The organism is Gimesia benthica, assembly GCF_009720525.1.
GTDB classification, from domain to species: domain Bacteria; phylum Planctomycetota; class Planctomycetia; order Planctomycetales; family Planctomycetaceae; genus Gimesia; species Gimesia benthica.
On sequence record NZ_CP043930.1, the window covers coordinates 7,490,829 to 7,548,499 of the forward strand.

Here is a 57,671-nt window from a genome sequence, read left to right on the forward strand (position 1 = left end):
CTGGAACAGAAGCGGGAGTTGAGGACCGAACAATAACAGATGACTGAATTTAGGTGAAGAGCAGTCTCCATTCATTGGTGGCTGCGGAGGTCGCTGTTCGTGGGGCTGATATTGTTAAAATGGGATGAACTGCTCTTTGTGAAGGCTGTGTATATTTCCTGGATTGACGGCGAGGGAGTCTCTATTTCGCTTCCATGGTTCGCTTGCGGAGAGACTGTGGGTATGTCATGCTCTGGATCTATCTTGCTTAACTTCACAGAACCAAAAATCAGGATATGGAGAGAAAAGACCTATGTTGCGAAAAATGTTACCAGGAGCATTGGCACTGCTCATGCTGATGAGCGGGGCTTCCATCCAGGCGGAAGAAAAAGCACAGTCGGGCAAGCAGGGGGCTGCAGAGCTCAAAACCACGATTCCGGTCAACATGGATTACCTGATCTATCTGCCCGAGAATTATGATGAGAAAGAAAAGTGGCCCTTAATGCTGTTTCTGCACGGTGCCGGAGAGCGGGGAGATAATCTGGATCTGGTGACGGTCCACGGTCCTCCCAAGCTGATCAAGAACGGAAAGCAGTTCCCCTTCATCGTGGTTTCTCCCCAGTGTCCTGAAGAGCAACTCTGGCAGCCTGTGGAACTGACGGCTCTGTTGAATGACATTGAAAAGAAGTACAAGGTCGATAAAGACCGGATTTATGTAACGGGCCTGAGTATGGGAGGCTTCGGTACCTGGTCCCTGGCCGCTTATACCCCTTATCGCTTCGCCGCCCTGGTGCCGATTTGCGGCGGTGGTGAAAAGTTCTGGGTCAAGAAAATCAAACACGTTCCTATCTGGGTTTTCCACGGCGCGAAAGATGGCGCTGTGCCTCTGGAACGTTCGCAGACCCTGGTCGATGTGCTCAAGAAAGAAAAGGCCGATGTTTCGTTTACGATCTATCCGGAAGCCGGACACGATTCCTGGACGGAAACCTACAACAACCCCGAGGTTTACGAATGGCTGCTGAAGCAGAAACGCAAACCCGAAAAGGAAGTCAGAGCCGCGGAAGCCAAAGCAGAAGCAGAACGCAAAGCAAAGCGTGAAGCAGCGAAAAAGAAGAAGTAGTCATCACGATCAGTGAATCAGGTTGACGTAGACTGCTGCGTCAACCTGTTCTCTGATACGGAATGTTTATTGAACGAGACCTTTGGTCAATTCCATAAAGGCAGTTTCCAGGTTGATTTCTTCTTCACGGAACAACTTGAGCTGGAAGCCTTCTCCGATCAGTAGCGAGGGAATGAAGGTATAGTCCTTCACATCATTCTGCAGCGTCACCAGCATTTCATCTTTCTTGATTTCCAGCTGAGAAACCTGGGGATGCTTTTCCAGCAGGGCTGATGCCTTGTCGGTGTTCTCAGTCACCGCAACATGCAGCAGAATCCGCTGACGTGCTTTCTTCATGACCTCATCGACGTTGTCATCGACGATCAGGTTTCCTTTTTCGATCATGCCGACCCGCGTACAGACGTCTGCCAGTTCGGGAAGAATGTGACTGGAAACGATCACGGTCTTCTTCATTTCCCCCAGTCGTTTGAGCAGGTTACGGATTTCGATACGGGCACGGGGGTCGAGACCACTGGCGGGTTCGTCGAGGAGCAGTACCTGCGGTTCATGCAACAGCACACGTGCCAGCCCGATTCGCTGAGTCTGGCCGCGGGACAGCTGATTGACCATGGCGTCCCGTTTGAATGTCATGTCGACCAGTTCCAGTTTCTCTTCGCAGACCTTGCGGCGCTGTGGCCCTTTGATGCGATAAGCCGAGGCGAAAAACTCGAGGTATTCGATCACGGTCATGTCGTCATAGACGCCGAAGAAGTCGGGCATGAAGCCGACCAGACGACGGATTTCTTCGGGATGCGTGTAGATCGATTTCCCGCAAACATAGGCTTCGCCATAGTCCGGACTGAGCAGCGTGGCGATCATCCGCATGGTCGTGGTTTTGCCCGAACCGTTGGGGCCGATAAAACCGAAGACATCACCTTCACCCAGGTTCAGATTGATATTATTCACGGCAACCAGGTTACCGTAGCGTTTGGTTAAATTACGTGTTTCAATCACTCTTGATCACTCCCGGTAGGTGTGTCCTGCTGCTGGGGCAGTTCTTCTTTTTCTTTGTTCTCTTTTTCGTCCAGCGAAGGTAACTCGTATTGAATTTCCCGCGAGCGTTTCACGGGGATCACGACACGCAGATAGGTGTCCTGCTGATCCTGAGGCAACTCGGTGTCGTCCAGCTTTACCTGGCTGAGGGGCTGATCCAGTCGAGAGAACAGCACTGCTCGTCCCAGCCGCAATTGTTCGGTGAGATCCAGTTGCTCGGCGGCGATATTGGAGAGCCCTGTATAGCCGAAGCCCCCTGAGCTTTCATGGAATGTCAGAATCTTCAGGATCTGGTAAGCGTTTTTGGAGAAGGCATCGTATTCTGTCTGCTCGGTGACAACATTACCCGCATTCGCGCCGCGGGCGGCGATCCGTCGCGAAACCGAACCAGTAAGATAACCTTTGATGTTACGCGATTCGACCAGCGGACCATTGATGTCCCAGACCTGGTCGGCAGGAATGTATGAGTCTTCCAGTTGTTCCGGATTGACGAGGGGGAGGTAGATCCGGTTGCCATACGCCAGCACCCAGTCCTTCAGAGGACCGGAAAAATGCTGCGTCAGGTCCCCGGAGAGTTGCCCCAGGCTGTTCCCTGTCAGATTCGAAGTGAGCAGCTCTGGCTGCTGCTGTGACCAGTCTCCCAGCAGACTTTTGGTGCCCCATTTCAGCAGGGGCAGATTTTTGATTTCGGTGGAATCCGGAGTGAACGCATACGTGGGGCCCGTAATCGTGCCTTCGGCAGAGCGATACATGCCGGCAAACGTGGTTTCCGGCAGACCATTCCAGCAGAGGTGTGTCGGAAACTTGTCAGACTGGGCTGTGGTTGTGGGAATTTGAGACATCACCTGAACCTGGTAACGCCGCGTTTCCGGGCTGTAGAGATTCAGGTAAAACCGCCCGCGGAGTTGCCCGGTGGTGGCATCGTAGTCTGTCAGATTCAATTGAGTCGAATGTAACTGGGAGCCGTTGTTCTGTTGGGCGGTCAATACACCCCAGCCGGCAGCCAGCAGGACCATTGTTGGAAAAGTGAACCAGGTGATATGCGGTTTCTTCAGAATTCGATGTACGACCAGGTAATCGAGGGGGCCGATGATCAGCAGATAGACCAGAATCAATCCCATGACCCACCAGTGTGAGGCACGTTTGACACCCAGGAAATTCTGCTGTGAATGAAACATCTGTGTTTCGAGCTCGGAAATTCCGGTCTGCGAAATCCGTTTACCCAGCTCGGCATTTTTGCTGCGCGTGGCGGTGACCTGATTTCCACGGAGTGCCAGTTTGGGGCAGAGGTTTTCCAGTCCGTCCCAGCCGGACAGCGGACTTGTATTCAGATCTAAAGCCAGGAATGTGACCACACCCAGTCCAAAAGGAACACGGACGAGTAGCGGACCATCCAGCGAGGTGGCCAGTACTTCGCCGGCGTCAATTTGAATGCGAGAAGCAGTGGCGACACCACGAATTCGTGAGCGGACGGTTGCGTACAGTTCGAGGCTGCTCAGCTCACGTACGCGGCTGGTTCCCAGAATCTTGACTGGAATCCATTTGGCGAAATCACTCTGCTGGTACGCCTCCTGGTCAGTGCCTACGCAGATCACGAGGTGACCGCCGCTAGCGACCCAGTCTCGAATCGCTCTGTTTTTCACCCCATCCACATTGTAGTCGCTGTCGACAATCAGAGTGTCGAGGGTGTCATAGCCATAGGCGTCTTCGGGCAAGAGTGCCTGATCGGAAATCTGAACGCTGTACTGATCCAGATTCGGGTCGAGTGTCTCCAGTTCCGTTTCAGGGATCGTGTCATATCCGGCTACCTCACCGATGGTCGCCCAGAGCTCCACTGACTGTTTGATTCCCATGCCTGCGAACTGATTTTGTGCAGATCGGGGTGTGTAAGCGAACTCCTGCAGGACCGCCTGGGATTTGGCCTCTTTCAATCGGATCCGTAAGGGGCAGTCCAGCAAACCTGCTTTGAACAGGGAGCGTAACTGGTACTCACCTGGTTGCGGACATTCAAAGGCCTGCGAGGGGACTTCCGTCGGGTTTCCGTCCGGGGAGAGGGCGGTAACCGTGAATTGCAGACTGGTGGCTTCTTTTGTCGTAACTTTGAGCGTCACAGGAACCCAGCGTCCCACCTTGTAGATGCCGCCAAAACCGACCTGGACCTGCTCGACTTCAACAGCACCAGACTGTTCCGCTGCAGGCGACAGGGAAGGCTGTGCCCAGAACAGCAGTAACAGCAGCATGGAAATGAGTGGGGTTCGGAATACGAGAGGTGATTTCATGCTATCTTAATTCTGTCCCCGGAAGCCGGGACAGAGGCCCGAAAACAGTTCTGGTAATGGATTTGAGTCGTCTGAAGAACTCAAAAGTCAATTGGAATGTATCACGTGAATTCGCTGTTGTTATTATGTCCTGAGTGGAGATCAGTCTCAATACAAGGCCTTGACAAATAAAGGGTTTCCGAGGATTAACCTGTTATTCACTCAAAGACTGCTCGTCAGATCAGCAAGCAGGCTGCCGAATTTGTCCAGTGCGGGCTGTGGGATGGTGTGGGGACCCACGAATTCTGTGAAATCGACCGCATAATCCCGTTGTTCCAGCATCTCTTTCAGCCAGATCGCCCCATCGAAAGGCAGAATCGGGTCCTGAGTGCCATGACTCTGCTGAACAGGAAACCGGGCTGATTGATCCGCCAGGACACCCCAGCGTTCTTCACAAAGCAGAGTGCCTGACCAGATTGCCAGTGCGGCTGGGGGCTCGGGTAACTGCAGAGCCACTTCAGTGGATACCATGGAACCCTGTGAAAACCCAGCAAGCACGCACTGAGACAGCGGGACGCCTGTTTCCTGCAGCAATGCATCGAGCATCGCACGATACTGTTGGCCCGCTTCCAGCAGTCCATCCGGAGTCTGACCGCGCTGATCCCGGATTTTTCCGGTTGCGATTGCTTCATTCAGAGCGGCGACATCCAGCATCCACCAGGCACGTCCACCGGGAATTCCCATCTCAATCAGAGAGAGGGGGGCTGCGGGAAATACGAATTGAACCTTGTCCGCGAGTGCCGCATTCTGTCGAAGAATTTCCGGACCCAGGGGAACCAGGTCGTCGCCGGGGGCACCAAATCCGTGTGAGACGACCGCGATGATTTGAGGTTTCGTCTCAGCGGGAAGCTGATCATAGATCTGGCAGCTGAGAGGACCGAAGGTACGAGTTGTGAGAGCCATGAGATTACCGTCGATTCAGTATGAAAACGCTAAAAGAGTTATGAGTTATTGATTTACAGCACTGATTGTGTCTGCGCAGAGCCATTTTATCAATCGCGCAGCCAGCCGTCTGAATCAATTTGTGGCGATTGTCATCGAAACCGCACCACTCTGTCGTCATCTGGTAACGGCTGTGATGAGCTCTCAATGAAACGGGTTTGATTAAAACTCTGATAATTCTAGAGTTACTGCAGTTCTGAAGCTTCTCAGCCCATTCTGGAACATGGTTTGCGACCTTCCTGAGGCACGCACACTGATTGATGCAGGAGTATGCCAGGGGGATCAGACTCTCTGGATCTGATCGAAGGAGAATCACGATGTTTCAGCGCACCAGACAATTCGGCCTGATAGTTCTCTTACTGGGACTGTGGTTCATGCAGGAGAGGGGCCTGTATGCCCAGTCGCCGGGGCCGGAAGTGTTAGGGAGCCAGTTGAATCGTGATTCGTTTCAGCTCTGCCGGGAGATTCGCAGCCGATTTCGGGGGATTCGTGGACAGCGCATGTACTACTCGAAGGCACGTGAGATCCATGCACTGGCGGATGACATTCAGCGGATGATCATCCTGAAGGCACCCGTCCAGGGGATGGATCAGGCACTGGTCGATCTGGAACTGCTGGTTACGGATCTGGAGCAGACGCTGAAATCGGCCCGGTTACCGGTCCTGACTAGTCCGGTAATCAAGCCGACCGGGCCGAATGGATATGTCTTTTATGGCGGCAACGGATATCCGGATCCCTGTTTTCGCTGTCAGGGATTTCCTTATCAGATGATTCCGGAACAGAGTCTCAATGAAGTCTACGGAACTTTGCAGGGGATGCAGTTTTCAATTCGACAGTTACAGGCTCATTATGCACCTCCTGTTGCGGTGCCGGGGAAACGGACGTTTCCGGCGCCGGTGCCGGGAACCGACTCAGATCTGCAACCTGAGTTTCCTGCCAACCGGACACCGCAGCGGTCCCCACCGCTCCAGCCACGTCAGCCAGAGCGCGATTCCGACTGGAAGCCGTCTCGCAAGACCGCACCGGTGTTTCCTGCTCCGCAGCAGAAGTCCACGCCACCGACTCTGGAAGGACCCGAATTTCTGCCACCACTGCCGATGCCGGAATAAGGATCTGCACTTCAGCCAGAGTGGATATGAATTTTCAGCCACTTGTCTTTTCGGAGAGGATGCGTCAACATGTTCCTGACTGACGTGACGTTTAATCAGGAACGGGAAGTATGCTTGACTATGATGCTGAGGAAGTGACCGCTTATTTGCATGAGCATATTCCAATCACCCGCGCCATGCAGCTGGAAGTGATGCCTCCTGAACCGGATCGCCTGCGGCTGCTGGCCCGATTGAAGCCGAATCTGAATCACCAGGAGACTGCCTTTGGAGGCAGCATTGCCAGTCTCGGAATCCTGGCCGGCTGGACCCTGATCCATCTGCGTCTACATGGTTGTGAACGCAGATATAAAATCGTGATTCACAAAAGTGAAATCGAGTTCCAGCGCCCCATCGAGGCTGATTTTGAAGGGGCATGCCTGTTCCCGGAGGAGCCCGTGTGGGAAACATTCCTGGCATCTCTGCAGCGGAAAGGCAGAGCCCGGATAGAACTAAATCCCCAGGTAATGGTCAACGGCAAGGTTGCCGCGACCATTAAGGGGATCTTCGTCATTCGTGAATTGTCAGACGTCTGAACCCACTCAGCTGGTTTCCGTATTCTCAGTGGTTTCGGGCTCCGGGAGTTCCGGCGGAGGAATCATCTCCGGTTTATCGCCGTAGAACAGATGCACGTCCCGTTGTGGGAAGGCGATTTCAATATCGGCCGCATTAAACTGTTCGTGAATCGCAGTATGAATCTGGTGAATCGCCAGCAACCGGTTATCAAGGTCAGGCAGGTAGGCTCTCAGGATCAGGTTCAACGTACTGTCGCCGAATGATTCAAAGGTGATGCTGGGAGCCGGATCCTCCAGGACCAGCGGATGGTCCATCAGGATTTTCATTGCCAGGTCAGTGGCCTTGTTCGTATCGGTACCGTAAGCGACGCCCACCGTGAGAGTCACACGATTGACAGAATCAGTCAGAGTCCAGTTCAAAAGTTTGCCGGTAATGAAGTCCCGGTTGGGAACGATGTATTCCTTGCGGTCCCAGTTGGTAATGGTGGTCGCCCGCATCCGGATTCGAGAAACGATGCCTGTGATTTCATCCACGGTGATAATGTCTCCCACGCGAATTGGTCGCTCGATCAGCAGAATCAGGCCGGAAACAAAGTTGGCGAAGATTTCCTGCAAACCGAAACCAAGGCCGAAGGTCAGGGCGGTCGCCAGCCATTGCAGTTTCGACCAGCCCAGGCCGAGTGCATTGAAGACTACAAAAATACCAATCAGAGCCACAACGTAGCGGGCCAGACTGGTCGTCGCATATTTCACAGAGGAGTCCAGGGGGAGCCTTTGCAGCACCAGGAATTCCAGCAGTCCGGGAATATTGCGTGTAGCGATCACGGCAAACAGGGCATAAATCAGTGCCAGGGCGACATCTAGATAGGTGACCGGTTCCAGACGCTCTGTGACTTTTGTCGTGACATTACCGTCAGAGTCTTTGATCTCTTCTTCGGTCTGGACCTGACTCGACCAGAGCTTGAACGAGTCAAGACGATTGAAGGCGGGCATCACGTCCCCCCAGATCCCGAAGGCGCCCAGCAGCAGGATCACCAGCATACACGCATTAACCAGTCGTTTGATCTGGGCGGAGATCTTGGTCAGGTCAGCCGGGTTTTCTTCTTCGGTCGTAATCCCGGCAATGTTGGACTCAGGTGTCGACGATTCCTGATTCTCTTTACGCAGTGCCTCCAGTCGTTCCTGATTCAGTTTATGGCTTAACTGGCGATGATGGATCAGAATCCAGCGCAACAGGATCGCGCGGAACAGGATCACGCCCAGGAAGAGCCAGAGCGTCAGGAAGATCAGGTGGAACAGGCTCATCGCTGTGAAGTAAAAGCCGATCAACGATAGCAGGATCAGACTGCAGGGAACGGCCAGAGCCAGGAAATAGACCAGATATTTCAGACGGTCATACCAGACTTCCTGGTTGTAGTTCATAATCGACTGAAAGAGACCGGAGCGGGGATGGAATACCCGGCGGGCAAAGATCGTATACGTCACCAGTAACGCGACGAAGAACAGTCGCTCCAGCAGATCCTGGGTGCGATCGACCTCCTTGCCATGCAGGAGCAGTGTGACAAAGAGCAGGGGGACGGAAACACTGATCACCCAGCGGACGTTTTTCCGTACGTAGAGCACGGTCTGTTTGTACCAGCCAAAGTGCGATTCCCCCAGTCCCAGAGGACGACAGATCTGGCGGATCAATTCCCAGAAAAACAGCAGCCAGGCGACCTGCCGCAAACTGGAATCCACGGCTTTGACGAAGGGAGCTGTCTCGAGACCACTTCCCAGACGCCAGGCGAAAAACCAGATGAATCCCGGCCAGACGACTGCAATGAACAAGGTCAGGAAGGCGACGCGCGCGGTGATTCCAAATTTGCGAAAGCTGCTGCGAATGATTTCCTTGTTGATGATCCGCAACTGCTGTCGCACATTGTACGCCAGATAGAGCAGACTGATAAAACAGAAAATCCCGGTTGCATAGATGATGGGGTTGGTGATGATATCCTGCTGGATGGCTTCGAGTAGCTGTTTCCAGTGTTTGAGGGAAAGTAACCAGCTCAGGGAGTTCGGAATCTGCTTCGCTTCGGCAAACGAGATCGGAGGCGAACTTTTGATCCAGAAGACCCGTTCCTGAATGTAATCTGCATATTCTTCCGTCTGCTTGACCAATTGTGTTTCTGCGACATCGAGGTCCATCAGTTTATTGAAATATGCGTTATTACTGCGGATCAGCGTATCCAGGTACTCTTTCTGTTTGGCCAGTGTCTCTTCGACAATGCTCTTGAGATTCGCTTTTTCGATATCAGACAGCTTTCGCTTGCTGTCCTTGATGATGTTGTCTGTGACGGTTTCAGCAGAGGGAAATTCTGACCACTCATCATCCAGCTCAAACAGCCGCAGGTGAACTTCGTCGATTTCCTTAGCGCGTTTCTCGATGCTCAGTTTCCGCGTCTCTATATCGGGCAGGGAAGACTGCTGGTTTCGCAGGAGTAACCCAATCGGTCCGGTCAGACCGATGGATGTTTCTTTCTCCTTGGTTTGGGTAAACTGCTTTTTGAGCTCATCCAGTATTTTACTGGTCTGGGAATACTTCTGATCGGCCGATTGAATTTTATGGTTCAGGGCCTGAATGTCTTCGGCATACTGCTGGTTCTTTTCGGCCAGGGGTTGCAGCAGCGGATTGGTCGCAAACACTTCATCCCGGGCTTCCTGTACCCGCATTTCGGATTCGATATTGCGGCGTTTGGCAATCTGTTTCTTGAGTGCCTCTACCTTTTCAGATTGCTTCTGAGTCTGCAGTTTCAGAAAGTCCTGTCTTACGCGGGGATAACCAACGGCCTCCTCGGCCTCATAGGAAGACAGCTCACTTCGCAATGCCGGCTTTTCGGTCTTCAGCAGGCTGATCCGGGTTTTCAGCTCAGTCTTGCGGGCATCAGTGACAATAGCCGGTTCGTCAGCCGGGGCGGGGAGTGCCAGCTGTTTTTCCAGGTCACTGATCTTATTATCGATCTCTGCGATCCGGGTCAGAATCTCTTTCTGCCGATTCACTCGGCCAGTAATCTGTTCATCCCAGTTGGATTGTTGTTGTTTGAACTGCTCAAGATTCGCTTCCTCTTCCACCAGCGTTTGCTGTAGCTTAGGCAAATCCTGCATATGGTCAAAAGAAGGTACAGGTAGTTTATTGAGGTTGTCAATCTGCTGCTTGACCTGGTCCAGCCGCTGCATCGCATTTTTAGCATCTTCGGCATAACGACCGGTAGCCACCTTAAGGTCTTCCGCCTTTTTAAGGTTGGCCAGTGCCTGGCTGTAGAACTCTCCGGCTTTTTTCTGGTTGTCCTCAGTCAGATCTTTGATATTTTTAATCTGGTCGATTCGCTTCTGAATCGACTCACTGGTGATCTGAGGTTCTTCAGTTGTGGTCGTTGAATCGCTACCATTGGCAGGAGCCGGTTTCTTGGGCACCTGGGAATAGGAACTGGAGATAAATCCAGTCAGCACTAACAGAACGATGCCAACAGGCAGGCAGGATGTCCGCAAACGAGAACGACAGAACATGAGACGGCTATTTTCTTTTTTGAATCAATTCGAATTAGCTGAGGAGTTTCAATCCCAGTCAGGGATTGAGCTTTCGCGGCACAGTTTAGTGACTGAGAGGGGGCTAGGGCAAGGTGTGATCCAGTAGGCTGGACAGGATTGCGCATCTGGATGAGACCGTCAAGTATGCCTGGGGGGCACCGACTCTAGTCAGAGACCACATACAGAAACGTTTAACTACAGACCGGCGAGATACAATCTCAGCTCTATCTGAGACCTGATGTCGAGTTAAAGAACTTGGGAAGTCTCCAGGAATAAGTCCTTGACACTTACACACGTAGGGGTGAATAATACTTATAGAGTTGTTTACGGACAATTTCCCGCCTGAAGTCCTGTTCATATTTTACTACCTGAGTGGGCTCCGACCTGTGCAATTACATTCCACATTCATTGAATATGAATCACAACTGCATTGGGCAGCACGTGTTATGATCCGTGCCTGCCTGCTGCTGTCGTTGTGGAATTTGCCATTCCCCTGGCTGCACAATCACGAAGCTTATGCCGCCGCGGAGAACAGCAGCGCACAACTGCCCGCTCACCTGAATCAGTTTCACGATGGTATTGAAGCTCCCGAAAAAGGCTGGCATCTGCACTTCGTTTATCTGGGTAGAGAACAAAGCGAAGATCCTCTGAAACAGAACCTGCCCTCGCAGCAGAATCAACTGATTCTCATCGAAACCGCCAGCACATCTTCTACTGGGAAAACAGGGACACTGAGTCCTGTCGAACAATTCCTGATTTGTGCTGCCTTTTCCGCTAATTCCTGCTTTTTCCGGATGATCCCTGCCGGGACTGGCGACCAGCAATATGGTCCCCCTGTCTCCCAGGCCTGCTCTACAGGATCTCCTCGCGATCTGACCTGCGTTTCGCGCTGCTGAGTTTGTGCTCCCTGTGTGAACGAGTTTCGTTTTGCGCTCAGGGTTATGCACAGTTGAATGCAGTTTGAAACTGCGCTGCGCATGATTCTCTCTCATTTCCGCCGATTCGGGAGACACTTTCATGAAATCGCGAGTTATTAGCATCATGGTCATTCTGATTCTGTTCGTCGGAATCGGAATTTACTGGAAACAAAATCAGTCAAAAACAGAGGCAGAAACAGGTGCTCCTGACATCGGTTCTGCAGTCGAAACTGCAAACGAGGATGCGCCCTCGGAAGTGGCCCTCTCTGAAGAGAAAATGAAAAACATTCAACTGACGGTGGCCCCTGTGAAACGACAGCCACTGAGTCAGATTCGCATGGTTCCCGGGCGGTTGCAGTATGACGACCGCAAACATGTTTCAATCAAAGCACCCGCTGATGGTGTGCTGGTGGAAGTTCGTGTGAAAACGGGAGATGAGATCAAAGAAGGTCAGGTGCTGGCAGTCCTGAACAGTCCCGAGATCGGAACCGCACGCGCCGACCTGTTGCAGCGGACGGCCGAGTATGAACTGGCCCAAAAACAGTTCGGCTGGAAAAATGAAATCCAGAACAATGTGCAGAAACTGGTCGATGCTCTACTCAGTAAGCAGCCGATGCCGGAGATCGAAAAAGAGTTCGCGAACGAGAAACTGGGAGACTACCGGTCCCAACTGCTCCCCGCTTATTCACGCTACCTGCTGGCTGAAATGATCAATTCGAAATCCGCTCCCCTGGCGAAATCGGGGGCAATTTCTCTGCAGTCATTGAAGCGGCGTGAAACTGAAATGCAGGATGCACGGGCCGATCTGAAATCTCTGTGCGAACAGTCGATTTACGACGTCAAACTGGAACGCGATCGAGAACAGGCACGCGTCAATGATGCCGAACATCGCATGACTATCAGTCGTCAGAATCTGGAGGCCCTGCTGGGAGCGACCGTCGATCCCGGCAGTAAAGAGCTCAAGGCTGCAGAGAAACTCTCCCGACTGGAGGTCATCGCCCCTTTCAGTGGAACCATTGAGGACCGTACTTTCAGCAGGTCCGAACGCGTAAATCGATCCGATGCACTGTTCACACTCGCGCAGACCGACACTCTCTGGGTGGCTGCCGATATCCGTGAATCGGACTGGGCAGCGATTTCACTGACGGGCAGCCAGGAGCTGCAGGTGAAAGTCAATTCGTATCCCGATGAGACATTCCCGGCGCGACTGTACTACCTCGGACGTTCGGTTTCACCTGTGACCAATTCGGTTCCGTTGATTGCAGAGATAAAAAATCCGGACGGCAAACTGCGTCCCGGCATGTTCGTCCAGGTTCTGATTCCCGGCAAGCAGAAGTCCGATGTGATTACGGTCCCGGCCCGGGCAGTTCTGGATGACGCGCAACAGGAATTTGTTTTCGTCAAAACATCCGATCGTTCATTTCGACGTGTTGATATTCAGTCAGGTTTGAAAACAGAAGACTGGGTGGAAGTTCAGAATGGTCTTACGGAAGGTGAGCAGGTTGTGGATGAGGGGGCGTTTACCCTCAAGTCCGAACTGCTGCTGGAACGGGAAGAATAACGCTCCCGTGCTCATCACGCTTTCATCCACCATCTCTGTTTTTCGTTGAGGGAGTCTCTGAATGCTGTCCCGCCTGATTGAATTTTCGCTGGAGAACCGGTTTATCATTCTCGTGCTGACCTTGTTGATGGCAGCCGGGGGGATCTATTCCGCTATCCACTTACCTATCGACGCTGTTCCCGACATGACCAACGTGCAGGTGCAGGTCGTCACCGATGCCGGTTTTCTGTCGCCGGTGGAAGTCGAACGCTATGTGACTTACCCGGTCGAAATCGCCATGGGGGGCCTGCCCGCTGTGGAAGAGGTACGTAGCGTATCCAAATTCGGCATCTCGGTCGTCACCATTGTCTTCGAAGAAGGAACCGATATCTACTGGGCCCGACAACTGGTGACTGAGCGCATCGCGATCGCGGCTGCCGATATTCCACCAGGTTACGGCACCCCCTTACTGGGCCCGCTCACAACGGCCCTGGGCGAGATTCTGCAGTTTGAAGTCCGCGGAGCAGATTACACGCCTATGCAGCTCCGCACCCTGCTGGAATGGGAAATCGCACCCCGCATGCGTGAAGTGCAGGGGGTGACCGAAATCAACACCCACGGCGGGTACTACAAAACCTTTGAGGTCCAACCCAACCCCGATCGATTGAATAGCTACGGAATTTCCATGGCCCAGCTTTTTCAGCGGCTGGAGAATAACAACATGATCGCCGGCGGCGGTTACGTGGTGCACAATCACGAACAGCGATTCATCCGGGGGCAGGCTCTGCTGAAGAATGAAAAAGACATTGAAAACCTGGTCGTCAAACACGATCCCAACAGCACGCCGATTCTGGTACGAGATATCGCCGAAGTCAAAATTGCTCCGATGACCCGCCAGGGGGCCGTTACCCGCGATGGACGTGGAGAAGCGGTGACCGGGCTGGTGATGATGTTGATCGGTGAGAACTCGCGCGAAGTCGTTACCGCCTCCAAGGCTCGTCTGGAAGACATTGAAAAAAGTCTCCCCAAAGGAGTCACTCTGGAAATTACCTACGACCGATCTGCTTTGATCAGTCGTACTTTGAAAACCGTGCTCACGAACCTCATCGAGGGGGCATCCTGGTGATCGTGGTTCTGCTCTTTATGCTGGGCAGCTTTCGGGCCGGTGTGATCGTGGCACTGGCGATTCCTCTGTCGATGCTGTTCGCAACCAACCTGATGGCGGCGACAGGTATTACCGCCAGCCTGATGAGTCTGGGCGCGATCGACTTTGGTTTGATCGTCGACAGTTCCGTAATCATGGTCGAAAATTGTATTCGCCGACTCTCGATGAATCAGTCGGGCAAACCCTTCCGGGAAGTCATTCGGGATGCCGCCATTGAAGTGCGAAAACCAACCATGTTTGGTGAGCTGATCATTGCCGTCGTCTATCTGCCGATTCTCGCCCTGCAGGGAACGGAGGGAAAACTGTTCCGGCCTATGGCACTGACGGTATTGTTCGCCCTGGCGGGATCGCTGGTACTCTCGCTGACTCTGATGCCGGCTCTCGCTTCACTGGCTCTGCCGAAGAAAATGTCCGAAAAAGAAATCTGGCTCATCCGCTGGGTGAAATGGATCTATCGCCCCATGGTCAGCTGGACGATTCATCGCCCCATTCTCACCGTCGGGATCGCACTGCTGGTCTTTCTGGTCAGCCTGCCTGTTGGCTGGAATCTGGGAGCGGAGTTCATGCCTCGCCTTGAAGAAGGGGACCTGCTGGTCGAAGCCGTTCGCCTCCCTAGTGCCACCATTGAAGGCTCCGTGGAAATGTCGACCCAGATCGAGAAGGTGCTGATCAAATTCCCTGAAGTCAAAACGGTCTTCTGTAAAACCGGACGTCCCGAAATTGCTAACGATGTGATGGGGGTCCACCAGACCGACGTCTGGGTGATTCTCAAGTCTCCACTGGACTGGCCCGAACCGAAAACTCGCGATGAACTGATCGAAGAAATGTCAGATGCGCTGAATTCCCAGGTGCCTGGCGTAGCATTCGGATTTACCCAGCCGATCGAAATGCGCGTGGACGAACTCGTGGCAGGTGTTAAGGCTGACGTCGCGGTCCTGCTCTATGGAGATGAACTGGACGTACTAAGCAGCAAAGGCAAGGAAATCGAACGGGTTCTGAAAAAAGTTCCCGGCGCCGTGGATGTCAAAGCTGATATCCAGTCCAGCCTGCCCACGATCAGCATCCAGCCTCGCTGGGATGTGCTGGCACGTTACGGGATGGATGCCCGGGATGTCATGGACGTCGTCTCCTCACTGGGAGGTCATCCAATCGGTTTGATCTTTGAAGGACGAGCCCGGTTCCCGATAATCGTCCGCATTCCTCAAAAGTGGCGGGAACAGGTGAGCCTGCTGGAGCAGATTCCTGTCGCTGATGGCACCGGAAAACCCGTTCCGTTGCGTGAGCTGGCAGATATCACTTTTGAAGAGACTCCGCCCACGGTCGAACACGAATCCAACCGCAGACGTACCTTCATCCAGGCGAATGTCAGAGGGGTGGACGTGGCCAGTTTCGTTGCTAATGCCCAGCATGCAGTGGAAACGCAGGTTGAACTTCCCGATGGATACGAGATTCGCTGGGGAGGCGATTTTGAAAACCTGCAGTCGGCCAGTAAGCGTCTGGTAATTATTACCCCCATCGTGCTGATGCTGATTTTCCTGTTGCTGCATACGACATTTCGTTCTGTTCGACTGGCGCTGTTAATCTTTCTCGCGGTTCCCATGGCAGCTTCCGGCGGAATTTACGCGCTCGCACTGCGTGAAATGCCCTTCAGTATTTCTGCCGGGGTCGGGTTCATCGCTCTGTTTGGTGTGGCGGTATTGAACGGTCTGGTATGGGTCTCTGCGGCTGAAAATCTGCGACTCAAACAGCGGGTCCCGATACAGGACGCGACCTTTCAGGCTGCCATGGCGCGATTGCGTCCCGTTCTGATGACGGCGATGGTAGCCAGTCTCGGCTTTCTGCCGATGGCGCTCTCGACCAGTGATGGAGCCGAAATGCAGCGCCCACTGGCCAGTGTGGTGATTGGAGGTCTGATTACCTCTACCCTGTTGACATCCATGGTGGTACCGGCAATCTATCCCTGGTTTGCTCCCAAAATCAAGGAAGGGGATGTGCCTGAAACTGACGACTAGGAAGCAGGCCATCAGCAGCAGGAGTGGTGCTCTGTTCTCGCGTCAGACGCTACTCCTGCAGCTGGCATTTGATTTCTGAGACCACATTATCCGTTGTCAGGTGCTGTTCGATGATCTGTGCCTTGGTAATCAGCTTGGCCAGATCAATCACATTATCAACTTCCAGTTTATTAAGGATGGCCTTTCTCCGCATGACCACCGTTCGCGCAGACAGATCCAGCTGGTGGCTGATGGTTTTGTTGGAAAGTCCCTTCAACAGCATGCGCATGACTTCGGTTTCCCCCTCGGTCAGTCGATGCTCTTTCTCGTGATACTCCATCAGCCAGCGCCGGGCAAACCGTTGCTCCGAGTCCAGCAGGATCGCAGCAATCACCTGGTCCCAGAGTTCCTGTTCGGCATACGGTTTTTCGAGAACCGTCATGGCTCCCTCCGACATGGCTGAAACGGTTGTCGTCACATCCACAAAGGCGGAAAGAATGATGAGTGGAATTTCATAGCCGGCTGCTTTCATCTTCCGCAGCATCTCGATGGCGTTACAGCCCATCAGACGCAGGTCTGCAATGACACAACCACAAATGCGATTATCGGTATCAGCCAGTAATTCTTCAGCGGACGTATAGGTAGTCGCTCTGAAGCCCATGCTGCCGATGAGCTCGGCTATGGAGGCACTCACGGATTCGTCGTCATCGACCACGAAGACGCGAGGCTCATAATCGATTGGTAAATCTAACTGGTGTTTCATGTCTCATGTACTCTCTTACTCTCATACTCGAACATTCACCGCATTCATTTCCGAGATGAATGAGACACACCTGTCGCGCTATCAGGCTGAAATCGGAACGATCGCGGTCTGACAGAGACAACTGGTCTGGTTTCTCAGTGAAATAGTTCATAACGTGATCAATCTTTGCTGGCCCTGTTCCTTCTGTTTCCGGCTGGTCTCTGAAAATGAAACCAGGGCGCCGCATCTGAATAGAATCATGTTACTGAGCTTGAGAATGAGAGACGGTTGAAACATCACCTGCAGTTTCTGCAGACAATCTTCAACCTGGATGGAGTTCTGGGACAGAGAGCTCAGCTTAATCTGATCTCCGGTAAAGGTGTGTTGACGATAACCCTGGGATAAAACGCACAGATCCAAGGTTAAAGTCGGGGCAAGTTGTCGCCCGTCATTGTCTGAATTCAACAATTTGTCTTTGGCATACATCTTAACACCTGCACCAGACATCATGATTCACATACACGAAACAATTCTACCATCTTTCTCGCTACCATCCGGTTTTTCGATCAGGAATTGAATTAACTTTCATTTTCTGCTGTCGATTCAGTCCACCTTTGACGACTGTACGATATTTGTGTTCAGTCGCATGTTGATGGGTTGATGCGTTCTCCAAACCAAAGTAGTAGAAGTCTCTAGATACTTATGGTTCGATACTGATCGCACAGGATAGTGATAAACCTCCCTGGAACAGGAAATTGTATCAATGTCTGCAATCCAGATTAGCGGGCGACCTGATTTCATCCTGAAGTTCCTGAACAAGATTTATGAGACGAGGGGATAGTCTGAATAGTTCCTTCCAACTGCTATTGCAGCTCCTTTAACTGGGCGATCGCGGAATCCCGTTCCGACTGTGTGACCTCCAGGTCGAAGAGCAGATATTTCACATCCAGCCTCAACTGGGCCAGAGTATCCGACATCAGGTTGACAATCTTGACCCGTTGTCGGGAATAGTTCACGACTTTATGATAACTCTCGAGCAGGTTCTGCTGTTCGGGATGCTTGATTGCCCGCAGCTTGTCTCCCAATGCGACAAGCTCAATCGGTAAATGCTCTGGTGTCTGCTGATTAAAGCGAAGTGTTTTCTGATACATGTCAGAATACCCCTTTCCGGCCAGTTTTCTTGAAGTGTCGTTGCTGAAGTGCAGATTTTATTTCCGAGATAAAATCAGTCTTACTGCAGGCCCGGTCTGATGAAGTGCAGGGTTACTGATGTGATAAACGTTTCCAGTTCTTCAACTGCTGCTGAACAGGGAGTTCAGAATACCGCGAGGCTGGCTTTGTGTCGCTGCGACCCATTGACAGCATTCCTGAAGTGTGCCGGTGAAACGTGGCTTCTGATCCACATACACACTCCAGAGTTCGTTACGGACAATCGGGATCTTTTCAGACAGCTTTTCAATCAGAAAGTGATGCATGAAGTGCTCCTTGGACAGGGTTCGTTGTCTGAAATCAAATTCAAGTGAGAAGCGTTATTGAATTGACTCTGGGTAAAGTTTAAACCCCATTTGAAAAACTTCATCGTGAATCAAATGCAAACTCAGGCAACGAAACTGCACACGAAAGAGACGCCATTTCATTGAAATGAAAAACGAAGCAACAGAATTGCGCCCTTCTGCAATCTCATTTCAAATAACTTCACTAATCAATATTTCAACACATTTGGCGTCGTTGATATTCACTAAATTGATCAATTTATCTGCTTTGAAAGAGGATTTTTAGAACAGATTCCCCCGGTCTTTCCAGCGGCAAGTAGGGGAAAAAGAGATATTTAATTTGATTTCTAAATCAATCTGAATTACTCTGATAGAACGCGTTATGTATATGTGACGAAGGGCTGCTGTTAACCGAGGGCCAGAAATGAGTACTGCTACCACGAGTGTTCCCGCCCTGGAACGGGGACTCGATATCCTGGAACTGCTGAACCAGGAACCCGACGGGCTGGGGATCAGCGAACTCGCAACACGCTTGTCGCTGAATAAAAACGCGGTGTTTCGCATTACCCACACGCTGACGGACCGTAACTATCTCGAACGCGATCCGCTTACCAAAAAGTTTCGACTCTCTCCCCGTCTGCTTTCTCTGGGCTTGCCACAAGCCGGTGATGTCAGCCTGGTGGAAGTCGCCCTCCCGCTAATGCGTGAGCTCCGCGACCTGACACGGGAAACTGTTCAACTGGGAATTCAGGTCGGCGATGAAGGCGTCATTATCGAACAGGTCAGCGGTCTGCACCCACTCCGCATTGCCGTCGATATCGGTCTCCGCTTTCCCCTGCATAATAACGCACCCGGCAAAGTACTGCTGGCGAATCAGTCGCCCCGCGAGCGGGCGGCGACTTTGAACCGGATTCCGCTCACCGCTGATACCCCTCGCACCTTGACCAAACCCGCAGCGCTGCAAACCGAATGTACGAAAGTCTTGAACCGCGGTTATGCTACCGACCATGCAGAAGCAGACGAAGGCATTCACTGTGTCGCCGCTCCGGTGACCGGTCCTGAAGGAAAGCTGATCGCCGTCCTCTGGGTCTCGGCTCCAGCGAAACGCCTGCCGAAAAGCATGTTTGCCAGCATGGGAGCTCAGATCCTCGACTGTGCCGCACAGATCAGCGGAGGCCTGCAGCCATGAATGGAATTCGACTCACATGTCTGCTGCTGATCCTGCTCTGTTCTCGTCAATCACTCCAGGCTGACGGCGATCAGTTTTTCCGCGAGTCTGTCGAACCGATTCTGAAAGCACATTGTTACGACTGTCATTCCCATTCAGCAGGAGCCATGGAGGGAGAGTTAACACTCGATTGGCAGAGTGGCTGGAAGACTGGCGGAACGCGCGGGGCAGCCATTGTTCCAGGTCAGCCGGAACAGAGTCTGCTGATTAAAGCGATTCGCCACACCGACCCCGATTTGAAAATGCCGGATGAAAAACTGTCCGATCAGCAGATCGCGATTCTCACAAAATGGGTCGGTCAGGGGGCTCCCGATCCGCGCATCAGTCAGCCACAGGCCGACACAAGCCAGGCGTTCGACTGGTGGTCCCTCAAACCACTGACCCGTCCCACGATCCCCGGTGCAGGACATCTGAATCCCATCGATGCCTTCATTCAGGAGCGACTGAGTGAGCAGCAGATCAAACCCGCTCCCCAGGCCGATCGACGCACACTGCTCCGCAGAGTCATGTACGATCTCCATGGCCTGCATCCCACTCCCGCAGAACTGGAGGCCTTTGTCAACGACCAGCGTCCGGATGCCTGGGCTCGACTCGTCGATCAACTGCTCGCCTCCCCCCGTTACGGAGAACGCTGGGCCCGCCACTGGCTGGACACAATCCACTTCGCCGATTCGCACGGCTTCGAACATGATGTCTTTCGCCCCCATGCCTGGCGGTTCCGAGATTATGTCATCGACCGCTTGAATCAGGACATTTCCTGGTCCCGCTTCATCCGGGAACAATTGGCCGCAGATTACTTTTATCCTGAACGATCTGAGCTCACCGTCGCGCTCGGTTTTCTGGGAGCCGGTCCCTACGATCAGAGTGCCGCAGCCACAGCGCCCAAAACGTTCGAATATCTCGACCGTGACGACCTGGTCACGCAGACCATGGGGGCGTTCGTCAGTACGACCGCCAACTGTGCCCGCTGTCATACGCACAAGTTCGATCCCATTACCCAGTCTGATTACTTCGCCCTGCAGGCCGTCTTCGCTGGCATTGGAAAGGGGGACGTCAGCTTTGATGCAGATTCGGCAGTCGCGGCCCAACGAAAAAAATGGGAAGCACTCCGGCAGGCTGCCCTTGAGAACAATGCTTCGATCCTGTTGCAACCAGAATATACGCAACTGGTAGCCGCGTGGGAGCAACAGCGTGGCCCCGAACCCCAATGGCAGGTCCTTTCGCCAGAGACTTTTGTTTCCAACGGGGGAGCTGAACTGCAGCGACAGCCGGATCAGTCGATTCTGGCCAGCGGTCCGGCGCCCGAACAGGAATCCATTCTGGTGACCGTTCAGCCAGAACTGAAAACGATCACCGCAGTACGTCTGGATCTGCTGACCGATTCCTCGCTTCCCCATCAGGGACCAGGCCGCGCTCATAACGGGAATCTGCATCTCAACGAAGTGGAAATCCGCGTGTTCCCGCCGGACGCCCAGGCGGGCCAGAAGCTCGCCATCAGTCGGGCCACCGCCGACTTCGATCAGGCCGGCTGGACGATTCAGCACGCTCTGGATGGCAATCCTAAAACCGCCTGGGGTATCTATCCCAAAGTGGGGGTGGGACATTACGCTGTCTTCGAGTTACAGTCCCCTTTGACTCTGAAACCGGGTACCCGACTGGTCGTCTCACTGAAACAGGTGCATGGCGGTGCGCATCTCATCGGCCGTTTCAAGCTGAGTGCCACCGCTGCCGATCAGTTGAATGTGATTGCACTCCCGGAAGCCGCAGCCGCCGCTCTCAACATTCCTGCGAAAGACCGCACACCCGCGCAACAGACCGCGTTAGCTGCCGTCATACTCAAATACCGGGCCGAACAGGAACTGGCTCAACTACCACAACAGGCGAAAGTCTACGCCGCTGCCGCTGAAGCAGCCAACGAACGGGGTATGGTAAAATTCACTCAGCCCCGTGAAATCAGACTGCTGGCCCGGGGCAATCTGGAAAAGCCCCGCGGCGTTGTCGCGCCGGGTGCGATCTCTGTTCTCCCATCACTGCCAGCCCGTTTCGATCTGCCCGACCCGCATGCCGAATCCGCCCGGCGTGCAGCCCTCGCGGACTGGCTCACCGATCCACAGAATCCCTTAACCTGGCGAAGTATCGCCAACCGCGTCTGGCACTATCATTTCGGACAAGGTCTCTGTGACACTCCCAACGATTTCGGTCGCATGGGAGGCACTCCCTCCCATCCCGAACTGCTCGACTGGCTCGCCTGCGAACTTCGTGATCATAACGGCTCTCTGAAGCACCTGCATCGACTGATCTGTAACAGTCAGACCTATCAGCAGTCCTCTGCATTTCGTTCCGAATTGTCAAAGATCGATCCCGAGAATCGCCTCCTCGCCCGCTGGACTCGGCAGCGTCTCGATGCGGACAGTTATCGCGATGCCGTCCTCCGCGTCAATGGCACTCTCGACCTCACCATGGGCGGCCCGGGGATACAGAACTTTACCCAGACTCCCGGTCCTCAGGCGACCCCCGTGCTGCACTACGATCAGTTTGATCTCGACAGCCCCGGTGCGTACCGGCGGAGCATTTACCGTGTCGTCTGGCGGGGCATTCCCGATCCGTTGATGGATGCCCTCGACTTCCCGGATCTGGGGCTGCTCTCACCCGTGCGTGGCTTTTCTGCTTCACCGCTACAGTCGCTCGTCTTATGGAATAATCGCTTCGTCCTCCATCATTCTCTGAAACTGGCCGAGCGTGCCCGTAAAACAAAACCTGTGATTTCAGACCAGGTCAGGCAGATCGCACTCTGGACCTGGTTGCGTGAACCCACGTCTGACGAACAACGCCAGTTAACCGCGCTAGCGGAATCGCACGGACTGGAGTCCGTCTCCCGACTGATGTTGAACAGTAACGAATTTCTCTTTGTGGAGTGAACCATGCTGGAACTACCTCTCTCCAGACGCGAACTGCTGACCCGCTCGGGCGGGAGCTTCGGGGCCGCTGCGCTCACCTGGTGGCTGGGACAGGATCTGCAGGCAGCCTCCGCGCCAGATTTGAATGGCGGCCTGCATCACCGTGCGAAAGCGAAACGCGTCGTTCAACTCTTCATGAACGGCGGCGCCAGCCCGATGGACACGTTCGACTATAAGCCAGAACTCAAACGCCTGCATGGCCAGAAACTCGGCCCCAAAGAGAAACCGGAAGGCTTCACCGGAGCCGTCGGTGCCGTGATGCAGAGCCCCTTTGAATTCAAGCAGCATGGCGAATGCGGGCAGTGGGTCAGCTCGGTTTTTCCACATCAGGCACAGATCGTCGATGACCTCGCCTTCCTGATGGCGATGACAACCAAAACCAACGTGCACGGCCCGGCCAGCTACATGATGAATACCGGTTTCATGCTTCCCGGCTTTCCCTGTCTGGGCGCCTGGATCTCCTACGCACTGGGGAATCTGGCCGACAATCTGCCCACGTTCGTCGTCCTTCCCGATACGCGTGGCCTGCCTTACAATCAAAAGGGAAACTTCAGCTGTGGATTCCTCCCCGCAAAACATCAGGGCACACTGGTTAACGCCACCAGCAAAACACCCATTCCCGATCTCTTCGCTGATCCGCAGTATCAGTTCGCGCAGGGAAAGGCTGACAAAGCGACCTTCGCGCTGCTGCAGCAGTTCAATCGTCAACACGCGAACATGCGTCCCGATGATTCCCGACTCGAAGCCCGCATCGCAGCGGGGGAACTGGCGGCGAAAATGCAGCTCAGTGCACCAGAAGCCTTCGATCTCTCTCGTGAAACCAAAGAGACCCACGCCGCCTACGGTCTGGACCAGAAAGAAACAGAAGATTTCGGCCGACGGGCACTGCTCGCCCGCCGTCTGCTGGAACGGGGTACCCGCTTTGTTCAAGTCTGGAGTGGTCCTCAAGGCGCCGTCAACAACTGGGACAATCATGGCAATATCAAAACCGAACTCCCCGCCATCGCCCGCAGCGCCGACCAGCCGATCGCCGCACTCTTTCGCGATCTCAAAGCCCGCGGCCTGCTGGAAGATACCCTTGTCATCTGGACCACCGAATTTGGGCGCACCCCCTTTGCCCAGGGGAGCGAGGGCCGCGATCATAACCGGGGGACCTTCGTCACCTGGCTCGGCGGTGCCGGCGTCAAAGCGGGCACCAGTTACGGGAAAAGTGACGATCTCGCTTACCAGACCGCAGAAAACAAGACCTACTGCTACGACCTGCACGCGACCATCCTGCATCTGCTGGGCATCGACCACACCCGCCTCACCTTCCGCACCGCCGGCATCGATCGCCGTCTGACGGACGTGCATGGTCATGTTGTGCACGACATTCTGGCTTGAGATCATCATTCCCGCTTGATAATTGTTTTTTAGCGGTGGTATCATCGACTCAGGCGAGAGTGCGCAATCTCCGTCAGCCCCCTTCCAGGCTTCACTTGAAAGGACACTACCGTGCAGTGGAACCGTCGTGATTTCGTACAGGCTATGCTGGGAGCTCCCTTCGCGCTCACCGTTTCTTTGTCCCAGGCTCGACGCCTCCCCGCAGCTGAAAGCCCGGCAGCAGGCGTATCCATCCCTGACGTCAATGCAGGTGAAACGCTGTTTGACTATATTCAGCGGATCAAAGGCAAACACGATTCCACGTTCTATCGTCAGCTGCTCGGAGCCGCTAATGAATTCAAGGAAGGCGATCAGTTCATCGGCGTCGCCGCCGTGGATGACCAATCCCGTCGCTACGCCCGCCAGCTGCTCGCCGCCACCCGGATTGTCGACCTGGAAAACCATCCCATCTACGAAGATGACCTGAACCGCTATATCAACGAGAATCTGGCAGATGCCGACACGCGTCCCGTCAACCTGACGCTCGGCGAATTGAAACAACTGCTGCTCGAAGCCAGCGAAACGAAAATCAAGCAGATCGCCGGCACACTCTCCAGCGATGTCATCGGTTGCGTCGTCAAACTCATGAGCAACGACGAGTTGATTACCGTCGGCGCGAAAGTCTTCAATCCGCTCCCCGGCAGCCAGCTCGGTGCGAAAGGCTATCTCGGCGCCCGGATTCAACCCAACTCGCCGACCGACAATCTGGACGACATCTTCTGGCAGGTTCTGGATGGCTGGTCTTACGCGGTCGGCGATGTCGTCCTCGGTACCAATCCGGTTTCCAGCGAACCCGAATCGGTGCAGGCGGTCGAACTGCAGCTTCGCGAGATCCTCGAGACCTTCGGTATTGTAGATGTCCTTCCGCACTGCGTGCTGTCGCATATCGACGTCCAGGCCGAAGTCGAACGCCGTTCGCCCGCAAGTACGGCCCTCTGGTTTCAGAGCATCGCCGGTTGTGATGCCGCCAACCAGACGTTTGATATCGATCTCAAAAAGATGCGCGATTACGCCCGTTCCCGCACCGGCAAGTATGCGCTCTATTTTGAAACGGGGCAGGGGGCCGACTTCACCAACGGGCACAGTCATGGATTCGACATGGTCCTGCATGAATCCCGGAAGTACGGCTTCGCTCGTGCCTTGTCCCGCGAAGTTGCCCTCGCTCAGATGCAGGCAGGCCAGACAGCCGCCCCCTGGGTCCATTTGAACGACGTCGCAGGCTTCATCGGTCCCGAAGTCTTCCGCACCCGGGAACAGCTCGTGCGCTGCTGCCTGGAAGACATCGTCATGGGCAAACTGCACGGTCTGATGATCGGCCTCGATGTCTGCTCGACCCTGCACATGGATGTCTCGCTCGACGACCTCGACTGGTGTCTCGAACAGATCATGCCCGCCAACCCCGGCTATCTGATGGCACTCCCGACAAAAATCGATCCGATGCTGGGCTACCTCACCACCGGCTTTCAGGACCATGTCCGCATCCGCGAGAAGTTCGGCTACCGCGTCAACGACGCCATGTGGGCCTTCTTCCAGCAGCTTGGCGTGATCGACGCGCAGGGAAAACCGACCAAACATTTCGGCGATCCGACCTGGGTCTATCTGCAGTACCGCCGTAAGAAAGGAGACAGCCGTCCTGAGGAACGCATTCTCGACGAAGGCCGACGCCAGCTGGCAGACGTCCGTTCGCGCGGCGTTTTCCTCGCGACAGGTTATGGCGAGAAACCTTCTGCACTGTCTCCCGATCTCCAACAACAGATCGACCGCATCTACCACGATGCCAAACAGAGCATCTGGGCCGAGCTGACTCCCGCTTTCATCGCGACGCTTCCCGCCTCGGTCCCCATCAAAACCCAGTCGACCAGCCGCAGCGAATTTATTCTGCACCCCGCCACCGGTGAAGCACTCGCTCCCGCCTCGCTGGCCGCCATCAAACAGCTCCGTCAGCAGTACGACGCGAATTATAACGTGCAGATTGTCATTTCTGACGGCTTGAACGCCCTTTCGATTATGGACGAAGACCAGCTCGAACCATTCCTGCAGGAACTCCGCTCGCAGCTCAAAACGGCCGGCTTTCATCCCGCGGAGCAGAACATCCTCGTGCAGTCCGGTCGCGTCCGGGCGGGCTATCGCATCGGGGAAACACTGTTCGGCGGACTGGATGGCAACCGTGCCCTCCTGCATATCATCGGCGAACGTCCGGGTACCGGCCATCATACCTTCTCGGTCTATATGACATCGCCCCCAGGTTCGGTCTGGGGACAACCGGGGCAGGTCGATCATAACATCACCCGCGTCGTCTCGGGTATCGCAGCCACCGCACTCAAGCCGACTAGAGCGGCCCGGGATACTGTCCGCATCCTGCAGCAGATGAATCTGGGGTAATGCAAAATCAACAAGACGATAAGTAATTATCATTCCTTTCTGCTGCCAAACTTAGAAATATGAACATTTAAAGCAACAATCCCTGATCTAATTCAAACACCTGTCCGTTATACTTCACTAAAGGGCTTGTATTATTAGAAACGAATACTGGAACAATCACAGGAGATGAACCATGGATTTCACGTTAACGTTGATGCCCCTCATCCCCTTTCTGTTCTTCTTTGCATTCCTGTTTCTCCATGCTCGCGGTATAAACTGTCCTTCCTGTCACCGCCCGATGCCGGTTATTCAGTCTCCTTTCAATAAGACCCGACGTCAGTGGCTTGTCGGCGGGTATCGCTGTCCGAACTGTGGTTGCGAAACAGACCTCAAAGGCAGGCAGGTTGCAGCCAGAACACTTCCCGAACAGGGAACCTTACTGCATGGGATGGGGCTGTTTGTATTCTGTATCGTGATCTCCCTGCTACTGACCTGTATTCCACTTATGATGCTCCTGATGCGAAACTGAAAACAACTCTGATTCATATGCAAGATAAAGAACCTGCTTCCTGGATCGGTCCTGTGCTTCTCTGGTCGCTGAGTGCTGCGATATTGGGATACTTTCTGTTTTATTCTGCGGTATTACACGCTGCCAACCGATATTCTCATCAGCTGTTTCTGGATTTAATTGGCCGTTCCATGGCCAATCCTCGCTGGGAACCCTGGTGGGGATCAACGCTTTTTTACTGGGCCTGTTTCTATTCCGCAATCGTTCATGGAACCCTGGTCGGACTGATTACCTATGTTATTCATACTGTTTATACGCGAAGAAAGAACAGAAACTAACGATGCTCTTAAGGGAAATAACTTCCATCCTCGTGATGATGTTGATAATGCTGATATTACTCTCCCCCTTGATTGCTTTTCTTTTCTATAGGGTCAAGCAAGCCCAGGGGAAATTCTGTCCTTCGTGCGGCACACCATTGTTCCCCTTTCAACATCCCATAACAAAAACCATTCAACAATGGAAACAGGGCGGCTATCGCTGTCGCAATTGTGGGTGCCTGACAGATCTTGATGCCAAAGAAATACCAGATGGTCCCTATCCGAAACGTCGCACGCTCCTCCTGGTTCTGATGGGCCTTAATCTGCTCCTGATAATCTCTTTCCTATCGCTGGTTTACTTCTACTTCCACTATATAAATCCGAATAAGTGAAGATCGCGAATTCAGTCGCTCTGGGGCACTCAACGTCACTTCACACCCTCCAACACCGCCGCCAGTCGCCAGCCCGCCTGGGCCGTCCGCTTGACCGCGATCGAACCTGCCTGCCGATAATAACTCTGAGGCAGCGAAGACAGTTTCTGAAACTTCCCACTCTCAGCTTCACTCACGCGGGCTGCTTCCAGTATTTCCACGCTGTATCCTTTCTCCCGAGCCAGTTCGTGGCTTTCGTTGATCCAGGTCACATAATTCAAATCCCCGGCAGCGCTCTCGCCGAGCCGCTTATTCGCGGGGTCCCGTTCGATCCCCACCGCCTGGCCGACAATCTCCGAATCCTTGAAGCTGTTCCCCAGCAGACCATCCCACTGGGAATGCAGATTCGATTTTGCAATCCGAATATCATTGCCCCCTCGATCTCCCTCCGGAAACATCCGTCGGCTGAACAGGGCCGAAGAATGCAGCGGCTGATGACTGTCCCCCACCAGGTGCATCACCCAGCAGAAGTAGACGGCTTTATCAGCCTGACTCACACTCGGATCTTTCAGTTGCGCCACACAATATTCCAGGGCCTGAATAATGTTGAATCCCAGCACATCGTCTCCCGCCTTGATCGACGTCGCCACGTTCGCTGAGAGCTGCTTACTCAATGCGTTTTTTGAAGCGTCATCCAGATAGATCGGCTGGTTGATGTAATGCCAGGTCCCATGATGATATTTCTCGCGGTCCGCATCCTTGAAACTCCGGGCAATATCCGGCCAGGTCGCCGCCCGCATGAACAGCCAGCGAGCCTGGATCTCCGGCGTCGCATCCTTGATGATCTGAGGCATCCGCGACTGGAAATCCTGCTCGAAGCGGGGATGCTGTTTGAGCAGCTGCACGAGCTCCATCCGCCGTCCAGGCGTCAGTTGATCCCAGGCGATCGCAGCGATGATCCGATGCCCCGCATAGTTCCAGGCCTGGGTTGGTCGAACTGTCACGAACAGGAACAGTACAAACACAGTTAGCAGCGCAAATCGTTTCACAATCAGGTCTCGTTTTTCTGGTTCAGTCGAAGGATGAAATCCAGACCTCAATTGTCGGGATCGGCTCTGTCGAGACAAGGAAGCGACTCCCACGTTTATACAAAATTCATATTTGAGAATCACCATTTCTGATCAGAGCCTCTCTCCAAAACAGCAGCGTGTTGACTACTTCGTATTTTATACCGGTGCACTCTGGTGAACCTCACTGAATAAATTGAACTTGAATCGCAGTTCCCGTTCCGTATTTTGTGAAATTCTGCTTCGCGCGCGAGGCGGACAATGCGTGCACCGGAACCTGTTCCACCAGTGAGTCAACAGCACCTGAATCGGCGTCGAATTTTGAAGGTTTTCACCAGAACACTCAGAACCAGTGCCACATGTCTCGTACAATATCAAAGCATTTCGCAGCACACTCAGAGCATTTGAAGTACATCTCAACAACAACTCAGGGAACATCAGAGCAGATTCAGCAGCAGAATTTCGCAATACCCTCTTGACCTCCCCACGCCCCTCCACAAAATCAGTACCCACATGAAAACGCCTTCTAAAAGATGAGCGGCAAGGCGCTAGCCGCCGGTAACGGAAGAAAAACATCCTTCTCACTCCTGAAAAACCAATCCACCGATTGTACGGATCGTCCCCCAACCACCAAGCTGAAGATCGATCACTGCCCGGCAGTAATAAAAAAATAAAAATTCGGGAACTCCCGGACCGCTGCAGAACTCTAACGTGTATGCAAACAATCATCATCATAAATCTGTTGCTCTGCTCCGCCGGACCCGGTCACTTGCGAAATGACGATCCGCCAGCTTCTCTGTTCGTACCGGTTCCCCATGTCATGCCGTTACCAACGGGCGAACTTGCGGGGCTGACCTTCGACATGATTCCTGACATCTTTGATATGCAGGATTTACCCAATGATCCCTGGGACGCAGACTGGGAGGAGCTCGATCCCGATCAGCTTTATGAAGTCATCAAAGACCTGGAAAACGTGGAGCCCCAGATAATCATCCGGGGGCAGGTGCCCATGATTTTTATCAATCCCGTACCGATTCAGATCGATCCGGCTGAGTTTCGATTGATAGAACTCGAATTAGAGCCTCCCATCTCAAACAGCGAACCCTGACGCGGAGATGCATCGTGCCGGTGTTTAGATGATACACTGGGCTGAATCAGGAAGAGGAGCCAGTTTCTTCATGATTAATCTGAACCATCATTTTGTGTGGAAAACTCATTCGCAAGCTGAATCAGTTTTCGCTTTGAGTATGGATCACGACATATCTTATCAATTGTAGAATGTGAGAATACTGCTCGAGCCGTAATCTGTTTTTCACTATGCTCCGAATTTGTTGTGTTAGGTCGGATGACAATCAGTGAAATCGTTTCAAAGTCTTGATATCTGGATTGGCAGATTGCGATCATCGCTCTGGAAATAAGCTCTTCGAAATAGGAAGGACTGGAGTCCATAGAATTGATGATGATCTTCGTCTCAGTTCCATTGACCTTCAGTTCGAATGGATCTAACACGGCATGATCAAGTTGATATTCGAGATGTTCTAACGTCCCCGGCGTAAGTCTGTTAATGACATTCTCAGAGAGTCGCGAATCTTCTTCGGTGAATTGGATGACACCGGATTGCCAGGCTACCAGAACTGCTGCCCCTGCCAGGATCAGGAAACAGACTAGAGGTATTACAATGGTTCGGCAGCTGATTATTTTATTACTTCTTGACATGAAGCTTTTTCTCAAGGACGTCTAGTCTGAAGAGCTGGCAGAGAAGCCGGTTGCAGAAAGTGCAGGGAATCAATCAGTTAACTCAATGTGTACTTTCTCGAATTACCAGGCATGACACACTCTCCTCGGGCGGTTTCTCAATCGGGCGTGAGGGAAAGAACATCAGCCAGGCACCACTCACAATCAGCAGGAACCCGATCAGGTTGAACAGGCAGCCCGCCGTCGTTTTCCTGGTTGCCGCGCCGCCTCGGCCATTGAGCAGTTCACCCAGACAGAACAGGGCGATCCCCGGAAAAAACAGTGAAGCTTCTGGCGGTAACGCCTTCGTGTCCACAGTCAGGCTGACAACAAATAGAATCACCGCGGCGATCATCACCAGCGTCAGGTAAAACCTCTCATTCGTCAGCAGATTCTGTTTCATCTCCGTAGTTTAGCCGCAGGGCACCGAAAGCTCTAGAAGTCTGCTCAAAGAATTCCTGAGGGAACCTCACGCGACAAAGGGAAACAGCCCCGGCGTATCCTGCCGCCCGGGCTGTTTCTGGAGGCCATGCTAGTTCTTCCACAAGGAAGCCGCATCATAATTTATGAAGTCGGGTTGTCAATCTTTTCTCTGAAAAGAGCCCGGCCACCGCCTCCGATACTTCACATCGAATGCATTAATAACGGATCACAGTCATGTCCTGGTCAAGCGACTCACGCAGGAATTGAGACAGCGATTGCAGATAAGGCCAGTGATACTCCTGGATCATCGATTCCTCGAGTTCACACATCAGCAATTCGGGGAGGATCTCATTGCCCAGGGCCAGTTCGGTAAACTGCTCCTGTGTCAGGGATGCGATTTCCGCAAGTGATTCTCGCAGCGATTTCGCCGGGATCACTCTGGCAGGACCATACCCCAAATCTGCTCGTGTAGCGGCGCGCCACCTGCCAGCACATCCATCAGTCCAGGAAATGTGTCCTCGGTCTCGGTCGTATCGAATTCCATACTCACCGGATCAAGAATGAAGATCAACTCGTAACCCGCCTTGTCCATATCCAGGTAATCCGGGGTATCATAGTTGCGACACTCCGATTCAAACGCGGCAGCATCCTCTGTCAGCCGGGATAGATCTTCTGTCGAAAATCGTCGAAATCCGCTGGTCACACCCATCTCTGGCTCCTTGCATATTTAGTATTCAACCTCCGCGATTGAATAAGCTGATGTAGCGGTCAGCTCCACTTTTAAACAGGTCATTCCTCTCAGCACACCAGATTAAAGGCGCATAAAATCGCTCCAGGCGGTCTGCATATTCGTACTTCTGACCTGCACACAATTCAAAATGAGACCACCAGGGGCGAATCTCACATATCGATCGGGGCGTGTATCCTGATTCCTGGAACCGGACCGTTAAGGCAAGCACAGGACCGACGCTTAACAGATAAGCCAGCAGCAGAAACAGGACGGTACCTGCCATGCATTGGGAAACCCTGGATTTCCGGCGTTTCGACATCCCCGCAAAGTCCTTTCGCAATAACTATCCCGCAGTGAAGTATCAGAAAGCTCTAAAACAGCGTATACTGATAGACAGTGTCAGTCAAAAGGAAAAGCCCGGACACCTGCTTGCTGTCTGTTTCGAAAACTCAGTCCCGATGGCAAAACGCTCGCCTGGTCAGGAAATCGAGGAATGGGAATTCGGTTGCAAGCTGTCAGGCGGACAACAGCAACCGAATAAGAGATACCATTCTATAAATTGAAACCAGCCTGAGACTAAGGCGCCATCGTGACGCGTTCCAGCAGCAGCACTTCCTGCGTGACTTCTTCGGCATCATGAGGCTGGAAAACCATCCGTACCGCGATATTGTAAATCCAGGCCTGGTGCCTGAGAATCAGGGCTTCCAACGCAGCACGATCTCCATTTCTGGTCCGCTCAACCAGTTCTATATCCTGCCGGGCATCGTCATCCGCTTCTAAAAAGGGATTATACATCGTCTCTTCCACCTTATCTGGTCTATTAATTCGGCCTCTACGTAGAGGTCCCCGTCTATTAGACACATTCGACGATTGACTGTGACAACGGAATTCAATGATTTCAATATTTTCTATCAGATTGCCCGCGGATACAAAACGAAATAAGACATCGGTATCTGATGACAGGGGCCGACAGCGAACACGAACCTGAAAATAATGCGGGGAAACAGGATAAACGCAATCAACAGAAGCAAGATACAGCTTGTGAAGAAACTGTGTTGATAGAATAGGAGGGGCGTTACCTGCGTGTCCGCCCGCCTGGCGAGTTTCAATCGCAGTTCGAACAACAGGGGCAACAGTGAAGAATAATCTGGGTGGGCCCGAATAAAATTCGGGCCGAGCGCAGCGAGCAGGAAACTGACAGAGAAAATGTCACATCAGCGAACTCTACTGGTTTGTCTTTCAATGCTGGTATTAACTGAACGATTCAGCTAACTGCTCACTCCACCGTAATCTTCCGACACAGAATCGTCTTGCGTTTCATGCCGTTTTCATCCGGATAATAAAAGTCGCTGTAAAAGAGCAGGGCACTATTCTCGTCCAGGGGGACAATCTCCGGGTTATTGCAGGAACCGTCCCAGTCGTGAAAGGTCGGCTCTGCCACCGGCTTGTTAGCCAGCCCGCTCCGATCGCCGGGCGTCATTACCACCAGCGGTTCGGTCCACTTTGTGCCACTATCATTGAGCGAGGCTCGCACGAACGTTCCGGGACGTGCATAACACAGCAGCGTCACACCATTCTCCAGACGACACAAACGCGGCAGAATCCCGACCCGGTCGAACTTTACCGGCTTCGACCAGCTCCGCCCCATGTCAGTCGAACGCGTCATATACATCGGGTCCCATTCCTTGCCGGTCGAAGAATACCAGGTCGACCGCAGGAACCAGACAATCGAGCCGTCCGGCATGAATTCAAAGTCGCTGTCGCTGAAACCACCACTCTTATAGGGAAACTCGTGACCGTTGGCTTCATATTCCAGATGCGACCGACGCTGGAACGTCTTTCCATTGTCCTCGGAACGAAAGATCTCCGCAGAGTAGTACGGGCTGTATTGGCCGTTTTCCGGATTCAGATGCCCCTCTCCCGAAAACACGCTCACCCAGATTGCCCCGTCCGGACCCAGCTTCGGATTCCCCCGCGGAAAGATCGACTTCAGCACCTTCTTCCCCTTGCGACTGACATGAACTACCCGCGTCAGGTAAGGCCAGTCCACGCTGGCCTGTTCCAGCACCGGTTGTGTCTGACCCGCCGGGATGCGATATAGCGTCCATTCCTTTTTAGACAGGCTCGGTGGCAGGCGATCGGCGTTATAGGCATTGATCGTCGTGCCCCCCATCCAGAAGGTCATCCCGTCCGGGATCGGCAGCGTCCCTTCCTCCGCCTGCTTTGAAAAATCATAGGCGGGCGTGTATTTATTCCAGGGAATCTGCTTGTACTCGCTTACATCCACACCTGATTCCGGCGGCAGGTAAACCCGGTCCCCGTTCGGCAGCAGCAGACCACACTCCTGCGCCACCGATGCATCAACCTCTTTCCAGGTATTGCCCTTGTCGCGGCTTTCAAACCAGAGTGCCGTTGAGCCGTAGTTACTGATGTCGTCGTTTTTTACGTGCACGGAAACGACATACCGGTCTTTCAACCGATAGGGCCGCGGAAACTGATACGGCCCCCAAAGCTGCTCCTCCGGCCGAATCCCCCGCACAATCACACGCGGTTCTCCCATTGTCAATTTGAGTGGAGACTCTGTTTTCTCCTGGGCGGCTGCGTAGCTCGTGCAGGCAATCACAAATAAGAGAGAACGGAAGATGAAGCGCATAGGTATTCTCAATATAGCTGGACTCGAAATAGGTTCAGACCCATCCTACACGCACACCAGGGCACAAACAACCAATTAAAAAAGGGGCAGGACACACTCTATGTGCATCCTGCCCCTGTCATATTTCCAGAGAGAAGTTCGTTTACTCAGGCCACGGAGATTTCTCAGTCGCCAGGGAGTAAATCACCGATTTGGAATTGCAGAGTTCATGCGCCGCTTCGATGAAGCCCAGTTCCGCGCCAAACCCACTCTTCTTATATCCATAGATCGGCACGTTCGGTCGCAGGTAGCCGCCACCATTGATGGAAATCCGGCCGGCCTGCAGTTCGCGTGCGACCCGCAAAGCCCGTGTGCCGTCGGTCGACCAGATATTGGCCATCAGACCAAAGTCGGAATCGTTGGCAATTCGAATTGCTTCTTCCTCGGTCTTGAAGGTCATCACGCTTAAGACCGGACCGAAGACTTCTTCCTTCGCCACCGCCATGTCGGGAGAGACCTGGTCGAAAATGGTGGGCGGGAAGAAGCAGTCCAGCGGATCATCTGAAATCTCGCCCGACAAAACCATGCGGGCCCCTTCCTGTTTCGCCTGTTCGACGCGGCTGCGTACGAAGTCACAGTGCGTCGGCGTCGCCAGACAACCCAGGTGCATTTCCGGATCGGTCGGATCTCCCTGCCGCAGACTCTGGGCTTTGGCGATGATCCGCTCCAACAGTTCATCGTGCTGACTTTCATGCACCAGCAGACGGGAACCGGCTACGCAGATCTGCCCCAGGTGACAGAAAATTCCGGTGATGACGCCGTTCACAACATGATCCAGCGGAGCATCGGGGAAGACCACGCTCGGCGTCTTGCCACCCAGTTCCAGCAGCACCCCTTTCATGCCCTCTTTGGCCGCTTCCATCAACTGGGCACCAGTTTCGTGACGACCAGTGAATGCGATTTTGTTGATCCCGGGATGTTTTACGAGAGCAGCACCCGCTTCCGCACCCGTTCCGTGAATCACATTGATCACGCCGGGAGGAAAGCCGACTTCTTCAGCCAGCTTCGCCAGCATCAACGCTGACAGGGGGGAGACTTCAGAGGGCTTCAGCACCACCGTGTTGCCACAGGCGAGAATCGGGGCCAGCTTGATTGCTGCGTTGGTCAGCGGATAATTCCAGGGGACAATCGCCGCGATCACACCCATCGGTTCACGAAACTGCATGGTCACGTTGTCGGCCAGACCGCCATAAGAATGGCCGGCGATTTTGTCCGGCAGACCGGCATAGCTTTCCAGCATGTCCGCACCACAGGGAATATCGAATCCGAGTGTATCGCGAATTGGCTTGCCGATATTGAGCGTATCGGTCATCGCCAGGTCTTCCGCAGATTCCCGCACCCGTTCGGCCAGCTTAAACAGCAGACGCCCACGCTCCAGACCATCCATCCGCCGCCATTCGCCCTCGTCAAACGCACGGCGAGCTGCAGTCACAGCCAGATCGACGTCACTTGCATCCGCCATGGCAATCTCCGCCAGCGGTTCCCGTGTCGCCGGGTTGGTAATTGTCCAACTCGTGCTGGAATGACCGTCGACCCATTTTCCATCGATAAACATTTTTTCTGGCCAGGCTGGCATACTCTCTGTTCCTTAACTTTAGTAATCAATTCTTTAAGTCGTTCGTCGAGTAATGACAATCTGCAGTGGCTGGTTCAAAGAAGAAACCGCAAGCTGAATCGACTCCAGGCAGGAAACAATCTTCCTGGCTGGTAAGTACTGACAGGCGGGGCAGGGTGAGCAACCCGGAATTCCCGCTGTGCGGTAGACCATATCAATTTCAAACAGAAGGCAACAATCAACAAACGAGGCGCTTGGCAAATCGACGCTGCGCTTTCACAACCAGCGACGATGCTATCCCACGGGGACAGCCCTATCATAACAAGCCGAAACCTGACAGAACAATAGTCGGCACCCAATTCATGTAGCAACAGTTATGAGTCCATGTGTCAACTTTTTTCGTGGGTGAGCCCGAATAAAATTCGGGCCGAGCGGAGCGAGCAGGAAACGGGCAGAGAAAACGATCCTTTAAGAATGAACCTCCCCAGCTCGAAACAAGGAAGAAACTCTGCTGCCACCCACTCAATACGGACATTAGAAAACAGATCCACCCACACCCGTGCCTTGACACCTTATTTCCCCACACCTATCTTCAATTTGGGGCCGAATGAAAAGAATTCATGAACCGGAAAGCTATTTCAAGATGAAGCGAGGATAGAGCATTGAAGAACAGGGTTCGCTATTCGGCTGGGGTACTGCTCTTTCTTCTGGCCGCTGGAGCGATAGTCGGGGGCATTGTCTGGCAGCAGGCAAGCAAACAGGCGGACTGGCAACCTTTCGTTCTCAAGCCCACCACATATCCGGAGACCACCGGCTCCGAGCTCGCCGGCAGTTACTATCTCGACAAAATACAACCGATTTTCAACCGTCGCTGCATCGTCTGTCATGGCTGTCTCGACTCGCCCTGCCTGCTCAAGCTCACCTGTTACGAAGGACTGCTCCGCGGTGCCCGCAAAGTCAATCCTGATGCCACGCACCTGTTCGCGGAAAAACCGGTCCGATTGTTTGACCAGCCTTCCGTGACTGCCTGGCGGGAGCAGGGCTTCTGCAATGTCGTCGAACAGCAGGGGCCTCCCGAAGAACGACCCGCGAAGAGCATCCTGTTCCGCATGCTGGTCGCCGGCACCGAACATAACCAGCCCCCCTTCGAACTGCAGTCCCTCGAACCGATCTACCATTCCGTCAACAAACATATTTGCCCCTGCGAGCAGGGCATCGACGCCTATCTGAAACAACGCCCCACCGCAGGGATGCCCTTCGGAATGCCCGCACTGACTGTGGACGAGAATCAGCTCTTTTCCGCATGGATCACCGCCGGCTCCCCCGGCCCCACAGCCGAGGTCATGGCCCAGGTCCAGCAACTGAAACAGCCCGAAGTCATCGCCCGCTGGGAAGCCTTTCTCAATCAGGATGTACCACTCTCCCCGCTGGTCAGTCGCTTTATCTTCGAACATGCATTTCTCGCGACACTGCATTTCGAGGAATCGCCTGGCGAATACTTTCGCCTCGTCCGTTCCACCACACCGCCGATCCAGGTCAAAAACGATGCCGATGGCAAGCAGGTGGTCACCGCCAGTCCGGTTCACGAAATCAAGACGGCCCGACCCTATAATAATCCGTATCTCAAGGGGGTTGACAAGTTCTATTACCGGCTGAAAAAGGTAACCGAATCGCGGGTTCAGAAGTCACTCTTCGTCTGGCAGCTCAGCGACGACAAACTGAAACACCTCGATGAACTCTTCTTTCAGGTCGAATCGGTCGCCGGTAAAAGCCTGGAGCCGGGCTACAGCAGCCAAAATCCGTTTGAAGTCTTCCAGGCGATTCCCGCCCGGTCGCGGGCGCAGTTCCTCGTGGAGAATTCGCATCTGATTGTCAGCGGGATGATCCGCGGCCCGGTCTGTGTCGGAAATCTGGCTACCTACGCCATCAAAGACAATTTCTGGGTCTTCTTTGTCGACCCCGAACACGATCCCTCCGTCCTCAAGCCGGAACTCGGTCTGCAGTCCTGGGAAGACTTCATGAACTACGGCCTCGAAGGGAACGCCGTCTATAACGACGCCTATTTCAAGGTCCTCGATCAATACAAGCCGACCGGTTACGAGATCAACGATGTCTGGGACGGGAATCAGCAGAACTCGAATGCCTGGCTCACCATCCTCCGCAATGAAACCAATGCGACCGTACTCCGTGGGCGACAAGGGGGCATTCCGCCCACCTTCTGGCTGATCGACTACAGTGGCTTCGAACGTCTGTACTACTCCCTGGTCGTTAACTACGAATACTATGGCAGCGTCGCTCAGAAGCTCGATACCTGGGAATTCATGAGCCGACTCCGGCAGGAGTTCGAAGACAACTTTCTCCGTCTGCTGCCGGTCGACGCGCGGAAGAAATACCGCGACCTCTGGACCCGCGGCATCGGACAGGAACTCCTCTTCCGCATGCCATTTCCAGGCGAAAATGTGGGCGAGGGGCTCGAAGTAGAAGGGACCGACCCCATTTCCGGTGTGCTCAGCCAGATTCAACGCCAGTTTACAGAAGCGGTCAGCGGTCCACGCGATCTGCTTAACACTGGAAACAAACCGGACGTCAAACTGACCGATCCCGTGAAAAACTTCGCCGACTGGGAGGCCGCTCTCTCCACCCTCACGATGCGTACGCAACTCAAGTTCACACCGTTTCTACCCAGTAACACCTTCATCCGTCTGACCAAAGGGGAAGAGCACCGCGTCTACTCGCTGGTCGCTAACCGTTCGTATGCCTTCAACAATGTCGTCTTCGACGAAAACGGCGCCAGGCAACCCGAACTGGATACCATGAGCGCCTACCACGGTCTTGTGGGAGACTTCCCCAATCTGATCATCGATCTGAAAATCGAAGACGCCTCCGCGTGTCTCACGGAACTCAACGCCATCTCCACAACCGAGGAATGGACCGCCTGGAAAAACAAATTCGGCACCCTCCGCAACTCGGTCGCTTTCTGGCCCATGCTCGACTGGTTGACCGACTGGAATTTCCAGAATCGCCAGCCCGACGCCGGCTACTTCGACCTCAAATACTACATGCTACTCGAGTCCAAGTATTAAAAGCTCAAAAGCAGGACGCTTCAGTCCTGAGTGACACCGGCTCACTGGATCGACATTGATGCGGCCGGTAGAATTGTCCACGAACACATCCGGCGGCTTGTTACCGGATGGAAGTTACCGGAGAAGTACCGGATTGGTATTCGATCTGTGGATCTGCTGAAATATATCTTTATGCTCAAACAAAACTACATGCACGTACTCGTGCCCCTCACCGTACTACTATTGTCTGCCTCGCAATCAAGGTCCCAGGCCGATGACACTGCCGGCCCAGCTATCCCCGCCGCATACGGCGTTCGGTGGAAACTCATTGACGACGAAGTCAAAGACTATCTCGCCCCCTGCGAACGGATCGGATTAGCCAGGGGCCTCAAGGCGACCGACTTCGATCAGATCCTGCCCTTCAGCCAGATGCGGCTCTGTAATGTCCTGCAGAGTAAAGAGGGGGGCACCACGGTGACCTATGCCGGCGAGCCCGACTTCTCGCTGACAGGCAGCAATGGCAATGTGTTCGTGAAAATCCCCCGACACTATGCCCTGCGGTATGTAAAGGATGGGTATGAATACCGTTTTGTCAGTGATAAGCCACTACCCGGATTTGTCGTTGATCCAGCCTTCGTGGAAGAGGGGCGAGAGCTCCCAGCGATCTATGTCAGTGCCTACGAAGCCCACGTGCGCGATGGGAAAATGCTGAGTATCTCGGGCGTCTATCCGACCGCGGATGGCACGCGGCCCGAATACCGCAGCTTTGCGCGAACCAACGGGCCGGGGTATGGAATTCTCGACCTCCGCACGTTAAATCTGCTGCAGAACCTGTTCCTCGTGGAGTATGCCACTCGCGACAGTCAGGCCGCGGTAGGCGGCGGCTGGGGAAAGATCCTGCAGCCCTCACGTGGTGCCCGGCTGCACTGTGCGCTGGCAGAGCAAAACACCAACCGGTTCATCGTCAGCGACTGGAGTTCGTACCTGTCTCAGAAACTGTTCGTCGGGTCGGCAATCCAAATGGTGGACTGGAATGATCAGCATTCCGTGCTGGCGAACGAACGCAGCATCGTGCGAGTGGAGTCGAATACGCCCCGCAAGGGGATGACGTCGATCTACTTCGATGGACCGCCGCTCGATACGACCACGGACATGATGCTCGGCGGCGCCGCCCAGAAGACCGGTTGGGCCGACAGCCTGCAGACCCCCTCGGGCCACACCCCACCGAACGGCGGCGGAGCGGACGCCAGTTACCGCTGTGCCGTACGATACCGTTACATGGAGAATCTGTGGGGCAACGTCTGGCATTATATCGACGGGCTGAACTTCAAAAATGGCCAGGCGTACGTCTGTGACAACCTGCGTGATTACGCCAGCGACGTCACCAGCGGCACATATCGGCCGACTGGCATCACGCAGGAGATCCAGACCGACAACGGCACCGTCGGCGGCGATCGCGAGCGGAATTATATGAAGAATCTGACCTTCGATCCGGCACATCCACTGCTGGCACTCCCCCAGGATTATGTCAATCAGGAAGTGGACTCAGTACCGCACGCACAGAAAACTATGCGTCTCGGCAGTGACACGCTGCGGCATAATAACTTCGGCGACTACTACTATCTCAGCAAAAGCGCCACCTGCTACGTACACGGCGGCGGATTCGATCACTACTGGCGCTGCGGTTTATTCACCCTCCGCGGCTGGCAGACAGACACCAGACGCTGGTACCTCTACGGCGCACGTATGATTTATAAGCCGCTCTGAGAAATCGTTCGTACCCCTCATTACATCCGGTTAATATAGCCGTAGGGGCAGTACCCATGTGTCCGCCCACCTGTCAACTTTCATTTATTCTTCAAAACCCAAGAGAGATACTCAAGAAAACGCCAGAGGTGGGCCCGAATGTAATTCGGGCCGAGCGCAGCGAGCAGGAAACGGACAGGAAAAACTCACAATACAGGTTCGAGTACCGTAAATTGCTCCTCCTTCTACTTCGTTGCCTGATAATCTTTCCCATTAATGCTGCGGATCACAGACCGCATCCAGGCATTCAACTCCTGCTGCATCTGTTTTACCCGTTGAGCCTGTTCTGGATCTTTAGAAAGATCGGTTGTCTCCATCGGGTCATCGCTCAGATTGTAGAGTTCGAATCTCGTCCCTTTGATGCGATGCAGTTTCCAGGGCCAGTCCGTCCACGCAGCGTGCCCGGTCGTGGTCTCTTCGGGAAACTGGGGGAATTCGTCCACGTCTTTCCGCATGCGGACCGGATCATGGGGTAAGGGGGCACCGGCCTGCTGCTTCTCCATGATGGCTTTCTGAATCTGGTCGCTGCGGGTACCTTGCCCGCCCTGTAACTGATGCCAGAACCCCATTGGCTTCTTCCGTTCGGTCACCGACCCCGCAATAATACCGCTCACATCCATGCCATCGAGCGGATGCGGTGCATATAACTCAACGCCGGCGAGAGCCAGCAGGGTGGGATAGATATCAAAGGTCGCCACAGGGACCGAAGTCCGCCCCTTGAGTTTCTTAGCGGGCCACTCGATGATCCCCGGCACCCGCAGGCCCCCTTCATAGATGCTCCCCTTTTTCTCACGCCCCCCGGACGTCTCCTTGTTCAGCCCGCCGTTATCGCTGCAGTACCAGACGATGGTATTCTCCGCCATGTCCATATCCCGCAGCGCGCGTCGCAGACGGCCGACCTGCTGATCCAGCAGCGTGATTTCGCGGTAGTACCCCGCCTGCGGTTTGCCTTTGTAAAGGCTGGGGCCATCCGGCACTTCCGCATGCGGGGAGTGCGGAGAAGGGAACCAGACAACCGTGAAGATCGGCTGATCACCGTCTTTGTGTTTCTTGAGGAACTCGAGCGTATCATCCATCAGGATCACCGAACCCTTACCCTGGCGATGTTCGATCTTTCCCATCCGGCTCAGGTAGGGATCGTTGTCGAAAAAGTTGAGGCCGATCACCCATTCATCGAATCCCATGCCACTCGGATTACAGGGCGAGTCGGGCTGTCCCGAACCCAGGTGCACTTTGCCGAAAATCCCGGTGACGTATCCAGCCGCTTTCAACGTTTCGGCAATGGTCTGCTCATGTGGACGCATGTAGCGACCATGGTTGGTGACTTTGGCCCGATTCGGATTCCGCCCCGTCATCACGCTGGCCCGGGTCGGAGAACAGACCGGTGCACCAGCATAGAAGCGGTCAAAGACGAATCCCTCTTTCGCCATGGCATCGAGTTCAGGCGTCTTGACAAACGGGTGGCCATTATAGCCGGTATCGCCCCAGCCCTGGTCATCCGCCATCACCAGAATGATGTTCGGTTTTTCGGAAGTATCCGCCTTCGCCGCCAGGGCGACTCCTGTCACGAACAGACAAAAAACGGCTCCGATGACTGCTGAAAAAACACGTCGATTCCCCATCATTGACTCTTTCTGTCTGGTGGCTGTGTGGTGAAGAGGCGTCCCTTGGAAATCAGGATCGCCAGCTTCGATCATATCAGTGCCCGACACTGATTCACATTATCAGACTAACAGAGCAGACCATTTTTCCAGTTTCAAAAAATCGAATCAAATACACGACATCGTGTATGCGTGTGTATTTTTCGCCAGTAGTATAAGGGGACATTTATCCATTACTGCTATTTTACTGGTTGGGAGAAACAGCGTGGTTCATTCGTTTAAGATCATCATCCCGCTAGCAACAGGTCTCTTGCTGGGACTGAATAATATGGGCCATGCTCAGTTTGGTCCGTCTGCTCCATCTGCTCCGTCAGGCCCTTCCCGGGGCGGGTTCTCGCGACCTTCTGCGCCGAGTCCGGGAGGCAGAAGTTATCGCCCCTCTTCTCCCAGACCGAGTTACGGCAATCGTCCCGGCACTCCCAGTCCGCGGGTCAATCGGCCAGGCACTCCCACTCCGGGAGGCAATCGCCCGGGCTATAATTCCAGGACCGTGACGCGCCCAGGAAATCCAGCAAATCCGAACATGGGGCGGCCCAACTACTCTGGGCAAACCCCCGCCGTTTCAACGAATCGCTCTGCGAATCAAATTTCGCATTATAAAAACCCGCTCCTTCGAAATACGAATCCTGCTCCCCCCAGAGTCGAATTCGGCAAGACTCCCACCACGCGCGTCTATGCGGGGATCTCTCCCGCCCCGACAGGCCAGTGGCAGAATGCAAAACAACAGCTCCAGAAAGGAAACACCAGTCAGGCGCAGGCCATTATAGATTCCCAATTGAAGCAGAACCCTCGCTGTCAAAGTTGATGTCTGCCGTTTCCACGTTAGAGCAGGGGAATGCGCCCTTCAGTGTGCTGCAACCCTACCGGAGACGTGCCCAGAACCTGGCACGCGCTGAAACGTTGAAAAACGTGAATAATCCGACTCCCTGGATTGCGCTTGCCAAATTTTCGTTAGAAGACAAGAACAATACCGAATTTCGCAGTGTGGTCTCCTCGATGGGACAGAAATTTCCCAACGATAAACACACTTATTATTTTCAGGGAATCGCTGACCTCAAGGATGAAAACTGGAAAGCCGCTGAGCAGCAGTTCCTGAAAGCCAAAGAAATGGGAGTCCCTGAAGCGAGTATTGCGAAGTGGCTGAAAATGGCAATCGACCAACAACGCTGGATCTGGGAATACGCCTGGTTCACGTTATATGTGGTCCTCGCCTGGCTCGTTGGTTTAGCCTTCTTGTACGTGGCAGGCAAATTCATGTCATCCAGAATCGTCCGCATTCTGCAAAAGGAAAACATAGTCCAGGCATTGGAAGGACATCAAATCTTGCGTTCCGCCTATCGGCTGTTGGTGCAATTCGCCAGCGTCTATTACTATATTTCTTTACCACTGCTGGTGGTCGTTTCCCTCGCCGTCCCTCTCACCCTGGGTTATGCTCTGCTCAATGTCCCTTACTTGAACCTGTGGCTGGTGGCCCTCGTCTTTATCCTGAGTCTGGGATCGATCTGGACTGCCTGCAGTGGGATCTGGACCTGCTTTGTCGGCATTAATCGGGAGATCCCGGGCAAAATCATTTCGAAAGAAGAGCAGCCCGGTTTGTGGGCGCTGGTCGAAGAAGTCGCCGAGAAAGTCGGCACCCGGCCCGTCGACCAGATTCGTCTCCTGCAATCAACGACCATCGCAGTTTCAGAGCAGGGGAATGTCCTGAAGCGATTCAGAGACAAGGGCACCCGGATTCTCTATTTAGGAGTGGGCGTTCTCGACGGTCTCTCAGTCGATGCTTTTTCCTGCATTCTGGCTCATGAATATGGACACTTCCTCAACCGAGATACAGCAGGCGGCGCGACAGCGATGCGCGTTGATATTGCGATGCAACGCTTTGCACAATCCGTGGCCAGTCGACGCCAGATTCGCTGGTGGCACATTGCCTTTCAATTTTTGAGATTTTACTACCGTGTCTTTTCCCGTATCACCTTCGGTGCCAGTAGACTGCAGGAAATTCTGGCCGACCGGGTGGCCGTCAAAGCCTATGGGGCCGCCTCATTTGAAAAAGGTTTACGCCACGTCGTCCGTCGCTCAGTCGAATATGACTACTGGATGAATCGCGGTGTCTCCGAAGTACTTCAGGCACAACAGGCATCGAAATGCTTCGGGCCCGTGAATGCACCCCCGTCTTTAAAGGCACTCGATCAGATCGAGTATATGCTGGTTCAAATTATCAATCGACCCACTGACGAATCAGACACCCATCCCAGCGACATTGACCGGTTTACTTATACCAGAAAAATGGAACAGGGAGATGCTGACTCCAGACAAGGCATGGTCTGGCAGCTCTTTAAAAACAAAAGCAAAATCTACGATGAATTGTCAACGGGGCTGCTTACGTTGCTGAATGAGGAGGCCTCTTATTCTGATGGGCTGAATAAAATGAACATCGCCTATCTGAACGGCCAGTGTGCGAGGAATTCCAAAGCGGCTGAACTGTATGAGGAACTCGCTCATCTGCATCTGATTTGTGGTGCCCACCAGGCGGCACTGAATGATTACAAAACCGCAATCGAATGTGCCCCCGAAAAAGAGTCCGCCTTTTACGGCAAAGCAGTCGTCTATAAAGCGATGAAAGACTATCACAAGGCAGCGCAGGTCTTGAAAGTCGCGATGGAACAATTCCTCGACTCGGTCAGTTTTGGAACGTACTTCTTATTAGGCGAGTGTTATCAAAACGCAGAAGAATATGCAGAAGCGGAACAGGCATTTACAGAAGCCATCAAGCAGGATGAAACCGTGTTTTGTGCCTGGATGACGCCCGGCCGTGTGCGGGCAGAGTTAAATCAATATGCGGAAGCGATTCAGGATTTCACGCAGGCCCTCGAACTGTTTCCCGATTCTCCCGACGCCTTATTTGATCGGGCCATGGCCTCTCTCAAATTGAATGAGCGGGACTCTGCCAGAACAGATCTCGAACAATCCATCGCTAAAAACGCATCTTTTCCGGATGCCCACCGCGAACTGGCGCGATTACTGCTCGATACAGCCGATGAATCTGAACCCGCTCTGGCCAAACAGGCACTGCAGCACGCACGAATTGCCAACGCGTCTCCCGTCATGCAGGAAGAATCGCTTTCCGTCCTGGCGTCCGCTTTGATCAGTGTCAGAAATTATCCAGCGGCTGAGAGAACCATCAAAAAATTACTCCCCCTGCTGACCGATGATTCGAAATCAGATTGGAGGGAGGAGCTGTCCCGCATCCAGGCACTCACCGGCCGGGAAGAACAGTCGGGGCAGGAACCAGTCGCCATGCCTGCGAATCAGAGTTACCAGGAGTAACAACCGGTTGCCTCCCTGATACTTTTACGGGGGCGAGGCTGGGGATGTAGTAGCTTAGCTATTCATTGGCGAACGGCCGATTATGATGGGACTGTAGATACCGTCCTGAAGCACTATGGCATCAAACCACTGACTGACGCTGAATAATCACATCCGTTGTTATGGCATACTTGCCATCCGAGGACTTGGCCATAATCTTAACATGAAGGTCAAGATGATGTATGCGATCATTACTGATCAACACCACGTGAACGTTGAGTGGAATAGTTAACGCGTCAATCTGAACGATGTGCCCTGCGTCTGAATTCTGCATTCCTTCGGCCGAGCAGTCGCCAGCGCCGATGAACTCAATTGATTCAATGTTTATATCTGGTTGCTGCTGACCCAGTACCTGAGTTAGATGCTTCCCCAGGAACGGACCCAACTTGGCTGAAACTCCAACGTGTTCTAACAGTTCGTTGATTCCATTGACATCGTCAAAGTTAATCAATTGCACGGTAGACTTACCTTTCTGGTTTAAACACATTCAGAACGAAATCCGAAATTGCTCACACTTCATGATGCAGACTCAATTGACGTATCACAAGCAGTTTATGCTATAATCATTATTCTACACTAATCAGAATCTGATTCTGACCTCCAATACATCCCACGACACGAATCAACAGGAAGCCCGCAATCATGACCTCCTCCAAAGAGACGACCCGTCGCGATTTTTTGAAAACAACCGTTGCTGCTGCAGCCGCAACCACTTTCGCCGCTCCCGCATTTGTCCGCGGACAGAATTTGAACTCGCAATTGCAGTTTGCGGGCATCGGCACCGACGGCAAAGGTTATTCTGATATCAAGCTCATTGCCAGTCACGATAAAGTGAAATGCGTCGCCTTCTGCGATGTCGATTTGGCGCGAACAGAAAAAGTCAAACCGTTGGCACCTGAGGCTCCCATCTACCAGGACTACAAAGCAATGCTGGATGAGTTGGGTGATAAAATCGATGCCGTTTCGGTTTCCACTCCCGACCACACTCACGCCATCATCAGCATGGACGCCATGCAACGCGGCAAGCACGTTTACTGCCAGAAACCGCTGACACGCACGGTGTGGGAAGCCCGCCAGATGCGACTGCAGGCCAAAAAATCAGGCGTCATCACGCGGATGGGGAACCAGATCCATTCGCATTCCGCTTATCGGACCGGAGTAAAAGCGATTCAGGATGGCGTCATCGGTAAAGTATCAGCCGTGCATTCCTGGGTCGGGACCACCGGACATGGACGCAGTGGTCTACTCGAACCGCCTAAGACAAATGAAGCTGTTCCCAAAACACTCGACTGGAATCTCTGGGTCAGCGTCGCCCCGATGCGTCCCTATGGCGGAAACCGGGTCTACCATCCCTTCACCTGGAGAGACTGGCAGGACTTCGGTTCCGGAGCCATCGGCGATTTCGGTTGTCACTTGCTCGATCCGGTCTACACGGCCCTCAAAATTACAGGTGACCCGATCAGCGTCCACTCGGAGCACACCGGCATGAATGATGAAGTCTGGCCCGCCCAGGAAACCATCAAATACATCATCCCCGGTACGCAGTATACCGCTGGTCGCAGTCTGCCCATTAACTGGTACGATGGTGGTCGGCGTCCCGCGAACGGAATTGCCAAACTGTTACCCGGCCAGTCCCTGCCAGGCGGCGGTTCGATCTTTGTCGGTGAAAAAGGCAACATGATTCTGCCTCATGTCGGCATGCCGTTCGTCAACATCGAAGGAGTCACAATCGAGCCGGTAGAAGGTCTCGATCATTATCACGGCTGGGTCGATGGATGCCTGTCCGGTAAACAGCCCAGCGACGGGTTTGAATACGGCGGCCATCTGACCGAAGCCGTACAGTTAGGCAACGTAGCCGCATACTTCCCGGGCGAAACCCTCGAATTCGATGGCAAAGCCCTCAAAATCACCAACAACTCGGCTGCCAACAAATACCTGACACGGGACTACCGCACCGGCTTCGAAATCGCTTCGATCTAGGCTCCTGTAATCCTCAAGATAGAAAACGACTCGTATGCAGTTTTTTAATCTCCGCCGTCTTGCCGTTTTAGTGGTAATGCTGTCTGGGGCCAGCGCCGTGCTGGCCGCCGATATAGAGTTGGCGAAGAATATCACAGTACCTGCTGGCTGGAGGGGGGAGCAGATTCCGCTGCCCCCCTCCTTCGCCAGGGAAATGCAGTTCAAGGGAATCGAAGAAGCCCGCTTTTCGCCGGGCATGTTTCAGGAAAAATCGAATTCGTTTTTCGCCTACTTCTTCGTATTTAAACTCGATCCCGGCACAGAGCTGACACAAAAAAACATCGAACGCGAACTACTCACGTATTATCAGGGACTGGCGAGTACCATCTTCAAAAGTCGGAAGAAGGAAATCGATACCAGCGGCTTTACCTGCAAACTGACCAAAGCCACCCCCGTCGATCCTCAAAAGATTTACCCGCAGGGCCTCATAGAATATGCGGCAAAGGTCAACTGGACGGAACCGTTCGTCACTCAGAAACCGCAAACCTTGAATCTGATCATCCAGACCTGGACAGACAAAACAACCGGGACCGGCTATCTGTTCGCCTGCGTTTCGCCGCAAGATATGAAAGCCAACATCTGGCAGTCAATGCGAAACATCCGCGACAACTTTTATCGCAATCTGTCTCGACACACAGAAAAGTGATTTTAGTCGCCAGTATGCGACCGGAGACGTGATCCCCGCCGGCCGCCAGGGGCTGGTCAGGTTCGCGTTGTGAGACCGATGATCTCCACGATCATTCCGGTTTTGTGATCACGACGCCCCATTTGCCGAACTTGATGCGATCACCTGCCGCGACACGGCGTTGATAGACCGAACAGACATTCCCGGGAATCTCGCGTCCGCCTGGCATCAGGAACAGTACGAATTCAGGGACTGCTGCCAGTTCGAATCCCTGCTTTTGTAATTCGTCCGTCACGCTGTCCTGGTTGCGGTCCGGCTGAGGTGTTACGGCGTAAACCACACCCGGTGAAGTACAGACGACTTCGGTCTGCTCCATCGGACTGAAGACAAACTGCCCGTCTTGCAGAAAACGGGGCAGCTTGTCGTGAAAAGCATAGCTGCGGTTGCTGAAGATCGCCTCACCGAGCTTCACGTTGCGCATTTCGCCTTTCACAGGTTTCAACTGTGCACCCGACTCCTCAAGCAGTGCGGCACCTTTTTCATTCTTTTTCAAAGATGTGACTCGCTGCTTCTTCCGCCAGGGCTTCGGATTAACGCCCGTCGCGTGGTTGATGAGTACCCGCTCACGCGCCGCAGAACTCTGATACTTCCCGGCCAGCACATCGGCTTCCGTGAATGTCGTCAGCAGAATGTGTTTCTCGTCCGCTCGATTCCAGTCATAAATCACGTAGATCGTACCGTCCGGTCCCTGGGTGGCATCCGGGTACGAAACCGTGTCCCGCGCATCCAGCAGCAATCCACCTTTCCATGACTTACCGTCATCATCCGAGAGATAAGCGGTCAGATGATTTCGCCCGCGGGCCCGTTCATCGATTCCATTGTGCTTGATCAGCAACAGATTTCCGGATGCCAGTCGCTGAATATGAAAGCGGGACGTTGTCTGCTGCAGATGATCTTTCACCTCGGTCCAGGTACGACCGCCATCGGTGGAGACCGCTTCGCCAATCCCGTGACCAGAGGTGCGAACCAGCAGCCACAAAGAGCCATCCTTCCGTTCGACAAGCATCGGTTCATCGCAGTTCCGGCGGTCCTTCGGAACGTTGGCGGCACCCCGCAGGGCCCAGGTGCGTCCCTGATCTTTCGAGACCATGACCCGATCGCTGTCATCCTGGTGCCAGATCGCAGCCGGCATGAGCCACTCCCCATTCTTCGTCACGATTGGCTTATTAATCATCACACCGGGGAACAATGCCCGTGGTTTGGTCCAGGTGGGATTTTCCGCATCGGGGTTCTCGGTCGTGATCGACATCGTCACGTTCAGATCGCCGCCGTTCATCCACCAGAACAGCCACAGTTTGCCCGAGGGATCCAGCCAGAAACAGGGATCCGAAGCCCGACGAGGCCCGTCGCCGTCGGGGTTGATTACGAATTTCAAATCGCTCCAGGTCTTGCCATCATCGTCACTTGTCGCCGCCATCACATAGTTGAAACGGTCTTCATGAATCGGTCCGGCATACCAGCCCGCCCACAGGCGACCGCCGGGCGTCCGTTCAATCGTAGGGATTCCCTGATATTTGCGTGCCTCCGAATTCGATTCCGCACCCGGATGGAAATTAACCGGCGGATGAACGAAATCCTTCAGCAACTCTCCAGTGTCGACGGGAGTGTCCTTCGATTCCGCAGGCAGAGAACCGCAGGCCATCAACAACAAGAGGCAGGTGAGCGTCAGGGAAAGTCTCATGGTGGCAACCTTTCGAAAATGTAAAATCATGTCGCCTGGGAAGGGATCAGGAAGTTATTAATAAATTTCCAGCTGGAAACAGGTCCTCAAATACCAACGGCAACATAAGTCCATGGTACTGTTATGTGGCCCAAGTTTCCACGAAGTCGTCTCCTGCACGTTGTTTACAACACGATTTCAAGGGGATTTCAAACGCCCTCATTCCTTACCTGGACTTCACGCAATATTCATATATTGCACATTAAGACTTCATTTCGACTCGTACAATGGGTAAAAATTCGGAAAACGTGGATTATCAATCCGCAACTCCGGCTTTTCAATTTCCCGCCAAAAGGTACTCGCTTCCGCCACCTGGACACCTTCCGTCCTTGCCACCCGCCGCTGGTACGCCCAATAACTTTCACCCGCCATCCGTACATTTTCGGCTTTAGCTGCCCGCCATGGGACTACCCAGTCCTCGATCACCCGCCTTACGTACGTCAACGGCCATTGCTACCCGCCACCTGGACGCCCACGGTCTATACCAGCCGTAGGTTTTATCTGCCCTTGGACGATTCGTTTTAATTGAGGGCGGTGGTTTTACATCCAATGAAAGGAAGATTATGCGTTCACAGTCCGGGCTGCGCGTCAGCCACAGAGGTTTTACGTTGATTGAATTGCTGGTGGTAATTGCCATTATCGCTATTCTGATCGCACTGTTACTCCCCGCGGTTCAGCAGGCACGGGAAGCCGCCCGTCGTTCACAGTGCAAAAATAATTTGAAGCAGATCGGTCTCGCGATCGCAAACTACGAGTCAAGCTATACCCGTTTCCCCACATCAGGTGAATACACCGACGAACGCGCCGTTACCCGTCGCATGATGCCGGTGTCGATGCACGTCGCAATTCTGCCTTACACCGACCAGGCTCCGCTGGCTCAGAAGTGGAACTTCAACTACCACTACACCAACGCCGTCAATGCCCCGTTGTGTAAGACGAAGCTGCCGGTCTATGTCTGTCCATCCAGTTCGCTGACTCAGGTCGACTCCCTCGGCTATGGAATCACCGACTACATGCCGATTGCCTACACCGACCTCGACCCGACCACCGGATTGCGAAACCCGAGTGGCAGCGGTGCCTTGAATGCGGACCGCTGTGGTGCCCTGGGACCTTACAATCCCATCACGACTTCCATCGACGGGTTGAGTAACACCATCCTGGTGATCGAAGACGGCAACCGTCCGACTCAGACTGCCGGACACTACAACCAGACCCAGAAAATCGTCAACGGTGCGACCGGTCTGGATACAACTCAGTTGTTCGCCACGGCCGACGTGGTCCCCGGAACCTTTGGTGGACCTTACGGTGCTCCCAACCGCTGGGCTGACCCCGATAACGGCAGTGGCGTTTCCGGTCCTCCCAACATGACGGCCGGAAATCGCAAGAACATCATCAATAACAACAGTTCGCCGATTAACGGCCCCTCAGGTTGTCCCTGGGCCACCAATAACTGCGGACCCAACGATGAACCCTTCAGTGCCCATGTCGGCGGTTGCCACGCGCTGCTGGGTGATGGCAGCGTCCACTTCCTGTCGGAAAACATCGACGTCCACATCATCCGCCGCCTCTGCAATCCCAAAGACGGCGAAGTTGTCGGCGAGTATTAAGCCTCAACAGCAACTCACTTGCTAATCCCAAAGACTCACAGCCTTCAGCGGACCTCCTGCTGAAGGCTGTTTTTCTAGCAGGTTTCAGGAAATACACTTAGCTATGAAGCTCGCCACAAGGCGTCGCAATGACTAAGCAGAAGATAGTATGCCAGGCGAAGCCGCTTTTACTTGAGCTCGATATTCACCTTCTCAATTTTGCCATTAAAGGCGTGTGGCGGCGTGTAGTCTTCTGACACCGTCGAACCAAGGTCCGCCCCGATATCCAGCGTTTCGGTGGCGGAGAAGCGAGAAGGCACGACGTGTGGTACTTCGCCCTGGGCCACCTGTTTGCCATTGACGGAGAGCGTGACTGTCCCGCCGACTGCCGGATTCGCTTTGGTAATCGGTTTCTGCTGGTAATCCATTTCGACCTGGACCTTGCCTGAGGGAAGTTTCGCTGCGGACACAATCTTGTTCCGTTCTTTGCCAAAGAAATTATACTCGTAGACCAGTTTGCCCTCTTCTACGTACAGCGTATAACCGCCCGCGCTACCCCCTTCGGCTACGATCACACCCTGGGTTTCGTCTTCACCGACATCGATCGACGCTGTGATGGTGTGCGTCCGCTGATAGATCGGAGGAGCACTTCCCTCTGGAATGCGATTGGTACCTGCAGCGTAACTGAAAAAGGTTCGTCCACGAGTGACCGAAGGACGCTCGGGATTGACGACCCGCTCAGCAAAGCGGTCATCGAGCGGGTAGACGTTGTACTTCTCAGCTTCCTTGTCGAAAATCGCCTGCAGTTCCTTGAGCTTTTCGGGATGTTTCTGCGCCAGGTCGACCGCCTCGGAGAAGTCTTCTTCGATGTTGTAGAGTTCCCACTTCGTATTATCAAAACCTTTCGAACCGGTCAGTTCCCAGGGCACCCCCTGAAAGGCGGCTGCAACCCAGCCGTTGTGGTAGATGGCGCGATGCCCGCCAGTTTCGAAGTACTGCGTCGTGCGTCGCCCTTCAGCATCGGGATTGGTAATCGTGTAAGCCATACTGGTGCCGGCGATCGGCGTCTGCTTGACCCCAGCGACGGTCTTGGGCTCAGGAATACCGGCTGCCTCATAGATCGTCGGGGCAATGTCGATGACATGGTGGAACTGACTCCGTACCGTACCGGCGTCCTTGACTTTGGCAGGCCACGAGATCACCAGACCGTTGCGGGTGCCTCCGAAGTGCGAGGGAACACGCTTCATCCACTGGAACGGCGATGCCCCCGCCCACGCCCAGCCGACCGGGAAATGATTCTCGTGCTGCGGTCCGCCGATTTCATTGATCTCATCCAGTTGTCCTTCGACCGTATCGGGGATACCGTTCTGTGTCATGATGTTGTTGGTCGTTCCAGTCAAACTGCCCTCGGCACTGGGGCCGTTATCACCGGCTACATAAATGATCAACGTATTATTTCCGTCGGGCAGCTTGCGCACGGCCTCTATCAGCCGACCAACGTGATGGTCGGTATGCGCCAGGAAACCGGCGAAGGCCTCCTGGTGACGGGCGTAGAGCCGCCGGGCGTCGTCCGACAGACTGTCCCAGCCGGGAATTTCCTGGGGGCGCGGGGTGAGTTTCGTATTCTCGGGAACGACCCCCATCTTTTTCTGGCGGGCCAGCGTTTCTTCACGAACCTTGTCCCAGCCCTGATCGAACTGCCCCTTAAACTTGTCGATCCATTCCTCCGGGGCATGCAGCGGTGCGTGGGTCGCCCCTGTCGCAAAGTAGGCGAAGAAAGGTTTGTCGGGACTGATCGACTGCTGCCGCTTGATCCACGCGATCGCGTCGTTCGTCAGGTCTTCTGTCAGATGATAGCCCTCTGCGGCTGATTTGGGCTGTTCCACCGGCAGGGTATTGCGGAACAGCTGCGGATAGAACTGGCTTGTTTCGCCCCCCTGAAAGCCGTAGAAATATTCAAATCCGAGCCCTGTGGGCCAGCGGTCAAACGGACCAATGGTACTGGTTTCCCAGTCCGGTGTGTTATGCCACTTCCCCCACGCGGCGGTGCTGTAGCCATTGTCCTTCAGCACCTCGGCAATCGTCGCACAGCTCCGCGGCCAGATGCTGTGATACCCGGGGTAGCCGGTCGACAGTTCCGTGATTGTGCCGAAGCCACTTTGATGATGGTTACGGCCCGTCAGCAACGCGGCCCGGGTAGGCGAACAGATGGCGGTTGTGTGAAAGCGATTAAATTTAATTCCCGAAGCAGCCAGGCGATCCAGGGCCGGGGTCGGAATCGGCCCACCAAACGTCGCAGGATGTCCAAACCCCAGGTCATCAATCAGAATCAACAGCACATTCGGTGCCCCCTGCGGAGGCGCGACCGGTTGCGGATAGTCCTGCTCGGAACCTTCGAAGGTTTTATTGATTTTACCTTTAAAGGCAGCATCGGGCAGCGGAAGCCGCGAGCGATCAATCTGTTGTGCAGAACAAATCGCAGGGACGGGAAGAGACAGCACCACAACAGCGAGAAACGATAACAAAGGTCTCATGGAGGAATCTCCTGATTAGAGACAGTGCCCGCGGTAAGAGAACATCAGTCTATTTTTAGACATGAAAATGGAAATGTCCAGCAGAAATACCCGCTAACTCGTTTAATTGAGCCGTAGGGGCGGTACCCACGTGTCCGCCCGCCTGGAGAGATTCTAACCAGAACAGATTCCCGAAGGCATCAGTGCAGAAAAGAGGCTAATCCCAGATCGGATCGGAATAAGTCAGCGATTCGGGGACCATGCTGTGCCAGACCCTGATGTAGCTGACGAGCAGGAAGTAGGGGAGATTCGTAACCTCATGAGAGACTTTGGTAAAGCTCCACCAGACCGGATGATAAAAGGAATTCAGCAGATCAGAATTCCGCGACTCGACGCCGGCCGATCTCGGCAGCAGAAATGCATAAGCCGGACCGATGCTCAATACATAGATCACAATCAACAGCAGCACGAAATACGAGATCGCCCGCAGGAGCCTGGCCTTCTTTTTTTCTGCCATAAAACAACCTCAGTCAGTAGGGAGGCAATAACTTCAGTTTACCTGAAGCGAAGCAGGAAGAAAGCAGATTCTTTGCGTTCCTGCTCGGGGGCTCTGTTCTCATCGTCGACCTCTGCTCCTCACCCAGCACAACACTAATCTCAATCCTGAGAAATGGCAGCTCTGTCTGTAGACTCCGGTGAACTGGGGCATCATCGTCTTGAATGCATTGCTCGATATGGTTCGCCTCTTGTTACAACTCTGAAAAGCTTATGAACTGCTTCTGCTTAGTGAATAGTTTAATACAATAGGATAGTTTTATCGCTCAACTCTAAGACGTTCTGCTTCTTCATCTTCTCGTTCAGCGTCTATTTCAAATCTTCTAGCTAGTTCTCGGAATGCTTTTGACAAGTTTGGAAATCGAGTCTTAAATTCTGTCGCTAAGTTGCTGTATTGGTTTACCAGTGCACGTTCCAATGTCCCTCCTTCTAAGGGATCTCTGCAAGTTACTCCTCGACTGTTATAGATACCGAGTGTAAAACCTTTGAATATGCTTGTTGAATTAAAATGTTCCAGAATGTTGCAAATTGAAAGGGGGGGCCACATTTTACATCCTTCCTTAGAATGGCGAGAAAGTAGCTCACCAATTTGATGATCTGCAACACGAATTCTATCTTCTTTTTTTGCAAGTAATCTTACTTCCGAAATCCAATTCGTTAAATATAGCTCATCAATCTGCCCGTTTTCTTTCGTTCCCGGAAGTGTACTAAATGCATTTATCAAAGAATGTCCATGTCTTATCATTTTGTGATCTAAATCTGTTAATTCTAGATCTCTATTTATTACGTTTTCATTTCGGAATAAGATTTTTAATAAGTCAATGAATTGGCTAGGATTTTGTTGTAGTGCATTTATTAAGGTCATAGGTTCAGTTCGTGAATGTGGCCCTTCAAGAAAAGGTAAGTACCCCCATTCAATTGCTGCGAGTCTAGTAGTATTTTCTTTATCACTTGCTTGAAGATGCTTAACTAACTTTTGGACACAATGTGCCTTTAATTTATTTATTTCTTCCTGATTCGTTTCAGTAGATAACGCCGATTCGAGGGTCAAGAAAATTATATCCTCTTCAATATCTATTTTCTCTAACGCAAAAGAGAGTAAATTAATTGCTGTGAAAGGACGACATGCCCGAAGTAATTTCTCTTGTACATAACATACGTCTCTGTGATTTTCATCATGAAGAAAAGCATCACAATTCAACCAGTACTCATCACAAACTGATATAGGTAAATTTGTTTCCATCCAGTCCCAGATGGAACGGTTAAACGGTACTGCACAGAGCATCTTTGCGGCCTGTAGATCTGAATAAGAATTGAACTGTATCTCTCTAAAAAAAGAGAATTCTTTAGAGTTGAAAGCACCAGCGATATATCCTGCCGCGAATTCCAAAAGTCGAATATTGTCTGATATAACAAACTCCGATAATTCAATTTCCTCTACATTTAAGAGCGAGTTCGATCCAATGACCCATCCAATGGAAGTTGCATTGTGTATTCTTTCGAGCAGACGATTTACCCCATACCAACCCTGTGTGGATGTGATATTCCTAAGGGCTTCTAATTGCTTTTTATTTAATTCCACATAGTATTTTTTATAGTCACCACTTTCATCAATATCAGGTAGATCTGGATGAATACCGAAAAGCCATTCGTTGAGATCCACAGGATCGTCTGGTTGAATTCGCTTACTAATATCTATTAATATGTTGATTGTATTCTCATTCAGTGACAAAGAGCGTTTAGGATGCGTTTGGTGAAGACATATTAGTTCTCTAAGTGCTTTCCAAAGTATTGCTCTACCATGAAGGTCTTGGCAATGTAATGAAATCAATTCCAGACGTTGTATTGCTTTGTGAGTCGTTTCTTCGTTTATCTTGAAAATACCATTAATGACCTTGGCCCATTTTTCTGGTGATTCTGACGCAGTTTCAAATATTATCTCTGCAATTTGGTGTAGATAACCCGGGGCATCGGTATGTGCTTTGATTTGAGACCAGCCATTAGCCCAGTCGCGCCATCTAGGCTTTGCCGTACTACTTAAGCTAATCCCATAATACTTGGGGACTTGCTCAATCAATAAATTCCACCCTACTTCAGGATGCTTGAGAACAAGTTGCCTTAAGATAGTAATTCTTTCTTCAATAGTGGCATTTGTTTGTGGTATTTGCCAGAAGAATATGGCTTTCAATGTCTCCGAAGGTCTGTTGCTCATGTTGTTTGGGAGAATGTTTTCATATTTGATTAACATGGCGAGAATGTCTGCTACTTGGCTTAAATAGTTGGGGCTCCACGCAATGATTTCTAAGGCCCATAGAAGTCCACAGTGTCGTGAATGCGAGAAGATATGGTTACTGTTAGGTGAAAAAAGACTCGGTAGCAGTGGGTTGTCGGAGTTTAAGTCATCACTTATTCTAGAAAGAAGAAAATCAGGGTCTGCTTCAGCAAACAGACTAAGCTGACTAGAAAATGTTGCCCAACGCTTTTTGGAACCATTATTAGGTAGAATGCTACTAAGGACTTTTCTTACGCTTACAGCAAAATTCAGTTTAGTCCCATAACTTGTTGCGGCAGGATAAGATGTCATTATTGCCAGTGACTCAATAATACCCTGGCGTAATTCACTAGAGAGTGAATGGGTTTTGCCAAAGATGTTTGCCATCCATTGCTCATCATCCTTGAGATCTAATGCGGGGTTGGTTTCCTCTAGCACAACTATTGCAAGATCTTCAAAACGCTCTAGCATTTTACGAGTAATTGAACTACTCAGTAGACACCATGCATCTTCTCGAGAGTGGATTACAAGGTTATTACCATATCTCAGGAAAAGAGGCTCATCGCTATCACACCACTTAGTAGTATATTCTTCGATACGC

40 protein-coding genes and 1 pseudogene (1 of these 41 only partly in view) are annotated in these 57,671 nt (G+C 53.1%); 19 read left to right on the forward strand and 22 right to left on the reverse strand.

Annotated features, from left to right (window positions below; all coding sequences use genetic code 11):
* Positions 1 to 292: 292 nt before the first annotated feature.
* Positions 293 to 1,099 carry a carboxylesterase family protein gene (locus F1728_RS29315; protein ID WP_194242589.1) on the forward strand — a complete coding sequence of 269 codons (807 nt, stop codon included), beginning with the start codon at positions 293 to 295 and terminating at the stop codon, positions 1,097 to 1,099.
* 66 nt (positions 1,100 to 1,165) lie between these two features.
* On the opposite strand, the gene F1728_RS29320 is transcribed toward F1728_RS29315, so the two are convergent.
* The 3 genes from F1728_RS29320 to F1728_RS29330 form a co-directional block, all read right to left on the reverse strand.
* On the reverse strand, positions 1,166 to 2,092 hold the full coding sequence (locus F1728_RS29320) for an ABC transporter ATP-binding protein (protein ID WP_145440961.1): 927 nt from the start codon (positions 2,090 to 2,092) through the stop codon (positions 1,166 to 1,168).
* A complete protein-coding gene (locus tag F1728_RS29325) occupies positions 2,089 to 4,410 on the reverse strand; it encodes a hypothetical protein (RefSeq protein WP_155366974.1) in 2,322 nt (773 codons plus the stop codon). Before F1728_RS29325 ends, F1728_RS29320 begins: the two co-directional genes overlap by 4 nt.
* 201 nt (positions 4,411 to 4,611) lie before the next feature.
* On the reverse strand, positions 4,612 to 5,352 hold the full coding sequence (locus F1728_RS29330) for an alpha/beta hydrolase (RefSeq protein ID WP_155366975.1): 741 nt from the start codon (positions 5,350 to 5,352) through the stop codon (positions 4,612 to 4,614).
* 356 nt (positions 5,353 to 5,708) lie between these two features.
* Here F1728_RS29330 and F1728_RS29335 point away from each other — a divergent pair, with 356 nt between their 5' ends.
* Positions 5,709 to 6,500: a hypothetical protein gene (locus F1728_RS29335; protein ID WP_155366976.1), complete on the forward strand. Its 792-nt coding sequence runs from the start codon at positions 5,709 to 5,711 to the stop codon at positions 6,498 to 6,500.
* A gap of 110 nt (positions 6,501 to 6,610) precedes the next feature.
* Positions 6,611 to 7,072 carry a YiiD C-terminal domain-containing protein gene (locus F1728_RS29340; RefSeq protein WP_155366977.1) on the forward strand — a complete coding sequence of 154 codons (462 nt, stop codon included), beginning with the start codon at positions 6,611 to 6,613 and terminating at the stop codon, positions 7,070 to 7,072.
* Positions 7,073 to 7,078: 6 nt separating this feature from the next.
* On the opposite strand, the gene F1728_RS29345 is transcribed toward F1728_RS29340, so the two are convergent.
* Complete coding sequence (locus tag F1728_RS29345; RefSeq protein ID WP_155366978.1) at positions 7,079 to 10,594, reverse strand: mechanosensitive ion channel domain-containing protein; 3,516 nt, start codon at positions 10,592 to 10,594, stop codon at positions 7,079 to 7,081.
* 467 nt (positions 10,595 to 11,061) lie between these two features.
* On the opposite strand from F1728_RS29345, the gene F1728_RS29350 reads away from it, so the two are divergent.
* The 3 genes and pseudogenes from F1728_RS29350 (at position 11,062) to F1728_RS29360 (ending at position 16,249) form a co-directional block, all read left to right on the forward strand.
* Complete coding sequence (locus F1728_RS29350; protein ID WP_155366979.1) at positions 11,062 to 11,511, forward strand: hypothetical protein; 450 nt, start codon at positions 11,062 to 11,064, stop codon at positions 11,509 to 11,511.
* 121 nt (positions 11,512 to 11,632) lie between these two features.
* Positions 11,633 to 13,093, forward strand: a complete 1,461-nt coding sequence (locus F1728_RS29355; RefSeq protein WP_155366980.1) for an efflux RND transporter periplasmic adaptor subunit — start codon at positions 11,633 to 11,635, stop codon at positions 13,091 to 13,093.
* A 61-nt stretch (positions 13,094 to 13,154) separates the two neighbouring features.
* Positions 13,155 to 16,249 (forward strand): annotated as a pseudogene (locus F1728_RS29360) (efflux RND transporter permease subunit).
* A gap of 49 nt (positions 16,250 to 16,298) precedes the next feature.
* On the opposite strand, the gene F1728_RS29365 reads toward F1728_RS29360, so the two are convergent.
* The 3 genes from F1728_RS29365 to F1728_RS29375 form a co-directional block, all read right to left on the reverse strand.
* Positions 16,299 to 16,991: a response regulator transcription factor gene (locus tag F1728_RS29365; RefSeq protein ID WP_155366981.1), complete on the reverse strand. Its 693-nt coding sequence runs from the start codon at positions 16,989 to 16,991 to the stop codon at positions 16,299 to 16,301.
* A gap of 842 nt (positions 16,992 to 17,833) precedes the next feature.
* Positions 17,834 to 18,121: a transcriptional regulator gene (locus F1728_RS29370; protein ID WP_145041565.1), complete on the reverse strand. Its 288-nt coding sequence runs from the start codon at positions 18,119 to 18,121 to the stop codon at positions 17,834 to 17,836.
* 141 nt (positions 18,122 to 18,262) lie between these two features.
* Positions 18,263 to 18,445, reverse strand: a complete 183-nt coding sequence (locus F1728_RS29375; RefSeq protein WP_145041564.1) for a hypothetical protein — start codon at positions 18,443 to 18,445, stop codon at positions 18,263 to 18,265.
* 442 nt (positions 18,446 to 18,887) lie between these two features.
* On the opposite strand from F1728_RS29375, the gene F1728_RS29380 reads away from it, so the two are divergent.
* The 5 genes from F1728_RS29380 (at position 18,888) to F1728_RS29400 (ending at position 26,960) form a co-directional block, all read left to right on the forward strand.
* Positions 18,888 to 19,652 (forward strand): IclR family transcriptional regulator, encoded by a 765-nt coding sequence (locus F1728_RS29380; RefSeq protein WP_155366982.1) that lies wholly within the window; start codon positions 18,888 to 18,890, stop codon positions 19,650 to 19,652.
* Complete coding sequence (locus F1728_RS29385; protein ID WP_155366983.1) at positions 19,649 to 22,609, forward strand: PSD1 and planctomycete cytochrome C domain-containing protein; 2,961 nt, start codon at positions 19,649 to 19,651, stop codon at positions 22,607 to 22,609. Before F1728_RS29380 ends, F1728_RS29385 begins: the two co-directional genes overlap by 4 nt.
* Before the next feature lie 3 nt (positions 22,610 to 22,612).
* Complete coding sequence (locus tag F1728_RS29390; protein WP_155366984.1) at positions 22,613 to 24,031, forward strand: DUF1501 domain-containing protein; 1,419 nt, start codon at positions 22,613 to 22,615, stop codon at positions 24,029 to 24,031.
* A gap of 144 nt (positions 24,032 to 24,175) precedes the next feature.
* Positions 24,176 to 26,452 (forward strand): ethanolamine ammonia-lyase subunit EutB, encoded by a 2,277-nt coding sequence (eutB, locus tag F1728_RS29395; protein ID WP_155367523.1) that lies wholly within the window; start codon positions 24,176 to 24,178, stop codon positions 26,450 to 26,452.
* A gap of 172 nt (positions 26,453 to 26,624) precedes the next feature.
* A complete protein-coding gene (locus tag F1728_RS29400; protein ID WP_155366985.1) occupies positions 26,625 to 26,960 on the forward strand; it encodes a hypothetical protein in 336 nt (111 codons plus the stop codon).
* A 723-nt stretch (positions 26,961 to 27,683) separates the two neighbouring features.
* Here the strand turns inward: F1728_RS29400 and F1728_RS29405 are convergent.
* The gene (locus F1728_RS29405) at positions 27,684 to 28,676 is read right to left on the reverse strand and encodes a S1/P1 nuclease (protein WP_194242590.1); all 993 of its coding nucleotides are present in this window, start codon (positions 28,674 to 28,676) and stop codon (positions 27,684 to 27,686) included.
* Between the two features lie 733 nt (positions 28,677 to 29,409).
* Between F1728_RS29405 and F1728_RS29410 the strand changes: the two genes are divergently transcribed.
* Entirely contained in the window at positions 29,410 to 29,802 is a 393-nt protein-coding gene (locus tag F1728_RS29410; RefSeq protein ID WP_155366987.1) for a hypothetical protein, read from the forward strand.
* A 74-nt stretch (positions 29,803 to 29,876) separates the two neighbouring features.
* Here the strand turns inward: F1728_RS29410 and F1728_RS29415 are convergent, their stop codons facing one another.
* From F1728_RS29415 to F1728_RS29450, 8 genes are all read right to left on the reverse strand, one after another.
* Positions 29,877 to 30,410 carry a hypothetical protein gene (locus F1728_RS29415; RefSeq protein WP_155366988.1) on the reverse strand — a complete coding sequence of 178 codons (534 nt, stop codon included), beginning with the start codon at positions 30,408 to 30,410 and terminating at the stop codon, positions 29,877 to 29,879.
* Between the two features lie 82 nt (positions 30,411 to 30,492).
* Positions 30,493 to 30,831 carry a hypothetical protein gene (locus tag F1728_RS29420; protein WP_155366989.1) on the reverse strand — a complete coding sequence of 113 codons (339 nt, stop codon included), beginning with the start codon at positions 30,829 to 30,831 and terminating at the stop codon, positions 30,493 to 30,495.
* Between the two features lie 235 nt (positions 30,832 to 31,066).
* The gene (locus tag F1728_RS29425; protein ID WP_194242591.1) at positions 31,067 to 31,288 is read right to left on the reverse strand and encodes a hypothetical protein; all 222 of its coding nucleotides are present in this window, start codon (positions 31,286 to 31,288) and stop codon (positions 31,067 to 31,069) included.
* The gene (locus tag F1728_RS29430) at positions 31,285 to 31,560 is read right to left on the reverse strand and encodes a hypothetical protein (RefSeq protein WP_155366991.1); all 276 of its coding nucleotides are present in this window, start codon (positions 31,558 to 31,560) and stop codon (positions 31,285 to 31,287) included. Before F1728_RS29430 ends, F1728_RS29425 begins: the two co-directional genes overlap by 4 nt.
* Before the next feature lie 25 nt (positions 31,561 to 31,585).
* Positions 31,586 to 31,900 carry a hypothetical protein gene (locus F1728_RS29435; protein ID WP_155366992.1) on the reverse strand — a complete coding sequence of 105 codons (315 nt, stop codon included), beginning with the start codon at positions 31,898 to 31,900 and terminating at the stop codon, positions 31,586 to 31,588.
* A gap of 257 nt (positions 31,901 to 32,157) precedes the next feature.
* Entirely contained in the window at positions 32,158 to 32,376 is a 219-nt protein-coding gene (locus F1728_RS29440; RefSeq protein WP_155366993.1) for an RNA polymerase sigma factor, read from the reverse strand.
* A gap of 481 nt (positions 32,377 to 32,857) precedes the next feature.
* The gene (locus F1728_RS29445; RefSeq protein ID WP_155366994.1) at positions 32,858 to 34,234 is read right to left on the reverse strand and encodes a sialidase family protein; all 1,377 of its coding nucleotides are present in this window, start codon (positions 34,232 to 34,234) and stop codon (positions 32,858 to 32,860) included.
* A gap of 142 nt (positions 34,235 to 34,376) precedes the next feature.
* Positions 34,377 to 35,849 (reverse strand): aldehyde dehydrogenase family protein, encoded by a 1,473-nt coding sequence (locus F1728_RS29450; RefSeq protein ID WP_145041547.1) that lies wholly within the window; start codon positions 35,847 to 35,849, stop codon positions 34,377 to 34,379.
* 641 nt (positions 35,850 to 36,490) lie between these two features.
* On the opposite strand from F1728_RS29450, the gene F1728_RS29455 reads away from it, so the two are divergent.
* Both F1728_RS29455 and F1728_RS29460 read left to right on the forward strand, forming a co-directional pair.
* On the forward strand, positions 36,491 to 38,911 hold the full coding sequence (locus F1728_RS29455; RefSeq protein ID WP_155366995.1) for a fatty acid cis/trans isomerase: 2,421 nt from the start codon (positions 36,491 to 36,493) through the stop codon (positions 38,909 to 38,911).
* 30 nt (positions 38,912 to 38,941) lie between these two features.
* A complete protein-coding gene (locus tag F1728_RS29460) occupies positions 38,942 to 40,657 on the forward strand; it encodes a hypothetical protein (RefSeq protein ID WP_155366996.1) in 1,716 nt (571 codons plus the stop codon).
* Positions 40,658 to 40,881: 224 nt separating this feature from the next.
* On the opposite strand, the gene F1728_RS29465 is transcribed toward F1728_RS29460, so the two are convergent.
* The gene (locus tag F1728_RS29465; protein WP_155367524.1) at positions 40,882 to 42,318 is read right to left on the reverse strand and encodes a sulfatase family protein; all 1,437 of its coding nucleotides are present in this window, start codon (positions 42,316 to 42,318) and stop codon (positions 40,882 to 40,884) included.
* Between the two features lie 244 nt (positions 42,319 to 42,562).
* Between F1728_RS29465 and F1728_RS29470 the strand changes: the two genes are divergently transcribed.
* Complete coding sequence (locus tag F1728_RS29470; RefSeq protein WP_155366997.1) at positions 42,563 to 43,162, forward strand: hypothetical protein; 600 nt, start codon at positions 42,563 to 42,565, stop codon at positions 43,160 to 43,162.
* The gene (locus F1728_RS29475; RefSeq protein ID WP_155366998.1) at positions 43,162 to 45,681 is read left to right on the forward strand and encodes a tetratricopeptide repeat protein; all 2,520 of its coding nucleotides are present in this window, start codon (positions 43,162 to 43,164) and stop codon (positions 45,679 to 45,681) included. The genes F1728_RS29470 and F1728_RS29475 overlap by 1 nt, the downstream gene beginning before the upstream one ends.
* A gap of 121 nt (positions 45,682 to 45,802) precedes the next feature.
* Here the strand turns inward: F1728_RS29475 and F1728_RS29480 are convergent, their stop codons facing one another.
* Positions 45,803 to 46,177 (reverse strand): hypothetical protein, encoded by a 375-nt coding sequence (locus tag F1728_RS29480; protein ID WP_155366999.1) that lies wholly within the window; start codon positions 46,175 to 46,177, stop codon positions 45,803 to 45,805.
* Positions 46,178 to 46,362: 185 nt separating this feature from the next.
* On the opposite strand from F1728_RS29480, the gene F1728_RS29485 reads away from it, so the two are divergent.
* Together F1728_RS29485 and F1728_RS29490 are read left to right on the forward strand one after the other, a co-directional pair.
* Complete coding sequence (locus F1728_RS29485) at positions 46,363 to 47,700, forward strand: Gfo/Idh/MocA family protein (RefSeq protein WP_145440930.1); 1,338 nt, start codon at positions 46,363 to 46,365, stop codon at positions 47,698 to 47,700.
* 34 nt (positions 47,701 to 47,734) lie between these two features.
* Positions 47,735 to 48,385: a hypothetical protein gene (locus F1728_RS29490; RefSeq protein ID WP_155367000.1), complete on the forward strand. Its 651-nt coding sequence runs from the start codon at positions 47,735 to 47,737 to the stop codon at positions 48,383 to 48,385.
* Between the two features lie 91 nt (positions 48,386 to 48,476).
* Here the strand turns inward: F1728_RS29490 and F1728_RS29495 are convergent, their stop codons facing one another.
* On the reverse strand, positions 48,477 to 50,105 hold the full coding sequence (locus F1728_RS29495; protein WP_155367001.1) for a sialidase family protein: 1,629 nt from the start codon (positions 50,103 to 50,105) through the stop codon (positions 48,477 to 48,479).
* Between the two features lie 602 nt (positions 50,106 to 50,707).
* Between F1728_RS29495 and F1728_RS29500 the strand changes: the two genes are divergently transcribed.
* Positions 50,708 to 51,751, forward strand: coding sequence for a DUF1559 domain-containing protein (locus F1728_RS29500; RefSeq protein ID WP_149342231.1), 1,044 nt, complete (start codon positions 50,708 to 50,710; stop codon positions 51,749 to 51,751).
* 167 nt (positions 51,752 to 51,918) lie between these two features.
* Here F1728_RS29500 and F1728_RS29505 read toward each other — a convergent pair whose 3' ends face one another.
* The 3 genes from F1728_RS29505 to F1728_RS29515 form a co-directional block, all read right to left on the reverse strand.
* Positions 51,919 to 54,264: an arylsulfatase gene (locus F1728_RS29505; protein ID WP_155367002.1), complete on the reverse strand. Its 2,346-nt coding sequence runs from the start codon at positions 54,262 to 54,264 to the stop codon at positions 51,919 to 51,921.
* 196 nt (positions 54,265 to 54,460) lie between these two features.
* Positions 54,461 to 54,760: a hypothetical protein gene (locus F1728_RS29510; protein WP_155367003.1), complete on the reverse strand. Its 300-nt coding sequence runs from the start codon at positions 54,758 to 54,760 to the stop codon at positions 54,461 to 54,463.
* Between the two features lie 297 nt (positions 54,761 to 55,057).
* On the reverse strand, positions 55,058 to 57,671 hold the 3' portion of the coding sequence (locus F1728_RS29515; protein WP_155367004.1) for a hypothetical protein. The gene runs 1,223 nt beyond the window's last position; 2,614 of the gene's 3,837 nt are visible here — the last part of the coding sequence; its start codon lies beyond the right edge, outside the window — the gene reads right to left on this strand; the stop codon is at positions 55,058 to 55,060.

What these genes read in the sequence shown, in the direction of transcription:
- F1728_RS29315 (WP_194242589.1), top strand. Translation starts at nt 293, where the DNA reads ATGTTGCGAAAAATGTTACCAGGAGCATTGGCACTGCTCATGCTGATG.
- F1728_RS29325 (WP_155366974.1), bottom strand. Translation starts at nt 4,410, where the DNA reads ATGAAATCACCTCTCGTATTCCGAACCCCACTCATTTCCATGCTGCTG.
- F1728_RS29330 (WP_155366975.1), bottom strand. Translation starts at nt 5,352, where the DNA reads ATGGCTCTCACAACTCGTACCTTCGGTCCTCTCAGCTGCCAGATCTAT.
- F1728_RS29335 (WP_155366976.1), top strand. Translation starts at nt 5,709, where the DNA reads ATGTTTCAGCGCACCAGACAATTCGGCCTGATAGTTCTCTTACTGGGA.
- F1728_RS29340 (WP_155366977.1), top strand. Translation starts at nt 6,611, where the DNA reads ATGCTTGACTATGATGCTGAGGAAGTGACCGCTTATTTGCATGAGCAT.
- F1728_RS29345 (WP_155366978.1), bottom strand. Translation starts at nt 10,594, where the DNA reads ATGTTCTGTCGTTCTCGTTTGCGGACATCCTGCCTGCCTGTTGGCATC.
- F1728_RS29350 (WP_155366979.1), top strand. Translation starts at nt 11,062, where the DNA reads ATGATCCGTGCCTGCCTGCTGCTGTCGTTGTGGAATTTGCCATTCCCC.
- F1728_RS29355 (WP_155366980.1), top strand. Translation starts at nt 11,633, where the DNA reads ATGAAATCGCGAGTTATTAGCATCATGGTCATTCTGATTCTGTTCGTC.
- F1728_RS29365 (WP_155366981.1), bottom strand. Translation starts at nt 16,991, where the DNA reads ATGAAACACCAGTTAGATTTACCAATCGATTATGAGCCTCGCGTCTTC.
- F1728_RS29370 (WP_145041565.1), bottom strand. Translation starts at nt 18,121, where the DNA reads ATGTATCAGAAAACACTTCGCTTTAATCAGCAGACACCAGAGCATTTA.
- F1728_RS29375 (WP_145041564.1), bottom strand. Translation starts at nt 18,445, where the DNA reads ATGCATCACTTTCTGATTGAAAAGCTGTCTGAAAAGATCCCGATTGTC.
- F1728_RS29380 (WP_155366982.1), top strand. Translation starts at nt 18,888, where the DNA reads ATGAGTACTGCTACCACGAGTGTTCCCGCCCTGGAACGGGGACTCGAT.
- F1728_RS29385 (WP_155366983.1), top strand. Translation starts at nt 19,649, where the DNA reads ATGAATGGAATTCGACTCACATGTCTGCTGCTGATCCTGCTCTGTTCT.
- F1728_RS29390 (WP_155366984.1), top strand. Translation starts at nt 22,613, where the DNA reads ATGCTGGAACTACCTCTCTCCAGACGCGAACTGCTGACCCGCTCGGGC.
- eutB (WP_155367523.1), top strand. Translation starts at nt 24,176, where the DNA reads ATGCTGGGAGCTCCCTTCGCGCTCACCGTTTCTTTGTCCCAGGCTCGA.
- F1728_RS29400 (WP_155366985.1), top strand. Translation starts at nt 26,625, where the DNA reads ATGGATTTCACGTTAACGTTGATGCCCCTCATCCCCTTTCTGTTCTTC.
- F1728_RS29410 (WP_155366987.1), top strand. Translation starts at nt 29,410, where the DNA reads ATGCAAACAATCATCATCATAAATCTGTTGCTCTGCTCCGCCGGACCC.
- F1728_RS29415 (WP_155366988.1), bottom strand. Translation starts at nt 30,410, where the DNA reads ATGTCAAGAAGTAATAAAATAATCAGCTGCCGAACCATTGTAATACCT.
- F1728_RS29420 (WP_155366989.1), bottom strand. Translation starts at nt 30,831, where the DNA reads ATGAAACAGAATCTGCTGACGAATGAGAGGTTTTACCTGACGCTGGTG.
- F1728_RS29430 (WP_155366991.1), bottom strand. Translation starts at nt 31,560, where the DNA reads ATGGGTGTGACCAGCGGATTTCGACGATTTTCGACAGAAGATCTATCC.
- F1728_RS29435 (WP_155366992.1), bottom strand. Translation starts at nt 31,900, where the DNA reads ATGTCGAAACGCCGGAAATCCAGGGTTTCCCAATGCATGGCAGGTACC.
- F1728_RS29440 (WP_155366993.1), bottom strand. Translation starts at nt 32,376, where the DNA reads ATGTATAATCCCTTTTTAGAAGCGGATGACGATGCCCGGCAGGATATA.
- F1728_RS29445 (WP_155366994.1), bottom strand. Translation starts at nt 34,234, where the DNA reads ATGCGCTTCATCTTCCGTTCTCTCTTATTTGTGATTGCCTGCACGAGC.
- F1728_RS29450 (WP_145041547.1), bottom strand. Translation starts at nt 35,849, where the DNA reads ATGCCAGCCTGGCCAGAAAAAATGTTTATCGATGGAAAATGGGTCGAC.
- F1728_RS29465 (WP_155367524.1), bottom strand. Translation starts at nt 42,318, where the DNA reads ATGGGGAATCGACGTGTTTTTTCAGCAGTCATCGGAGCCGTTTTTTGT.
- F1728_RS29475 (WP_155366998.1), top strand. Translation starts at nt 43,162, where the DNA reads ATGTCTGCCGTTTCCACGTTAGAGCAGGGGAATGCGCCCTTCAGTGTG.
- F1728_RS29485 (WP_145440930.1), top strand. Translation starts at nt 46,363, where the DNA reads ATGACCTCCTCCAAAGAGACGACCCGTCGCGATTTTTTGAAAACAACC.
- F1728_RS29490 (WP_155367000.1), top strand. Translation starts at nt 47,735, where the DNA reads ATGCAGTTTTTTAATCTCCGCCGTCTTGCCGTTTTAGTGGTAATGCTG.
- F1728_RS29495 (WP_155367001.1), bottom strand. Translation starts at nt 50,105, where the DNA reads ATGAGACTTTCCCTGACGCTCACCTGCCTCTTGTTGTTGATGGCCTGC.
- F1728_RS29500 (WP_149342231.1), top strand. Translation starts at nt 50,708, where the DNA reads ATGCGTTCACAGTCCGGGCTGCGCGTCAGCCACAGAGGTTTTACGTTG.
- F1728_RS29505 (WP_155367002.1), bottom strand. Translation starts at nt 54,264, where the DNA reads ATGAGACCTTTGTTATCGTTTCTCGCTGTTGTGGTGCTGTCTCTTCCC.
- F1728_RS29510 (WP_155367003.1), bottom strand. Translation starts at nt 54,760, where the DNA reads ATGGCAGAAAAAAAGAAGGCCAGGCTCCTGCGGGCGATCTCGTATTTC.